The sequence below is a fragment of the Planotetraspora phitsanulokensis genome (assembly GCF_016863295.1).
GTDB lineage: Bacteria > Actinomycetota > Actinomycetes > Streptosporangiales > Streptosporangiaceae > Planotetraspora > Planotetraspora phitsanulokensis.
In genome coordinates, this window is record NZ_BOOP01000034.1 from 1 (window position 1) to 57,671 (window position 57,671).

Sequence of the window (57,671 nt, forward strand, 5' to 3'; positions counted from 1 at the left end):
GGAAGCAAGACGATCGTCTGCCGCCTCGAACCCGACGTGGTCGTCCTGGGCGACCGGCTGCGCCTGGGCCGCCTGCTCACGAACCTCATCGACAACGCCGAACGTCACGCCGAGGCCATGATCATGATCAATGGATGGCGAGCGGAGTGTGACGGCCAGCGTTTCCCGTACGGTGTCGCGGTGCTGGAGGTGATCGATGACGGGCCGGGCATCGAGCTGGACAAGCGCGAGCTGGTGTTCCAGCGGTTCGCCCGGCTGGACGCCGCCCGCAACAAAGACGCCGGGGGCTCAGGGCTCGGCCTGCCGATCGCCCGTCAGATCGCCGAGGCGTGCGGAGGTGCGCTTCGGATCGAAGACAGCGACTGCGGCGCCCGCTTCGTCTTGCGCCTCCCGTGCTACCGGGAGACCGACCCGCCCACACAGGATCCAGGCCAGATCTCCATGACGTAGTCGGCGCGGGGTCGGGGAGTCAGTGACTCACGGTCACTCGACACACCCGGTCCAGAGTCAACCCGTGGCCTGCACCCCCATTTTCGAGGCCGACCGTCACGAGCACTCACGCTGCCGCAGGCCGAAGCTGTGGTGCGCGCCGCCGAACAGGCTGGGCTACGCATACGCGCGTACATCCTGCTGTCTCTCCTCACAGGAGCACGCACCGAGGAAGATCGAGCACTGACCTGGTCCCACGTCGTCACGTTCGACGACCGGCGCAAGACGTCGCTGCCCGTCACCGAAGCCGGCTGGGATCACGCCGAGTTCGCCGTGTAAGGCACAGATACCGCAGCATGCCTGCATGGCTGCGGCGCTGAACGGACAGAGGGGGCCCACCCTGCGCGACCGTGGTTAAACTCCCGTCACCCCTCCAAAGAGCCCGCTAACGGCCCACGATCAGCTGGTGATCTGCGGGGCTCACCTTGGTTTGGTCGTTCGTCACTGATGCAACCTGAGCCGCGGTCGGGTGAGGTGCAGTCTGCGTTGCGTCGGCAGGGTTGTACGGCGCCCAGGCGGGCTCACGCAGGGCAGGGCAGTGTTCGGGAGTTGGATGGTTCGCGATGTCGATCATGCGGTCGAGAGCGTCGCGTGCGGCGGCAAGGTCGGCCATGGCGGCGGTGATGCGGTTGCGCTCCGATGCCAGCAGCTCGAAGGCCTTGGGGGAGGCGTGCCCGGTATCGACGCAGGGCAGCAGCTGCAGGATGGTCCGGCTGGGCAGGCCGGCGGTGAAGAACTGCTGGATCAGCCGGACACGTTCGACGGCTGACTCGGGGTAGGTTCGCTGGCCGCTGGGGGTGCGTTCCGAGGTGAGCAGACCCTGCTCTTCGTAGTACCGGAGAGCTCTGGTGCTGACCCCCGCCTGGTGTGCGATCTCGCCTATCCGCATCTGCGTCCTCCTCTGATGGCGGCTTCGCGGCTCTCGACTTGCCCTTGACGTCAATGTGAGGTTTTAGGTTAGCCGATGCCGGGCCGGATGCGGCTCGCCCGAGAGACCTACGCAGGAAGCAAGGAACCCATGAACGTCACCGACCAGATCGCCCTCGTCACTGGAGCCAACCGCGGTATCGGCCGTCAGTTCGTGCTCGAACTGCTCGAGCGCGGGGCGAGCAAGGTCTACGCGACGGCTCGCCGCCCCGAGAGCCTCGACTTCGACGACACCCGGGTGGTGCCGCTGCGACTCGACATTGTCGACCACGAGTCCGTCATCGCGGCAGCGGCGACCGCGCGCGATGTGACCCTCCTCGTCAACAACGCCGGCATCGCGACCGGTGCCGCCCTCGTCACGGGTGACGTGGACGAGGTCCACCGCGAGATGGACACGCACTTCTGGGGCACGCTCGACGTGATCCGCGAGTTCAGCCCCGTCCTCGCGGCCAACGGCGGAGGTGCAATCGTGAACGTCCTGTCGGCGCTGTCGTGGTTCGCCGGCCCGGGCACCGGCTCGTACTCCGCTGCCAAGGCTGCGGAGTGGAACATGACGAACGGCGTCCGTCTCGAGCTCGCGGCTCAGGGCACGCTCGTCCAAGGCGTCCTCCTCGGCGCCGCCGACACGGACATCATGGCCGGATACGACGGACCCAAGATCGATCCCCGCGACGTGCCGCGCCGCTCGCTCGACGGCCTGGCCGACGGCTCGATCGAGGTGATCGTCGATGACTGGACCGCAATGGTGAAGGCGTCGCTCGTCGGCGACCCCGCCGCGTTCTACGCACAGATCACCGAGTTGCTCGGTGCGAGTTGAGCAGCTCGGCCGGAGCTTCCTCTCGCGGAATCGAACATGACACCGCCTCCGGGTGCCCGCAGCAGCCGACGTGCGAGCTCGACGACGACGCCGGCGGCGGTGGGATATGCCGCACGTGGAAAAGACGACGTTGCGGGCTTCGGTGAGGAACCCGCCTGACGCTAGGGCGGCGATCTCCCGGCGGACGGCGGGTTCTGCAAGAGAGCGCCGTCCACTGGCCGTCGCCGACCAGCGGCGCAACAGCAGACTGTGGAAGATGGAAGCCTGGCTGATCCGTGGTCAAACTGTCGATGCTGGACCGCTCGCGGACACGCGATCGCCCCGAGACCGGCCCGGCTGGAGATGGACACCAACTGCCCGGCCATGGGGATGCGGACCCTCTCCTTGCATTTAGAACAAATATTCCGATGAGCGGAGACTGACGACGCGAGCGTCACGAGCTCACTCGCGGCCAAGATCGAGTGGTTGATCCAGAATCGCTGGCCGGCGGGTAGCCGACTGCCGAAGAACAATGTCGAGGCCGCTGCGGCGATCTCGGAGGCGATGGGGGAGGATCTGTCGTCCACGACGATCTGGAAGCTGAGGACGGGGAGATCCGACAACCCGCAGCTCAAGACCCTGAAAGCTCTGTCGACGTTCTTCGGCGTGCCCATCGGCTACTTCGGCGACGACGACGAAGCGGAAGCGACCGCTGATCGCGTTGCCGCATCATCTTTAGTCGGCGAATCCGGCCTCAACCGGGAGGCCTTGCGAGCTCTGGTTGAGCTCTCCGACGGTGGCCGCCAACTCGTGGCTGACTTCATCATCAGCGCCGCGCGCCTCGAACAAGGTCGGAGAAAAGACGGCGGCGATGCCTAACAATGGCGATCCAGAGGTTGAACGCGCTGGCGGCCAGCGACCCTCGATGCACCCGTGGTGCGCAGCTGTCACGGGCGGCCTGTAAGAATTCAATAGCTTCGCCCATTCGCCGAATCGCGAACTTACCGTGAAGGCATGTGGAAGGCCATCAAGATATTCGGCTTCATCGTGGGCGTATACGCCGTCGCCCGTGCCCTTGTCGAGCCATTCGTCATCGACATGTCCGATCCGGCGACGTATCAGGGCGACTGGGGTGGTCCCAGTCTGGGGGGAGTCCTTCTCGCACACTGTGGCCCGGGTGTCGTGGCGGCCGTGGTGATGATTTGGGCGCTTCTCCGCCGCCGGTCTAGATTCCGCAGCCAGAACCAGTGAGGCCGCCGTGTGGGGTATTCGACGACGGTGAAGCCGAGACGCTAGCGTCTCCGCCATGGAGAACGTGATCGTCGTGCCGGGATTGGGCGGTTCCGGTCATGACCACTGGCAGTCCTACTGGCTCCGGGACCGGCGCGGCGCCGTTCGGGTCGAGCAGCGGGACTGGGAACGGCCGGACCGGGATGAGTGGGTTGCCGAATTGCACGACACGGTCCAGCGGGCCACAGGACCGGTCGTGCTGGTGGCACACAGCCTCGGCTGTCACACCGTCGCCCATTGGGCTCACCGACACGACGCCCAGGTCCGTGCGGCGCTGTTGGTGGCGCCGCCCGATATCGACTACTCGGCATCCCACGGCGCGCCGATCGCCGGCTTCGGCCCGCCCGCAGCGAACCCGTTGCCGTTCCCGACTGTCCTAGGGCCTGTCTGACAATTTGGCGTGGCGGAGCCAGAGCATGAGGCTGGCGATGGTGGCGCCGGCGAGGTAGCGGCTGGCGAGTTTGTCGAAGCGGGTGGCGATGGCTCGCCATTGCTTGAGCTTGCCGAAGCAGCGTTCGACCAGGTTGCGCTGCTTGTAGATGTCGGCGTCGAAGGCGTAGGAGCGGCCTCCCTGGTTGCCTCTACGTGCCCGGTTGGCGAGTTGGTCGCGGCGTTCGGGGATGACCGCTTTGATGCCGCGCCGGCGCAGGTAAGTGCGGATGCTGCGGGAGGAGTAGCCCTTATCTCCGAGCAGGATGTCGGGGCGGGTGCGGGGTCGGCCACCTGTTGGGCGGCTGATTCGTAAGGTGGCCATGACCGCTTCGAAGGCGGTGCAGTCGACCACGTTCCCGCCGGTCACATGCAGGGCCATCGGCAGACCACGACCCTCGGTGATCAGGTGGAGCTTGGTGGTGAGTCCTCCGCGGGACCGTCCAAGGGCCTGCCGGATTTGCGAGTCCTTCGTATCGATCGTCCCGCTGTCATCCCCTTTTACGCGCACCGGCGGCATGCTGATGGGCCCGGGCGATGGTCGAGTCAATGCTGACGACCCACTCAACGTTGCCGACCGAATCGTCCTTGACCTGCATCTGTTCCAGCAGTCGCGCCCAGGTGCCGTTCTCGTCCCAGCGCTTGAACCGCTCGTAACAGGTCTGCCAGGGCCCGTACCGCTCGGGAATGTCGCGCCACGGCGATCCGGTCCGCAGCCGCCACAAGATCCCATCGATGACCTGGCGGTGGTCACGCCACGGACGGCCGCGCGCGTCTGTGGCGGGTAACAGCGGCTCGATCCGCTGCCAGGCCTTATCGGTCAGCTCACCACGTCTCACCACGAACGATCATCTAACCGCACCAGCAGAGATCATTTACCAGACAGGCCCTAACCATGCGATTACCTGTTCGCGGCCACTATTCGTCGTCGTGAGTGAATCTTCTGACGAGGGCGGTCAGCCGGCGGCGTTCCCGCCGGCCTCCCCTCACCCCCCACCTCCTCTCTCCGGCGCTCCCGTGCGGGCCGGCTCGTACGGCAGGCTCCCGCCGTACCTGTTCGGCGTGCTCGCGCGAATGCAGATCGGACCGCGTGGCAACTCCAGGAACCTGTGGGTCGCCGTCGCCATGTTGGTGGTGGCCGTGGCGATCGTGTACCCCGGCGTCGTCCGCTACCTCGGCTCGGCTCAGCGGGACGACGCGGGAAGGGTGATCAGTAGCGGGTCGGTGCAGATCACCGGCATGCACGTCGGCGACTGCGTGGACGGCCTGGTCCTGGGCGGAACGCAGACCAGCGTGACGGCCACGCCGTGCGGCCAGCCGCATGAGGCCGAGGTCGTCGACCGGACGGCCGGGCCTTCGGGCGACTGGCCAGGCGTCGACGCCGTACGCGAAGGCGCCTTTTCCACCTGCGACGCGCAGATCGCCCAGAAAGTTCTGGGCGGCCCGTTGGCCGATCGGCTCGTGAGCGTGGTCTTCTTCCCCCATGACGAGGCGGCGTGGATCCGAGGGGATCCGATCACCTGCCTGGCGGTCGACAAGGACGGCGGCAAGCTGACCGGGCCGGTGGGCTCATGACGGAAGGGGGCGGTTGCGGCTGAAACCGCCCCCTTCCCTGAGAGCACGCCGGGCTCAAGCAATGGCGAGCCATCGCCACCCGCTTCGACAAACTCGCCAGCCGCTACCTCGCCGGCGCCACCATCGCCAGCCTCATGCTCTGGCTCCGCCACGCCGAATTGTCAGACAGGCCCTAGCGGCCAGCAGCACCGACCCCTGGGCAGAGATCAACTGGTCCCGCCTGCTGGCCAAACAGTGGGGCGCAAGGTTCGTGAACCTCGGCGACGTCGGCCATGTCAACCCCGAGGCCGGCTTCGGTCCATGGCCCCAGGGTGAGGAACTGCTCCGAGACCTCCTTACCGAGACCGCCGACTGAGGTCACACGTGTTCGGTGCCGGCTCTGCCGCCATGATCACCATTTTTCACGTTTCCGGCCCGTCACCTGGCTCACTCCCGTCTTTCTCGTAGCGCTTACTGTCGTCACCGGTCTTGATCCGCGAGAGGTGGGGCTACGTGGTGGTGCACTGGGCTTGATCCGGTTTGACGGACATCTGAGATCAGGGGTTCGTCCGTCGGTCGATCGGCCAGGTGGCCAAGGACTTCGATCTGACCGACACCGCGGTGCGGGACTGGGTCCGCCAGGCCGAGGTCGACGCCGGAGCCCGTGACGGACTGACCAGCAGCGAACGCGAAGAACTGGCCGCATTGCGGCGGGAGAACCGCCGGCTGCGCGAGGACGTCGACATCCTCAAGCGGGCCACGGCTTTCTTCGCGAAGGAGACCCGGTGAGCGTTGACCTGTTCATCGAGGCGGAGAAGCAGGGCGGCCACAACGTCAAACGGGCGTGTGAGCTGCTGGACGTCTCCCGCGCCGCCTTCTACGCCCGCCGCAACGCTGCTCCTGGCCCTCGCGCTGTCCGCGACAAAGAGTTGAGCGAACGCATCGGCGCCGTCCACCGCGAATCGCACGGAACCTACGGCGCGCCGCGCATCCACGCGGCCCTGCAGCACGAAGGCGAACGATGCGGACGCCGACGCGTGCCCGGCTGATGTGCGCGCTGGGATTACAGGGCAGACACCGGCGGCGCGGCAGATCACCACGATCCCCGCCCCGCACCGCCGCCCGCACCGCGATCTACGAGTTCATCGAGAGCTGGTACAACCTACGACGTCTGCACAGCAGCCTCGGCTACGGCGGCACCGGGGGAGTGGCGTCCGGCTTGCCGTCCATGTCGACGTGCGACCTGAGCTTGTTCCGCTTTGACGGACACCGTTGGCGTGGTGGTCAGGCCGCGCGAGTGCCGGTGAACGTCGCCGATGCGCTCACTCAGTTCCTCATCGCGTGATCTTCTCCTTTACGGAGCAGCGAGTACGGGGGTGCCCTCCTCGAGGGTTTCCGGACCCTCTTCGAAGAGGAGTCAGAAGCAGGTGGTGGCCAGGCTCGTCACGCCGCCGGCCTCATCTCGTACGTCTCGCCCGTCCCCCAGAAATACGTCTCAATCACCACGTCGTCCGGTGACGGCACCCACGACACGTACGAGCCCGGCCCGCTCGATATCGGCGAGCGCGAACGAGACCGGGGGCTTGGACAGTCGCGACTCTCGGGCGAGTTGGGCACGGAAAGATCATTGACATTCGTTAGGGAGGCTTACAAACTATCAACGGCGGCAGTTTCGCTGGGACACATCCTCGGTGGTCGCAGACCTGGGAACGGAGGTCGCCGTGTCACATCAGGTGCGAACGCCGCCACAGCCTTCTCCTTTCCTGATCTCGCCCCCCGTTCGACGGAGATCGGAGTGTTGCTGTTGAAGAGTCCGCGATCATTATCGGCGCGTCGCATCCTTCGCCGCAGAACGGCCTTCGCGGCCGTTCTGACGATGAGCCTGAGCTCAATCGGTATCACCTCGGCCGCGGGCGCGGCCGACGGGGCTCCCGTGGGAGCCGGTCAGCCCACAATCGTTCAAGGAGCGGTCGGGACCGCCACCCCGATCGCCGGGTGGAAGCTCAAGTCGTCGAGCGCTGTGAGGTCGGGCGGTGAGGACGTATCTCAGCCCAACTTCAAGGACACGGGGTGGCTGCCGGTGTCCCCGCGCTCGACGGTGCTCGCCGGCCTGGTGGAGAACGGCCGCTATCCCGACATGTTCTACTCCACGAACATGCGCGATAACGTCGACAAAGCGGACTTCAAGGTCCCCTGGTGGTACCGAGAGGAGTTCGTTGTCACCGGAAAGCCGGGCCTGACGACGACTCTCCGCTTGAACGGCATCATCTCCCGGGCGGACATCTGGCTGAACGGACAGCAGGTGGCCACGAAGGATGAGGTCGTCGGCGCGTACAACATCAAGGAACTTGATGTGACCGATCTCGTCCGCCCTGGCAAGAACGCGCTGGCGATCGAGTCGTATCCGGCAGATCCCGACCGGGACCTGTCCATCGGCTGGATCGACTGGGCGCAGTCCCCTCCGGACAACAACATGGGGATCTGGCGTGACGTGGAGATCGTCCGTTCTGGGCCGGTGTCGCTGACCGAACCGCGGGTGCTCACCGACGTCGCCCTGCCAGGCCTGGACCATGCCGACCTGACCGTCAAGGTAGACGTGCGCAACGCCGGTGACCAGCCCCGCACCGTGGCCGTCGAAGGCAAGATCGACAACATCGCCGTCAAGAAGACGGTCACGCTGACGCCGCGGGAGATGCGGACGGTCGTCTTCACCCCTGAGGAGTTCGGTCAGCTCTCGATCGACAACCCGCGGATCTGGTGGCCCGCGCAGATGGGCAAGCAGCCACTTTACGACCTCGATCTGACGGCGCACGTGGACGGAGATCTCTCCGACCGGGCGCACACCACCTTCGGTATCCGCGACGTCACCTCGCACGTCAACTCCGACAACGGTCGCCAATTCGTCATCAACGGCAAGCCACTGCTCATCCGGGGCGGGGGCTGGGCGTCCGACCTCCTTCTGCGGCCCGAGCTCGGCAAGATGGAAGACCAGTTCCGCTATGTCGTCGACCTCGGACTGAACACCATTCGCACCGAAGGCAAGCTGGAGAGCGACGAGTTCTACGCACTCGCCGACCGCTACGGCATCATGATCATGCCGGGCTGGGAATGCTGCCATAAGTGGGAGAAGTGGACCGGCACGAACAAGTGGACCGATGAAGACCGGCGGGTCGCCGGGGAGCTGATGGCCAGCGAGGCGAAGTCGCTGCGCAACCACCCGAGCGTCATCGCCTTCCTGATCGGCAGCGACAAGGTTCCGCCGGCGGACATCGAAAAGCTCTATGTCGACACGCTGCGGGACAACGACTGGCGCAACCCGATCATCCCCTCCGCCGCGACCACGACGGGGGCGATCACCGGCAAGTCGGGAATGAAGATGTCCGGCCCATACGACTGGGTACCGCCGAACTACTGGTACAACAAGCAGGTTGGGGGCGCGGAGGGCTTCAACGCCGAGCTGAGCGCGGGCAAGAGCATCCCGACGCTCGACAGCCTGCGCAAGATGCTCTCCCCCGCCGAACAGGACGCCTTGTGGCAGGACTTCAACGCCGCGCAGTATCACGCCGCACCCTCGTCCACGTTCACCAATCTCAAGCTCTTCAGCAACGCGCTGGCGGGCCGCTACGGCGCGCCGAAGAGCCTTGAGGACTACGTCGCCAAGGCGCAGCTGGCGAACTATGAGAACGTGCGCGCGCAGTTCGAGGCATATATCCGGAACATGAACGACACCAGCAAGCCGTCGACCGGGCTCGTCTACTGGATGCTCAACAATGCCTGGCCGTCGCTGAACTGGCACCTCTACGACTACTACCTGAACCCGGCAGGCTCGTACTTCGGGGCGAAGAAGGCGAATGAGAACCTGCACGTGCAGTACTCCTATGACGACCGTTCCGTCGTCGGGGTCAACCACACCGCCGAACCCGCGAAGGACCTGACCATCTCGGCGGAGGTCTACAACCTCGACGGGACATTGCGGTACAGCAAGCAGGTCGGCGACGTCAGCCTGTCTGCCAACCGGTCCGAGAGGTTGCTGACCCTCCCGCAGCTGAACGATCTATCGCGGACGTACTTCGTCAAGCTCGTCATGACCGACCGCGGCGGGGCCACCGTCAGCCGCAACGTCTACTGGCTGTCGACGCAACCCGACGTCATCAACTACGCCAAGTCGGACTGGTACTACACGCCGACGACGCAGTACGCCGGGCTGTCCGACCTCGCCGACCTGGCTCCGGCCATGGTGAGCACGAGCACGAGTTCACGCGAGAGCCGCGACGGCACCGGGGAGACGACGGTCACCCTCACCAACAGCTCCGACAAGATCGCGTTTTTCGTGAACCTCACCCTTCGCCAGGGCCCCGGCGGAGAGAACGTCACACCGGTCACGTGGAGCGACAACTACGTGTCGATCTGGCCTGGAGAGTCGCTCACTGTGACGGCCACGTACCGTCAGGCCGACCTGGCCGGCAAGACCCCCAGCGTCGACGTGTCCGGCTGGAACACGCCGACCGTGACCCTGTCAGGGCGCTGACCAGCACGGCGCCAAAAACGAGGGTGGGTCCTTGAGCATCGACGCAGGGACCCGCCCTTTGACCCGGATCCACGAGCGGCTGGACCAGCGACGGTTACTAACCAATGCAACCTTGGCAGCCGGATCAGTCAGACAAATATGGGAGAACTTCGCATGAGATCCTTCTCTAGGGCGCGGGGTCGAGGGACACGCTTGGCTTCGCGTCTTAGCCTCCTAATCGCCACGGTCTTCACGGTTTCGTTTGTGCACGTGCCGGCATCTTCTGCGCTGGCGGCCCCGAGTCTCACGATCTCCGCAACCCACAGCCTCGACACATTTCTCAAAGGACAGCCCGACAACACAACCGTGTACTCCGGAACTCTTCGGCTGACGGTCACGAACTCCGGGGATGGCCCGACCCAAAGCGCGGTTACCGTGTCCGACGTGCTCCCGGCCGGCCTGTCAGCGCTGGTCAACAACGCTGGGTTCGGTGCCGGGCCGGTCGCCGCGTCCGGGAACGGGTGGACCTGCTCCGGCGCCACGTCCATCACGTGTACGCGCAGCGACCCATTGCGCGCGGGGTCCTCCTACCCTCCGATCACGATCACCGTGAAAGTGGCCACCAATGCAGCGGCGTTGCTGGCCAACACCCCCACGGTTGCCGGTGGTGGGGACGAGACTCCTAGCTCCGCCACCGATTCCATCCCGGTGACGCGGGACGCCTGTCCCAATGGGTGGTCGCCGGAGGAGGCGGTGTCGTTCGCGCCGCCGGTACCGGCGATTGACTCGGGCGTCCGCAACCCTGAGCGCGCCGACGGGTGCACGCTGCTCGACGTCATCTGGAATGCGGAACCCTTCAACAACCACGGCAGCTTTGTCTCCACCGTGGCCCACGCGACCAATGAGTTCGTCAGGGAAGGGCTCCTGTCGCCGGCCCAGCAACGCGCGATCCAAAGGGCCGCCTCACGCTCGGACGTGGGTACGAAGAACGACAACCAGATCCCCAACTCCTGCCCCAACCGCCTTGCGATCACCTTCGACGACGGGCCATCGGTCTACCGACCACAGACCCTACAGATCTTCCGTGACAACCAGGTTCATGGAGTGTTCTTCGATCTCGGCATGAGAGCAGAGGCCAACCCGCAGATCGAGAGGTTTACACGGAGCGAGGGCCACGTCCTGCTCAACCACACGTATAACCACACCGATATGAACGCGCTCTCCGACGCGGCGAAGATCGAGGAAGTGCAACACAACGAGGCCGTATTCGATGCGATTGGTGCCCCTTTCACCTTCAAGGGGATCCGAACGCCGTTCGGCAGCGCCAACACCCATACGCAGGAGGTCGTGAGCTCGCAGGGCTACACCTACTTCCTCACCAGAATCGAAACGGGTGCCGACTACGAGCCGGCCACGACCGCGGAGCAGACGCGCGACTCGATCCTCGGCCAACTGCATCCAGGTGCCATCATCGGTCTGCACGATGGCCCGATCGACACGCCGGCCGGGGCCGCGACGGTGGATGCCGTGAGACAGATCCTCCCCGCGGCCCGCGCCATGGGCTACTGCTGGGGCAAGGTCGATCACACCGGCCAGGTCGTGGCCGATCGGTATGTCTCCTCCGGCAAACCCATTCCGCAGATCACCAACCCCGTGCCGTACAACTTCCTGGAACGCCCCGGCACGCCCCCGGAGCCCTGGTTCGTCGCTCCGGACCCCATAGCAATCTCCGCAGCCCACAGCCCTTCTACGTTCGTGCCGGGACAGACCGGCACACTGACGCTGACGGTCACGAACACCAGCGGCCGGCCGAGCGATCCCGATCCCATCGGCGGAAGCACGGTCACGGTACAAGACGTGATCCCAGCCGGCCTCACGGCCACGGCGGCGTCGGGTCCAGGTTGGACCTGCAGCGGATCGAGGACGAGAACGTGCACCCGTAGCGACACTTTGGGTCCGTATTCGGACTATCCGCCGATCACGATCACCGTGAACGTAAGCAACAATGCCCCGACGACAATCGTGAACGACCCCACGGTCACAGCTCACGGGCAATCGTGGAAGGACCAGGCCCGTGACACGATCAGCGTTGCTCGGCCATAGCTTCACGGGGCCAATCCCCGGACCGCTGTAGTCGGAGCAACTGTGCAAGCGGGGTCGACCCGAAACGGTCGACCCCGCGCGGCAAGCGACGAGAACCTCCGATTACGCGGCGCGACAGCCGTGGGATGGTCGGCGCAGGTCAGGGCAGCATTTGACCCATGTGGGCGATCTGGGCAAGGTGCTTCACACAGAAGAGGTCACTGGTTCGATCCCAGTATCGCCCACCATATTTCCGCAGTTCAGGGGCGGTTCTCGCCTGACGATGGGCTTGGTGCTGCTCCGGGTGGGGGCTCGCCAGTTGAGTCATCGACGCCTGCGTAGATTCGCGGCGCCCTTCTATTGCTGCGCAGTAGCCTGGGAGCATGACTGCTGAGCCGCTGCATCACGCCGAGGACGACCCGGCGGAGATCTTGCGTGTGTTGCCGGAGCGGTGGCATGAGCAGTTCCTGAGCGAGTATCACAGGGCTTTGGACGCGGCCCACGAGGTGTGGCGGTTCCAGCAGCTTCGGGAGCTGTTGCGGGTGTGGCGGTTGCATGCGGCCGCGGTTTCCGATCCCGACTTCGACCGGGCGGAGCAAGCGGTTAGAGCGGGTCGGCGCGAGGAGTTCGTGTCCATGGAGGACGCTTTCCCTGGTTGGGCCGACCGTCGATGAGCTACCGCGTGGATCTCCACGTGGCGGCGTTGTCCCAGATGAAGGGCCTTCCGGAAGAAGCGCTCGACGCTCTGATCTCCCGGACGGCAGATCTCGTTGAGAAGCCCTGGGACGCGCGGGTTCTGTACAAGGATGATCCTGATTTCCGTATGACGACCTTCGGGGATTTCGGCGTCCTGTACTTCAAGGTCGATGAGGCCGACGAGCTGATCACCATCTTCAACGTGACATGGGCGGGCTGACGGCAGAACGCCAACCACGCGCGACCGTGCAGCCTGAGTGACTACTTGAGTGCCAACGGCGACGGACGCCCGCAGATCGAGACGGACGTCCGTGGATGCTTGGCGCAGGTCAAGGATGCTTTCGACCCACGTGGGCGAGCCGGCAAAGGCGCTTCACACCGAAGAGGTCACTGGTTCGATCGCAGTATCGCCCATCACGTTGTCGCAGTTCAGAGGGCGGATCCCACATTTGGGAGTCCGTCCTTTGTGATCGTCTGACCCCCGGATCGACCGTCACTTGCCGTCTCGGATCATCAGTGAGTCACCTTCTCCGGCACGTGGGAGAGTCGGCCACTCGAATCCCGATGTGTGAGATCTCTACGAGAAGTTCGTTGCGGCAGGGCAAAGCGGGAGCCGGAGGACGAGGCGTGCGCCACGGGCGCTGTCCTCGATACGGAGGGTTCCTCCGCTGGCTTCGGCGAACTGGCGGGCGATCGGCAGGCCCAATCCGGTGCCCGCCGCATCCTTGTTGTGAGCGGCATCCAGCCGAATGAACCGCTGGAACACCAGTTCGCGCTTGTCCGGATCAATGCCGGCGCCGTCATCGAGCACCTCGAGTACGGCGGCACCATCGGGAAATCGTTGATCGTCGTTCTCGTTGGTCGGCTCGCGCCGCAGGGTGATGGTGATCCTGGACTTGGCGTGCCGCTCGGCGTTGTCGAGGAGGTTGCTGAGCAGGCGGCCCAGCCGTAGCGGGTCGCCGATCACCATCACGCCATGGTCCAGCGAGCCTTCGATCTTCTTTACCGATGCGCGGCGGATCCGGTTTTCCGCGATAACGAGGTCGGCCAGGTTGATTCGGTGGCGTGCGCCTGGCACTTCCGCGTCCAAACTCGCGAGGGTGAGTAGATCGTGTGTGATCGCCTGCATTCGGTCCAGGCTGTCGAGAACGGTGAATCCCACCTCGATCGCAGTGGTCTTCGTCGGTGCGTACAGCGCGTCCAGTACGGCGGCCCGCATCGTGGCCATCGGGCTCCGCAGGCCATGGGAGGCGTCGAAGACAAACTGCCGCTGCAGGTCCGTCGCCGTCTGAAACTTGTTCACGCTTACGGCCAGGTCGTGAAGCTCGTCATCGCTGGACGGTATGGACACTCGGCGGCCAGGGCGGGCCGGGTTGATCTCATCGAGTTCGGCTCGGAGGGCCTTCACAGGGTTGAGAGAGGCGGTGGCGAACCGGTAACCGACGTAGGTGGCCGCTGAGGCGAGCAGCACCGCGCCTCCTGCCACCAGGGCGGCCAGCAGGGGATCGATCCATGGGGGAATCACTGGAGAGGCGCTGTAGACGACCCAGTTCTCGCCTGCGTGACGGGCCCGCTGTGCGACCACGTAGTAGCAACTGCCTGGCGGGAAAGCTCCGCCGCACATGATGGAGGCAGTAGCCCTATTGCCATCGGGGATGAAGGTGGCCATGGCCGGCTTGCCTCGTAGTTTCGGCGTCGAGGCGGCCACCCGACCGTGTGCGTCGACCACTTGGAGGCCGTGGGACAGGTTGAGATTGACGGGGCGGTTCTCGAACTGGCCCTGTTCCACCCTGGCGGCCACGCGGCCACCGATCGCCATGTTCTGCCTGGCGAGGTAGCTGGTCGCGAGATGGCTGACCACGAACATCAGCAGCGTCGCGACCACAGCCGGCAGTGTCGCTACCACGCTAGTGAACAAAGTGATACGAGTTGTAACGGACAACCGGTGGCGCGCATTCATCCTGGAGTCCCCCCTCCAGGGTCAGTGGAGCATATGTGGCGGAAAGCGACGGCAAAGGTGGCGAGGGCAACGTCTTCCGCTGGGTGATCCCCTATCAGCAGTGAGTGACGGGCTTCACTTCACGGCCAACCCGCCTGCTGCAGTGCCTCTCGGAATAGCGCGCGGCGCGTAGATCATCTCAGGAGCGGGCGGCCCGCTGCAGCGCGGTCTTGGCGGTCACGATGTTGTCGCGGGCCTTCCAGAACTCGTGGCCGGGCAGCTGCTCGGCCAGGTGGGTAGAGGAAGGGCAAAGTCGTTCAGACGTGACCTTGACTGCCGGGCGAGTGATGATCCTCCGGTTCCCCTGACGATCTCTAAATGGCCGTCCATTGGGGCTGCCTACAGGGCTGGGGCACTTTGGGCACATGGCTCCGGAAGGTGCTGGCAAGCGATGACAACGAATGGAAGCGTTTTCGCAGGATGCTCGTGGTCAAGAGCGATTCGTCGCAGGTAGGAGCCTGCTGAATTCGAACCCGGCCTACAGGTCGACTCGTCCGCTCCCGCCCTTCTGACCAGCGCGAAGCGCGCGCCGAAGGCCCCGGCGCGCGCTCGCGTACTCTTCGCTACTCGTTCGCGTAGACCAGGTGCAGCACGCCTGTGCTGAACGTCGCCGAGCTCACCAGCTTCAGCGGGACCTTGGCCGAACCCTCGAACACCCGCTGGCCGGCGCCGAGCACGACGGGGTGCACCAAGAGGTGCAGCTCGTCAAGCAGCCCCTCCGCCAGTAGCGATCGCACCAGCGTCCCGCTGCCGGTGATCCCCAGGTTCTGATCGGCCTTCAGAGCGCGCAACTGGTCATACACGTCCTCGCCACCGACCACTGTGGTGTTCTCCCAGTCGGACCGGGCCAGCGTGTTCGACACCACGTACTTCTGGGTGCTGTTCATCTGCTTGGTCATCGGGTCGTCGGCGTCCGCGTTCGGCCAGTAGCCCGCGAACTCGTCGTGCGTACGGCGGCCGAGCAGCATTGCGTCGTTGCCGCCCATGAGCGAGCCGACCGCGTTGCCCATCTCCTCGTTGAAGTAGCCGAAGTGCCACGTGTCCGGGGCCTCGGTCACGCCGTCGAGCGAGATGAACAGGCCGGACTTGATGCTTCCCATGTCAGTGCTCCTGAAGTGTCATGCGGGCAGGCCGTTGAGCCAGGTCCGCCACGCCTGTGCGGTGTCGGTATCGGTGTTGTGTGGCTTGAAGATGTGGTGACCCAGGACGATCGAGCCGAAGTAGCCCCGGATGAAGCGGTAGAGCGCATCGGGTGTCCGAATACCGATGGCCTGCGGGTTGACGAAGTCGACGACTCCCTCGACGGCCGGTAGCCCCGGTACGGTGGCCCGGGCCGGGTCACCGACCCGAGGCGAGGCGGAGAGACCCAGGGCATGGTGCAGTTCGGCCCAGGCGGTCGGCCAGTCGGTCACGGGCGGCCCCGACACGTTGATCGGTTGCCCAGACAGGCCGGCGAAGTGGTTGAGGTACGCGACGAGCGTCGCGAAGTACATCGCGCCGCCGAGGCTCATGGCCTCGAACTCGGTCTCCCAGTCGTCGCCGGGCAGGAAGCCGCTCGCCACTATGCGCAGCACAGTGCTGCCCTGATCGCGCCCCTCGATGAGGTACTCATACGCGATGAACCGTCCGTCCGGGCCATCGGCGCCGCGGTGCGCGAACCGGTGCAGCGGCTCCCACCCGGTGATGGTGGAGTCCATTGTGAACGAGCCCATCGACGTGCGGACCGCGCCGTCCGGGCCGGGCTCCACCTCGCTGTGGCCCATGAACCACGAGTCGATTCCCGGGCCGGTGGCGATGGCCTCCCACACCTCCTCGACGCTCGCTCCGACCGTTGCCTCGTCGCGCTGCTCCCATTGGTGGCCCACTCAGGACTCTTTCCTGTCGTTGGCCGGTAGCTCACTGGCCGCTGTTTCGGTGGCCGCCGTCTTGGCGGCCCTTATGGCGTCGCTTGCGGTCTGGGGGATCGACGGGTGGACGGCCACGATGACCCGGTACGCCCGGCCGCCGGCCACCTTCTCGTCGTGGTACTTGGCGACCAGGCCGGATACCGCGTTGGTGAGCTCCTCCGCGAAGGCGGCACGGTCGTGCGCCGTGGCGAACCGCACCTCCCCGTCAAGGGCATAGGTCGCGACCTGTTTACCGGCCTTGGTCGCCCCGGTGATGAGCGTGCCGACGTCGCGCACCAGCCCCGCGCCCACCGCCAGCAGCCAGCGCGCCGAGAGCCGGTCCGGCGACCGCGCCGGGTCCGGCTCAACCGCGGCCAGCGCCGCCGGCGAGATGACGTACGACGACGCCGTCGCCTGGAGCACCCGCTCGGTCATATTGCCCCTGCGCCGCTCCTCGATCAGTTCGAGCAGGCCGTGCCGCTCCAGCTCCCGGAGGTGGTAGTTCACCTTCTGCCGGGGCTGCCCAACCCGGGCCGCGAGGCTGCTCGCCGAGCCGGGCTGGACCAGCTCGGCCAACAGCCGCGCCCGGATCGGATCCAGGGTGGCTCCCGCCGCCGCCGCGTCCTCGATCACCGCCACTTCCCACATGCCAAAAGCTTCTCAGCGACAATTATCCTTGTCAAGACAAAAATTATCGTCGGTGTTTACGCGGTAGCCCCCGGCAGGCATCGCGGGGCAGGCGTACGGGGATGCCGCGGCGGCGGTCGCCGACGAGCTCGGCATCCTGCTGAAGGCCGTCGTCATCGGCCCCGGCCAGGAGGTGACCGACCTCTACTCGACTCGGCGCGGCTGCGCGAGATCGAGGAAGACGGCTCGCTGTTCGTGCGCCTCGACAAGATCGTGGCGTGGCGCAGCCTGAGGATGGCCGACGGCCCCGAGGCGGTGCAGTTCGACTCGCTCCAGAAAGTGCTCAGTATGGTGTAGATCGTGTCATTGATGTTCGACCATGTGACTTTGGGGCAGCGCATCCTGTTCGGCACGGGCGCAGCCGCCGACAACGCGGTCGCGGCGGTCAAGGGGCTCGGGGCGCGGCGGATCCTGCTCGTCCACGATGCCTTCGCCGTCGCGCTCGCCGACGCCATCGCCGAGCGTGCCCCGGTGGTGCGGCGCATCGATGAGATCGTGCAGCACGTCCCGGTCGAGAACGCCGAGAGGGCGACGGCGGCTGCGGTCGCCGCCGACATCGACGCGATCGTCGCCATCGGCGGGGGCTCGGCGACCGGTCTGGCGAAGGCGGTGGCGCTGAGGACCGGCGCCCCGATCGTGGCGATACCGACGACGTTCGCCGGGTCCGAGGCCACCGACGTGTGGGGGATGACCGAGGGACAGCGCAAGACGACGGGAGTGGACCCCAGGGTGCTGCCGAAGGTCGTCGTCTACGACGCCGCGCTGAACGCCGGCCTGCCGGCGACCCTGGCGGTGGCGTCCGGCCTCAACGCGGTGGCGCACGCCGTCGACGGGTTCTGGGCGCCGCGCGCGGACCCGATCAACCGCGCGCTGGGCACCGAGGGGCTGCGGGCGCTCTTCCCCGGACTGCGCGGCCTGATCGCCGACCCCGGTGACCTCGACGCGCGCGAGCAGACCCTGTACGGCGCCTACCTCGCCGCGGTCGCATTCGCCTCGGCCGGCTCCGGGCTGCACCACAAGATCTGCCACACCCTCGGCGGGGCGTACAACCTGCCGCACGCCGAGACGCACGCGATCGTGCTGCCGTACGTCACCGCGTTCAACGCCCCCTTCGCGCCGGATGCCGCCGAGCGCGTCCAAGAGTTGCTCGGCGTGCGGAACGCCGCGGCCGGGCTCAACGCGCTGCGTGCTGAGCTCGGCGCACCGGCTTCACTCGCAGCCATCGGGATGAAGGAGTCCGATATCCGTCGGGCAGCGGAACTGGCCCTGCCCGCGGTCCCGCCGTCCAACCCCCGACCAGTGACCGTGTCCGACCTGGAAGGCATCATGCGTGCCGCATGGGTTGGCGAGCAGATCGTATAAGGAAGCTTGAGACCCATGACCGACCAGATTTCGCCCGAGTAGACCGCTCGCGAAGAAGACCTCGTCGCCCAAGTTGTGCAGTCGTTTGAGAACACCCCCGACGAGCGCACGAAATATCTGCTGCAGGAGCTTGTGAAGCACCTTCACTCGTACGTGCACACGGTGCGGCTCACCGAGGCCGAGTGGAACACCGCAATTGGGTTCCTCACCCGCGTCGGCAACATCACCACCCCGCACCGGCAGGAGTTCGTGCTGCTCAGCGACGTGCTCGGCGTCTCCATGCACACCGTTGCCGTCAACAACGAGGTTCACAGGAACGCCACCGAGGCCACCGTCTTCGGCCCCTTCTTCGTCAACGGCGCCCCGCTCATCGAGAACGGCGGCGACATGTCCGGCGGCGCCCCCGGTGAGCCGGCCTGGGTCGAGGGCACCATCAGGGGCGTCGATGGCGAGCCCGTTCCCGGTGCCCGCATCGAGGTGTGGGAGGCCGACGCGGAAGGCTTCTACGACGTGCAGCACGAGGGCGGCCGCGTCTACGGCCGCGCCCACCTCTTCGCCGACGAGAAAAGCGAGTTCCGCTTCTGGGGGCTCCTCCCGACCCCGTACGCCATCGCGCACGACGGGCGGGTCGGCGACCTGCTCAAGGCCACGGAGCGAAGCCCGTACCGGCCGGCACACCTGCACTTCATGGTCACCGCGCCCGGCTACCGCACCCTCGTCACGCACGTCTTCGTCCGCGGCGATGAACATCTCGACAAGCCGACCAAGGATGCGGTCTTCGGCGTCAAGGACTCCCTGATCTACGACTGGTCCCGCCACTCCGCCGACGAGCCCACCCCGGACGGACGCGACCTACAGGGCAAGCCGTGGGCCAGCCTCCATTTCGACGTCGTCCTCGCCCCCGGCCAGGCCGTCGACTACGCCGCCCTCATGGAATAGCGCGACCCGGCTCCGAAGTCGGCTGCACGGATGTCCGTAGTTCCCTGCACGCGGTCGGGTTGATCGGGTTTGGCGTTCCTGGCTGGGCCCCACGTGGTGTGTCCAGCCAGGAACTTGCCGGCTACAGGGACACGCGGGTGATCATCCCGATGGCGTGACCGGTCGGATCGTCGAGCTGGAAGTCGCTGGGTCAGGGCTGGAGCACGTAGCGACCGCGCACCCCACTCTTCGCCACGGCCCGGTGGGCGTCGGCGACCTGGTCCAACGGCACGACCGTGTGCACTCGGGCCGGTAGTTCGCCGGACGCGGTGCGGGTGAGCAGGTCGCTCAATCGCGGGCCGTCGGGGTGCGTTTCCACGGCGGCTACCGTGATCCCGCGCTCCGTGGCCGGCACGGCGTTCGGCCGGACGCCGACGAACGCCCCGCCGTCGCGGACCAAGGCGAGACCCTGCTCCTGCAGTGCGGCACCGTCGGCGACCGCGTCCCAGCCCGGCTCGGCTTGCGTGGTGAAGCCGGCGCCGAGGCTGCGGACGAACTCCTCGTCCTCGGCTCGGACCAGGCCGGTCACCCGCCAGCCGCGGTCCTGCGCGAGCGAGGAGACGTACCCCCCGACCGCACCAGCCGCCCCGGTCACCAGCAGCCGGTTACCGTCGGTGGGCGCGTCGCCGAGCAGGTCGACGATCTGGGCGGCGGCCAGCCCGTTGAGCGGCACCGTCGACGCCGCGACCAGGTCCAGCCCGTCGGGCACGACGGCGAGGTCGGCGGCCGGTACGACGAGCTGCTCGGCGTAGGTGCCGAAGTCGCGGTCGAACCCGACCACCAGACCGGCGACCCGGGTACCGACGGCCAGGTCTCCGCCGCGGCCGGTGGCTACGACGATGCCCGCGAAGTCCCAACCCAGGCCGGTACGCTCCGGCTGATTGATCAGCCCCATGGCGTGGAAGAAGCCACCCGCGACCCCGAGGTCGACGGGGTTGACCGGTGCAGCGGCGATCTCGACCCGGACCTCGCCGGGCCCGGGCTCGGCAACGGGAACGTCAATGATCTCGATCGAGCCGGGTCCGCCCGGGGTGCGCACGACGGCGGCGCGGAAGGTGGACATGCTCATGGGTTCGCTCCTTGTGGGCTTGTGTTCGGCGGTCATCCCACATCACTATTGGGGGGTAACTCTCCACTAGGAAGTACGCACCTCAGAGTGCGTAGGCCACCGCCCGGTAGGAAGGAGCAGTCGATGCCGACACTGACGGCAGCCCAGAAGCGGGCACAGGCGCAGGCAGACTACGACGCGTTCCTGGCACGCTGCCCCAGCCGCCAACTACTCGACCGGATCTCCGACAAGTGGGTGACGCTGGTCCTGGCGGCTCTCGGCAGCGACGGCCCGCACGCCTCCGGCAGCAACCGTGTCGGCGAGCCGCGAGCGATGCGCTACTCGGAGCTGGCCCGCCGGCTGGCCGGGGTGAGCCAGAAGATGCTCACCCAGACGCTGCGCTCCCTCGAGCGCGACGGCCTGCTCACCCGCACCGTGACGCCGACTGTGCCGGTCACCGTCACATACGAGCTGACCGACCTCGGTCTCTCGCTCCACCACATGGTGCGCGGCATCAAGGATTGGGCCGAGGCGCACATGGACGAGGTGCTCGCGAATCGTGAGGAGTATGACACCCGCGTCGTCTGAACGCCGACCATCAGCGCAGCGAGACGCCGTCACATCAACCCCTCCCGGATCCTCACCAGGCCATCGGCGTCTGACGGGCCGGTTTTGCCGGCCCGTAGGTGTAGCGGTCCAGGGCAGCCACCGGTTCGCCCACCGGCGCCGACAGTTCCTCGCCCAGGGCCGCGACGGGTGTGACGGTGGCTCGACAGGAAATGGCAGCGCTCGATACGGCCGGAGCGCACTCGTGCGCGTCCCGGGCCGGAGCACCTGCGCCTCAGTCTCCGGCTGAGGCGGGCGCGTCATCAGCGAAGTCGAAGGTCAGCCACCGGTCGGGACGCGCGGTGAACAGCACGAAGGTGCCGGCGGGGTTGGCCGTCTCGGCCTCGGCGAAGGCGCGGGCGAGGTCCGGCGGTAGGTAGCGGGAGGTGATGGCCGTCACCTCGTCGACCGAAGGCCTCCAGTCCTCCTCCACCACCGTGCATTCGACCGTGACGTATTTGTAGGGGAACTCGGCCTGCTGCACGCAGAAGCTCAGGGCCCCCGACCGCTGGAGCAGCCGGGTCTTGCGCGCGACCCGGCCCTGACTGCCGGTGAAGAAGTTCAGGTTTCCGCCGGGTGTGTAGGTGTACCAGACGGGCACGGTGAGCGGGGGACGGCCGTCGTCCGCGGCGACGCTGAGGACGCCGACGTGCGGCAGGGCGAGGAAGTGCTCGCGCTCGGGGGCGGTGAGGGTGCGTGCCATGGCTGTCTCCTGGGCAAGCGGTCGGGGGGCTGCGGAATTCGAGGGTGGGCGGGGGTCACGGCCGCGGCGGGTTGGGGTACTCGTCGCGCGGCCGGAGCCGGCTCATCGTCGGGTCCTGCGGCCAGCCTTCGGGGGAGTCCTCCCACTCCTCCTGACGTCCGTAGGGCGTGAGGTCGAGCAGGTTGAAGTCGAGTCGGAGCCGGTCGACCCCGCGGCCGCTGGTGTAGTAGGTGCGGAAGACCTCCGCGCCGTCGCGTAGCAGCACGCTCAGCCCGAAACCGTCGCCGAGCCCGAGGTCGTCGTAGAAGTCGTCGCCGGCTGAGTACCAGGGCACGGTCCAGCCCATCCGCCGCCGTACGACGTCGATCTCGTCCTGTGGCGCGCGGGACATCAGGATCAGCCGGGTGTGCCGGGCGTTGAGGTGGGACTGGTCGGCGATGTTGTCGGTGAAGGTGGCGCAGCCGGTGCACAGCCAGTCCTGCCCCGGGGCCTGCATGAAGTGGTAGATCACCAACTGGTGGTGGCCCTCGAACAGGCCGGGCAGATCGACTGTCGAGCGGTCCGGCGCGGTGTAGCGGTAGCCGTCGGCGAGGCGGACCATCGGCAGCCTGCGCCGTTCCGCGGCCAGCGCGTCCAGTGCTCGGGTGTGCTCCTTCTCCTTGACCAGCAGCGCCTCGCGCGCGGCCTGCCATTCCTGTGTCGACACGACGGGGGGACGGTTCACACGGGCTCCTTTGTGCGTCTCTTAAGGGAACTTAAGGGGGCCAACGCTAGCAGGAGTCGGTCTCCTCAAGGAACCCTCTCGGCTATCATCGAGCTCATGCAGCGAACCCGGTTCGGCGACATGGCCTGCTCGATCGCCCGCACGCTGGACGTGATCGGCGAGCCGTGGTCGCCGTTGATCCTGCGCAACGTGATGGTGGGGATCGGCCGCTTCGACCACCTCCAGCAGAGCCTCGGCATCTCCCGGAAGGTGCTGACTGAGCGGCTCAGATGGCTCGTGGACAACGACGTGCTGGAACGACGGCAGTATTCGGAGCGGCCGCCCCGGTACGAGTACGCACTCACCGTCAAAGGGACCGAGTTGTGTGACTTGCTGATGGTGATGGTGCGGTGGGGCGACCGCTGGACGGCGGGCGAGGCCGGGCCGCCGGTGCTGTATCGGCACCATGCCTGCGGGGAGATCGGCTACGTCGAGCTGCATTGTTCCGTGTGCGACCGTCCCATGGACGTCACCGGCATCGACATCCTGCCTGGTCCGGGAGCTGCCGTCACCACCTGACCCGTCCCCCCTCATGGCCCGGCGATCACGCGGATCACTTGGACTGCTCCCTCGGAGGGGGACGACGGCCACGGGATGATCTGGCCGGGGAGGGGCGTGAGGCCGGTCACCGTCCGGGGCCTGACGAAACGGCCGATCTAGAGGGTTGACGCCGGTCAAGCAGGGTGGCTCTGGCCCGTGGGTCCCGCCGACCGCGGTGTGACTAGGGGCACATACTGGCTATATGGACCGGCTCGTGGGGTTAGGGGACTTCCTCCGCTCTCGCCGGGCCCGCCTCAATCCTGAAGACGTGGGGATGGAGGGCGAAGGGCATAGACGCGTTCCAGGGCTGCGTCGCGAAGAGCTCGCACGACTCGCCGGCGTCAGCGTCGACTATTACACCCGGCTGGAACAGGGCCGCAGCAAGAACGCCTCTCCGATGGTCCTCGACTCGATCGCCCGAGCGCTCCGGCTGAACCAGACCGAGCGTGATCACCTGTTTGCGCTGGCCGGCCCCATCCTCGTTCCCGTCCGTCGCCACGCGGGCGCCTGGCAACGGGTATCACCCCTGACCTACGAACTGCTCGACGCACTGGAGCGCGCAGACATCCCGGCGTGCGTGTTCAACCATTGCCTGGACATCCTGGCCGCCAACCGGCCGTTCTGGGCTCTGCATATGCGGCAGGACGCCAGACCGGCTCGAGACAACAGCCTCCCGAGATTCTTCTTCCTGGACCCGGACTCACGCAGGCTGTATCTCGACTGGGAGCACGTGGCGACCGACGTCACCGCCATGCTCCATTTCGCCCTCGGGCGTCATCCCGACGATCCGAGGCTCAACGAGCTGATCGGGGAGTTACTGGAAAACGAGGACTTCAGGAGAGTATGGGCTGCTCACCATGTATATGAGCGCGCCTCTGGAACGATTGCCTTTCACCATCCGATAGTCGGGGACTTCTCGATCAACTACCAACTTCTGCGGCTCCCCGGAGACCCCGAGCAGTTCCTGTTCGCCTGCACCGCCGCACAGGGATCTCTGTCCGCCTCCGCCCTGAAACGGTTGGCCAAATGGGCCGGAACACGAGGCCATCCTTCCCACAACTAAGCGTGGCGAAGCCCACCAAGGAGCCGCTCAAGAAGCGCAGCCGAAGCCGCCGTTGATCAGCCGCGTTGGCGTAGCGCTGACCCCCTCGGGTTTCTGTCAGGGTGTGGCCGCCGAACTGGCCGGTCGCGCACGGATCTCCTCGGGCACAGGACGTACCAATGCCCGAACGGCCTCCGCATTGATTCGTTCGATCTGCGACCCGCTTAGCGCGTCCGTCAGCGCGTCCCAATCGTTTTGCGCTGCTCGTTGGCATCGCCACGAGACGTCCCGCCTCCGCGGGCTCGCGCGAGCCGGAGACCGGAGCTTCCACGTAGGCGCTGCCGGTCCGCAGCTCTCGTCAGTTCGTGGGCGGGATGTTGTGGTTGATCCGGAACAGGTTCGCCGGGTCGTAACGTCGCTTGATCTCGCGTAGCCGCGGGTAGGCCTCCTCCGACCAGGCCAGCGCCGCGGTCTGCGGTTCCGCGTCGCCCGCGAACATGAAGTTCAGATACCGGCGGCCGGTCGACCACGGTGCCAGGGCGTCGATCAGCGTCTGCTCGTAGCCGCGCAGGGCCTTGGCGTCGGGCGGGCCGCCCGCCGCCACGAGGAAGATGTTGAAGAGCGTCGCGTCGCGGTTGCCGACCGCGTTCGGCACCGCCGGCGGCCGGGCCAGCGCACCGCCCATGTGACGGATCTCGGCCAGGACCAGCGGCGAGGCCGCGTCCGGGCCGGCCAGCCGGAGGAACTCGTCCACCGCCTTGGCCGGCAACTCGCTCAGGAGGGCACCATGCTCGAACAACGGCAGCGGGTCAACCGGGTCGTTGTGTACCGCCGCGACCGCCGAGTACGGCATCTCGCCGACCGCGTCGATGATCGGCTCGCCCAGTGCCCGGAATGGCGCGACCAGCCGTTCGCCTTCCGCCGGGTCTCCGAGGTACGTGATCCGCAGATGGGCCACCAGCCGATCGCGCAGCGGTTCCGGCACGAACGGCAACGCAGGCAGGTGCAACAACCCAACTGAGCCGGACATCTCCTCCGGCACGTCGGCCGTCCACTCGCGGAACAGGTGCAGCACCTTCCCGGACAGCTCGCCCGGGAAGAAGATGCCGCCGCCGTAGAAGCCGCGGATCGGGAACAGGCCGAACTCGATCGCCACCACGACCCCGAAGTTGCCTTTTCCGCCGCGCAGCGCCCAGAACAGGTCGGGCTCGGATTCCGCGGTGACGCGCCGCAACTGGCCGTCCGCGGTCACGACCTCCAAAGCGGTGACGTGGTCGGCGGCGTACCCGTGTTTGCGGCCGAACGGTCCCAGACCTCCGCCCAGGGTGTAGGAGACGACTGTCACCGTCGGCGACGAACCGTTCAGACCCGCAAGACCCACCTTGCTTGCCTGCTCGATGAAGTCGGCCCACCGGACGCCCGCCTCGACCCGGGCCGTGCGAGCGCCCTCGTCGATCGCCAGCCCGGTCAGGCGCCGCGTCGTGATCAGGACCGAGCCCGCCGACGGCACCGAGCTGCCGTGACCCGCGCCCAGCACCGCGACCGGCAGTTCATGAGCCGCGGCGAACTTCACCGCGGCCCGAACGTCGGCCGCGTTCTCGGCGCCGACCACCACGGACGGCGCGTGCACCACTGTCAGGTTGTAGGTGCGAAGCTCCTCCGCGTAGCCCTCATCCTCCGGTAGGAGGACGGGACCGGCCACGGTCGCTCGAAGGTCACCAATGGACAATCGTGTACTCATGGGAAAGCGGCCTTTCTGCGTGGTGCCGGACTGCTGGACCATCGAGCCCGGCTCTAAGTGGACAAAAGGGGGAAAGGGCGCATCGTCGTGATCAGGCCGATGAGGATGTCGGCACCGGTCATGTTGGTGGCACGGCCACCGGAGCAGCACCAGGTCCGCGACCTCGTCCGGCCGGGCGAAACGCCCGGTCGAGGATCCGCTGACCGCGCCTCTGACGACGTCCTCCCGGGAGGCGGTTGCTCACTTCGCCGACGGTTTCGGCCATCCCGGCCGACGCCCAGCCGCGGATCGGGCTCCACGGGCCCGGGGCTGACCGTGTTGACCCGCACGCCGCGCGGACCGACCTCTTCGACAGCGCTTCGCAGATGTCCAGCCGGCCACCAAGCGGTTCCGGCCGAGACGAGGGGGGCCGGGCCGTCCGGGGTTGCTCAGGTCGGGGTGACCGGGTGGAGGTGGCCGGTCTGGGCGAGGGCGGCCGGCTCATGCGGGCTCCCGCGACCACGCTCACGGCTTCGTCGGCGAGCGCCCGCACGATACCGCAGCCGGCACCGGTGACCAGGGTGGTCATGCCCGGCAGATGAAGATCCATGGCAGTCCCTCCGAGGGCGAGGGACCATGGCCATCGGCGGCTACTTCAAGAAGGTGAGCAGGCGCCGGGTCATCTCGTCGGGATGTTCTTCGTAGATCCAGTGGCCGGAGTCGGCGATTACCACGCTGGTGACGTTGGTGGCGTAGTCCTCGACCTGCGTGCCGACGAAGTCCTTGAGACTGTGGTCGGCTCCGACCGCGAGCACCGGCATCGTCAGCTTCGTCCGCTTGTTCACCGCGTTGTCGTCGATGTCGGTCGGGAAGGCGCGGAACCATTCGAAGCTGGCCCGTAGGTGCGCGTCGTCCTTGAGATACTTCGCGAAGACCTGCACGTCATCGGCGTCGACGCCGTCCTTGACCACCTCGAGGTGGTCGGTGAAGCCTTGCACCCACTGTTCCTCCCGGCCGTGCACGGACTCCTCAGGCAGGCCGTTGGTCAGCAGGAAGAAGCCGAACTGCCACGGGCCGGGGCCGTCCTCGGTCAGTGCCGGGAACGAATAGATGTTCTCGTCTGGGATCGGCGCCTCGCTGAGCACCAGCCGTTTGACCTCGTTGGGATGGGCGGCGGCGTAGGCGTAGGCCACCATCGTTCCGATGTCGTGCCCGACCAGCCGGATGTCCTTGTTCAGTCCCAGCTCGACGAGCAGGCCGTGAATGTCGGCCGCCATCGTCTTCTTGTCGTAGCCGCCGACCGGCGCGTCACTCTTGCCGGCGCCGCGCAGGTCAGGAGCGATGATCGTGTACCGCGCCGCGAGAGCGGGCATGATCTCGTGCCATTCGTACCAGGTTTCCGGGTACCCGTGCAGCAGCACCAGCACGGGACCGTGGCCGCCCCTCACGTAATTGATGCCGACAGCGCCGACGCGGATCTTCTGTTCGGTGAAGCCTTTCGGCAACCGGCTGTCGGCGGTGCCCCGGCTGTGCGAGGCGGCCGCCGAGGGAACCGCGAACGTCGCAACGGCGGCGAGTAGGACGCCGGCCGCACCGGCCGACACCCAGGCGCGGATGCGTGAACCCGTTCTCACAGGTTCTGCTCTTTCAGCCAGGACAGGGCCGTCTCGGCGACCTCGCGCCAGCCGGAGTCGATGGTCAGCGAGTGCGCCTTGTCCGGGAAGTCGATGATGTCGGTGACCGCGTGGGAGTGGCGGTACTGCTTGAGTGTCGCCCGCACCACGGTCTCGGGCACGGTGTGGTCCTTGCCACCCGCGATGAGCAATAGCGGTCCGCGTGACTCGTTCGCGGTGTTCACCTTGGCTGAGGAGTGCGGGTTGAAGTTGGCAGCGGCGGCCTCGAAGAGCGGCTTGCCGGGGGCGGGTATGGACCAGCGGTCATACAGCTCTTGGGACTCCTGCTCCGAGATGGCGTTGCCGAAGGCGTAGCGGAACTGTTCGGGGGTCAGCGAAACCGACTTGTTCTTGTTCGCCGGATTGCCGAGCACGGGGAAGCCGGACCGCAGCGCCGACAGAGGTAGTGGCAGCACGCCCTTGATCTGGGCGGCGTCGATGGCCACCGCCGCGGCGCCGAGGTCGAGGCCGAGCAGCTTCTGGGCGATCATCCCGCCGAATGAGTGCCCGATCAGGATCGGTGCCGAAGGCAGCCGTTCGATGATGCCGGCGAAATGTTCCACCACGTCGTCAATGCCGTGGCCGGCGATCGCGTCGGGATTCGCCCGCGATGCCGCGACCGTGTCACCGTCGCCGGGCCAGCCCGGAGCTTGCGGCAAGTAGCCGGCGTCCTCGAAATACTGCACCCACGGATCCCAGGATGAGGCGTGCAGCCAGAGACCATGGATGAAGAGCACGGGCGTTCTCATAGTTGGCTCCACTCGTCATGAGCTGGGCGCCAGACGCACCACAGCCGTGTAGACCGTAGGACGGCGGAGGACCTGCCGGCTTCAGTCGTGGGCGTGAGTCATTCGCCCCGGGCAACCAGCGTCAGGGGTATCGGCTAGCGTCACCTGACTGAAAGTGGTCGCGCCTGGCCTGGTTGCCGGGGTTGTTCAGCACGGCAGCCAGCTGATTGCGGGAGACGATTCCGAGTTTGGGGAACATTCGGTACAGGTGCGAGCTGACCGTGCGGTGTGACAGAAACAGACGCTGGCCTATCTCGCGGTTGGACAGGCCCTGAGCCGCCAGCTCGGCGATCTGGGCTTCCTGCGGCGAGAGCAACTCGCGCGGGTTCGACGTCGGCTGCCACCCGCGTTCGCCTGTCGCACGCAGCTCCTGGTCAGCTCGCTGCGCCCACGTGCGAGCACCTAAGGCGTCGAAGGTGCCCCGTGCCGCCCGCAGTGGTTCACGGGAGTCGACGACGCGTCGCTGCCGGCGCAACCAGGAGCCGTAGGCCAGTTCAGCCCGAGCTCGATGCCAAGGCAGCCGGCGACCCGCGCCATCCATGGCGGTCTGGAAGAGCGACTCGGCCGACGCGGGGTCTGCCAGCACTGCTCTCGAATACTCCAGGGCGATGGTCGATCCCGTCGAGGGGGAAGCACCGGCGAGGTCTTCCACCGAGGTCAACACGGATCTCGCCTCGGCGCGGCGACCGGTGCGGACGGCGGCGTCGGCCAGGTAGCTGAGAGTCCACACCTGCTGTACGCGTTGGAACGCGGGGTCGCCTGGCGTGTACACGCGGCGAAGCTCGCCGTACGCCTGATCGTGACGGTTCGCGCCCAGCTCGGCGATGCCACGAGCGAGCTGGACGCCGGCGAGCAGGGACGATGCGGCGTTCGGGGTCCGCAACGCCACGTGCTCGGCCTCCGAGAGCAGGTCGTGGCCTGTGTCCCAGCCCCTGCCCACCGCGTCGATCAGTGCTACGGCGATGCGTGCGGTGGCAGCCCACAAGGACTGACCCGTCTCGTCGGCGAGCCGCATGGCCTCGTCGGCCGAGCTCGCCACGTCGAAGCTCCCCAGGTAGATCTCGGCCCATGCTCGTATCGCCAGCGCCTCGGCGAGCAGGCTCATGCGGCCCTGCGCGCGTAGCTCTTGGACTGGCGTGGACAGGAAGGCGACGGCACGGCGGAAATCGCCCGTGCAGAACGCCGCGATGCCCAGCAGGCCGGCCAGATCCGGTCGCCCGCCGGCGTCCGCGGGCCACCGCGTGAGCTGCTCGATGACCGTCGGCCCCTGCTCGTGGGACTCGGAGAGCGCGTAGATGGCCAGCAGCCGAGCGTCGTGTGCCGGCAGGTTCACCTGCTGGGCCGCCTGGACGATCTCGTGCCTCACCGTCTCACCGGGGTCGCGCCACCAGACTCTGCGGGCTGCGCCGACCAACAGCTGCATCGCGAGGTCGACGTCCTGTGCGTCCGTGGCGTGCTGTGCCATGCCGACCAGGTGACGTACTTCCGCGGGTTCACCCGTTGAGCCGTCGTGGAAGACGCCTTCGAGCCAGGCCAGCCTGGACCGATCCCGCTGTCGCAGTGTCATTCCCGTGACCTGCGCCTTGATCTGCTCAACCTGGCTGAACCGGCCGAGTTGGTAGCCGAGTTCTGCGGCGCTGAGCAGGCGGGCGGCTCTCGACTGCGGGTCCGGACTCAGGGCCGCCGCCCGCTGGAGCCAGGCGGCGGCGGAGGCGACCGCACCGCGGCGTTGGGCGTTGTCGGCCGCCTGTTCCAGCTCGCCCGCGATCTGCTCGTTGTGTCCTGACAGCGAGAAGGATCGGTGCCACACCGCGCGGTCCGGATGAGGCGCCAGGACGCGCGCGAGCGCCGCATGCGCCTGCTGGCGCGTGGCCGGCGGCATGGCCTGCCGAAGGGCCGAGCCGACCAGCGGGTGGGCGACGCGGTACCTCTCGCCGACCACGGTCAAGAGCCCGTGCTCGAACGCCGGCTGAACCATGGCACGGTCGAGGGGCGAGCCATGGAGGATCTGCGCGGCCGCGAGGACGTCGTTGACGTCGTCGCCGTCGTCGACCGCGGCGACGGTCAGGACCGCGCGTACGGCTGGGGCGAGGTGCTCGGCACGCGCGGCGAACGCCTGTTCCAGGCGAGTGGTCATGGGCAGGTCCTCATCGAACTCGGTCCACGCGTACCGCCCCGACTCCAACGCGGCGGCGAACTCCAGCAGGGCGAGTGGATTGCCGCGGGCCTGCCACAGCACGCGATCGCGCAGCGTCGAAGACAAGTGCGGCGCCCGCGCGTCCAGCAACGCGGCCGATGCGGCCTCGCCGATGCCGTCCAGCCCCGTCCATTCGACCGTGTGCGCGTCAGCGAACGGCAGCGCCTCTGGGCGGGACGTGCAGAGGACGATGATCCGCTCACTGGCGATCCGGCGTGCGACGAAGGCGAAGGCGTCTGTCGACGGCTGGTCCATCCAGTGGAGATCGTCGAGGCACACGAGGACGGGCGTCTGTCTCGCCGCGTCGACGAGCAGCTCCAAGACCGCCAGGAATGTGAAGAATGGGTTGATTTCGGCCGAATCGCCCATGGCGAAGCAGGCGAGGAGTGCGTCGCGCTGCGTGGTCGGCAGCCGGTCGACGCGGGGCAACAAGGGTCGGAGCACCTGGTGAAGGCCGGCGAATGGAAGGTGCGTCTCGGACTGACTGCCCCGAGCAGTGAGCACGGCGAACCCGAGAGACCGCGCATGCTCCACAGCCTCCGCCTGCAGTGCACTCTTGCCGACCCCGGGCTCTCCGAGAAGCCCGATCGCGCGACCCCGGAAACCGACGCCCTCCAGATGTCCGAATAGGGACCGCAGTTCGTCGTCGCGCCCGACGAGGCGCCGGCGGGTGACCGTGTTCATGGGATCGAGCATCCAGCCGCCGGCGGCCCGTGTCCAACCGGCGTGGGCAGGCACGCGGGTTGCGGGAGCCGGCCCACTGGTCGTGACGCGCAGTTGCTCGCGCGGATAGGCCCAATCGGTCAGTCGCGCCGTTTCGGGTGGTCGTGGGCAAGCGGCTCTCCCCGCTCCGGTACGACCACATCAACCATCGGCGTCTCCGCTGACGGGCGGCCTGATCCTGCCTCGTTCGCCTCACCTTGCCGGGGGCGAGCCGGGAAAAACAGACGGACGGCTTCGTAGCGGCCGCGTGAATAGATCTTGACAACGTTGTCGGCGAGGGCCACCCTAACCGCTGTCTCTGTCCGGGCGCCCCTCCGCGAGCCCACCATCCCCGTTCCGCTCAGCTGGACCAGCCGGCGGGCCGTGCCGCGGGTCCCGACCTACATGGAGGTCCTTCATGTTAACCACGCTGACTCGCACGGCACTTGCCGCTGCGCTCGGCGGCGCCGTGCTGATCGGCGGCACCACCCAGGCGGCGGCGGCCCCCCCGCCCGCGCGGGCCGCCGTGTTCGCCGACCCGGTGCAATACGTGAATCCGTTGATCGGGACCGGCAACGGCGGCGAGGCCGTCGGCGATATCAACGACTTCCCCGGGGTGGACACGCCGTTCGGCATGATGCAGCTCAGCCCGGACACGGCCGGTTCGGGCGTTGGCTACTCCTACGGCAAGTCATCGATCCGCGGATTCAGCCTGAACCACGCGTCCGCCGGGTGCAGCGTGTTCGGAGACGTGCCGATCCTGCCCACGATCGGCTCCATCGGCACGGACCCGGGGAACGCCTCGGCGACGTTCTCCCACGAGCACGAGCACGCCACGCTTGGCTCCTACGACGTGCTGCTCACCGACTCGGGCGTCAACGTCAACCTGACCGCCACCAACCGCACCGGCCTGCTCTCCTTCGACTATCCCGCGGGCAGCACCGCCCAGGTGCTGGTGAAGTCGGGCGCGAGTCTCGGCGGCAACAGCGCCGCGTCCGTCACCGTCGACGGCAATGACGAGGTGTCCGGCTCGGCGACGGCGAACGGGCTGTGCGGGTTGGGCAGCTACACCGTCTACTTCGACATCAAGTTCTCGCAGCCGTTCACCGCTCACGGCACCTGGCAGGGAAAGACCGTCACCGCCGGGTCGGCCGGCGCGAGCGGCAAGGGATCCGGCGCCTATCTGACCTTCGACACGAGCAGCTCCACGACGGTGCGCGCGAAGGTCGGGATGTCGTATGTGAGCGTCGACGGGGCGCGCAAGAACATGGCTTCCGAGATCCACGGCTGGAACCCCACGCCGGTGCAGCAGCAGACGCGCGCCGCGTGGCGCCGGGCGCTGAACACCGTCCAGGTCGGCGGCGGCAGCGCCGCGAACCTGACCACGTTCTACACCGCCCTCTACCACTCGCTGCAGTTCCCGAGCGTCTTCAACGACGTGGACGGCCGCTACATGGGCTTCGACAACCAGGTCCACCACGTGCCGGCCGGGCAGAAGCAGTACGCCACGTTCTCCGACTGGGACACCTACCGCGCCCTCGCGCCGCTGCAGGCCATGCTGTTCCCCAAGGAAGCCGGCGACATGGCGAACTCGCTGCTCCGCGATGCGCAGCAGCAGGGTGACTGGATGCCGCGCTGGCCGCTGGCGAACGTGAGCACGACCGGCACGATGAACGGCGACAGCGCGGTGCCGCTCATGGCGAACACCGTGGCCTTCGGCGGCCGGAACGTCGACATCGCCAGCGTGCTGCCCATCATGCTCAAGGGGGCCAACCACTCGGAGGAGCTGGGCTGGGGCTGGCAGGAGCGCCAGTGCGTGGAGGAGTACGTCCAGCTCGGCTACGCACCGAACGACGCCTGCTCGCAGGGCGCGCATGGCCGGCAGGGGGTCTCTGAGACGCTCGAGTGGTCCATCGACGACTTCGCGATCTCGCAGCTGGCGGCCGCGATCGGCGACAAGCACACCGCGGCGCAGTACCAGCTGCGCAGCCAGAACTGGCAGAACACCTTCAACCCCACGACCGGCTACCTCCAGCCGCGGGACGAGCGCGGCGCGTTCCCGAACGGTCCCGCGTTCGTCACTCCGCCGGCGAACGCCTTCGGCCAGGACGGCTACGACGAAGGCAACGCCGCCGACTACGGCTGGGAGGTCCCGCAGAACATGGCGGGCCTGATCGCCGCGATGGGCGGGAAAGACGTCGCGATCCCGCGCCTGGACACGTTCTTCAGCGAGATCAACGCCGGCCCGAACGCGCCGTACATGTGGATGGGTAACGAGGTCGACCTCTCCGTTCCGTATGTGTACGACTACCTGGGCCAGCCGTGGAAGACGCAGGCCCAGGTGCGCAAGATCGAGCAGAGCCTGTACCCGCCCACCCCGGACGGGCTGCCCGGCAACGACGATCTCGGCGCGATGTCGTCCTGGTACGTGTGGTCGGCGCTCGGGATGTTCCCGGTGACGCCCGGCCGGGCCGACCTGGCTCTCGGCAGCCCGCTGTTCACGCACGCCGTCGTCCACCTCGGCAACGGCCGTGCGATCGACATCAACGCCCCCGCCGCCGGCGACAACACTCCGTACGTCACCGGCGTGCGGCTGAACGGGCACCCCTTCGACAGCACCGGGCTGCCCGAGTCGGTCGTGACCCGCGGCGGCCGGCTCGACTTCAGCCTGTCGAGCTCGCCCAACACGAGCTGGGCAACCGGCCCGCAGGACGCCCCGCCGTCGTACCAGACCGGCCAGGTCCCGGCCATCGGGTTCACCGACCCCTCCGGGCCGGTCACGGTGACCGCCGGCGACACCAAGCAGGTCACTGTGGGCGCGCAGGGCACCGGGCTGCACGCCACGCCCGTGAAGTGGACCGCGCAGGCCTCTGGCGGCATCACCGTCAGCCCGTCCTCCGGCACGCTTGACGTGGCAGCGGACGGCCGCGCCAGTACGGACGCCACGGTGTCCGTCCCGGCATCGGCTGACTCGGGCTTCTACACGGTCTCGTTCAGCTTCACGACCAGCGACGGGCAGAAGCTGCCGGGCGGTGTGGTGGTGATGACCGTGCAGGCCGCCGACCACACCGCGATCGTGGCCGACAACCTGGGCAACCCCGACGTCGCCAACGGCCTCAGCGTGAAGGAGGAGGGGGACGGCCACACCACCGCCACCACGGCAGGCGGCCTGCCCGGCCGGACCACCACCGGCGCCGGGTCGTTCTACATGTACTTCAACATCGACAACTCGTTCGTTCCCGGCGGCCGGTACAACGCGACCGCGTACATCAGCTACTTCGACCAGGGGACGGGCAGCTGGGGCATCCAGTACGACTCCTACGGCAACGTGTCCAACAACGCCTACCGGGACTCGGCCCGCGTGACCAACACCAACACCGGCACCTGGAAGACCGCGGCGATCCCACTGCCCGAGGCCGCTTTCAGCGGCCGTGAGAACGGTGGCAGTGACCTGCGGTTGAACATCGGCGCCGGCGGCCAGGTGATCGGCCGCGTCGCGTTCGCCGTCACCGGCGACAACGTGCTCGCCATGCACCTGGCGTCGGCGCAACCGGTCTCGCCGGCCGTCACCACCCAGCCCGCGGACGCGACCGCCAACGGCGGCCCGGTGTCCTTCACGGCGGCTGCAACGGGCGACCCGCAGCCGGCGGTGCGGTGGCAGGCGAGCCTGCCCGGCGGCAACTGGGCCGACGTCAGCGGCGCGACCGGCACCACCCTGACGGTAACCAGCCCGCAGGACTACCCCGCCGGCACCCAGTTCCGCGCGATCTTCACCAACCTGGCGGGCGAAGCCGCCACTGATCCCGCAACCCTGCGTTAGTAGCGCCGGAGGGCCGCGTTGATCGTGTGCTGACGGGATGCAACGCACATAGCGGTGGCCGCCCCCGAGGGGGCGGCCACCGCCGCATTTCAGCGCGACCGTTCAGCGGGGCTCCGCCATCAGCGTCGCCCACCACGTTGTCGCAGTTCAGAGGCCGGATCCTGCTCGTGCGGGTCCGGCCTTTCGTCGTCTGGACCGTGATTGGACCGTGGGGCCAGACGTCACCCACCGCCCTGGACCGTCACTGAGCCGCTCTCTCCGGCACCTGATTGCGCGGGGATGGCGGGCCGCTGTGTTCGATCGGAACGACGACGTGCGCCGTGCGGGAGTCAGGTTGGGGTCCTGTCTGCGGACGTCGTGACGGAGGGGAGGGTGCATTCGGCCTGTCGGGGAGGCGCGGGGTGGGGGACTATCGACCGCGGATCATGGGACGACGGTGAGACTGCTCCCGGCGGGCCACGATGAGGCCGAAGCTGATCAACCCAGCCACGGCGAGCAGTAGGGCGATGGCGAACGTCTTGATCATGATCCCCCTCCGATTGTAGCGATGAGTAGTCGATAAACTACTGTGTGTAGTGGTGTCATGTATATGCCACTTGTGGGCGTCTCCGTACCGGAAGAGATCATTTAAGCGAATAGAAGCTTCCCGGTGATTTGCCTTTTACGTGCTTGCCGCCGTGTGACCGCGACCTGTGAGTGGAAGCCGTTTTTGGCCGGTATTGAACGCAACTGTTACCGATGGCTGAGGCACCGCTGGGTACCGTGAAGGCAAACCCATCGCGATTCAGGCGAAGGTGCGCGTTATGGCAGGGCAAGAGAGCATTTCCGTCACGGACGTCCTGCAGACTTCCGTGGTCAGCGTGTCTGGCCGTCTCGATTACTCAACCGCGCCGGAGGTGCGCGAGTTCCTCAAGACCTTGATCGATGACGGCCGCAAGGCGCTGGTCATAGACACATCCGCTCTCCAGTTCTGTGACATCGAGGGCTTGGAGGTCTTACTGGAGATCCGCCAGGATCTTGAGCGGGCCGGGGGCGCCCTGCGGCTGACCGGAGTCCACGGCAACCTGGAGCGCATGCTTGATTCCGGACGGCTGAGTCAACTATTCGAAATCGATGAAACTCCCGTCGAAGCTCTCTCCGAATTGATGTCGCGCTCGTAGCGATCGCGGCATTAATCGTCCCGCTCACCAAGGGGGCTTCGACGGTTAGGCCCCGCCTCTTCCGGGAGCGGGGCCGTCTTCATGCTGTTCATAAGATGCCCCCCAGCGCGACCTGGCCGAGCTGCCGGCGCCGCTGCGGCGTAAGGGCTCGCCGTTCGACGGGCCGGTGCCGCGTGAGCACGCCCGGCACGCCCAGTGGGTGGAGCCGCGCCTCGTGGGGGAGGTGCAGTACGCCGAGTGGACCGGCGACGGCGTCCTGTGGCACCCGTCGTGGCGTGGGTTGCGGTCGGACAAGGACGCGGGCGACGTCGTCCGCGAGGTGCCGCCGGGGCGGCAGGTCAGCTGAACAGGGGGCGATCATGAGTCAGCCAGGAAACCCAGTCCCGGGCCCAGAGGAGCGGAGGTCCCTGTCGGAGATGCCGCGCGATGAGCTCCACATCCGGCTGGCGTCCGGCCTGTTCGTCGTCGCTCTGATCGTGGCCGCCGTCGCGACGGCAGCGCACGCCCTGGAGGTGGCGATCGTCGCGGCGGTGGTGGCACTGGGGGCGATCATCTACATGGCGGTGTGGATCACGCGAAGGGCCGGGCCCGAAGACCGGACGCCCGAGGACCGGACGCCGGAGGACCGACCCCACCGGTAGCGGCGCGGCGATCCGAGGGGGTGGGCGCCTCGGTCGGTTCGACAACCTCCTACGTGCAATCATGGAAAGAGGCTGAATCCGGCGGGTGGTTTCGAACTCATCGGCTGGCGGACTGGCCGGCGACCGGACCCATGGCGCGAGGCGGCCGGCAGCACCCGGTTGCAAGACGATCTCATCGCGTAGGCCGGTGATGGGGAGACGTCCACTGACTCATACGAGTGGAGCCAGTCAGGGAGTACCGCCATGACCAAGGACATCACGTACCGCAGGATCTACGAGGAATCCTCGCCCAAGGACGGCAGGCGGGTGCTTGTCGATCGCGTCTGGCCTCGGGGGATGCGCAAGGAGGACGCACATCTCGACGAGTGGCTGCGTGACGTCGCCCCTTCCACCGAACTGCGCCGCTGGTACGGTCACGAGCCCAGCCGCTTCGTCGAGTTCCGCCGCCGCTACCTCACCGAACTGCGCGAGCCTGTGCGGCGGCAGGCCGTAGATCATCTGCGAGACGTCGCCAACCACGACAAACTGACGTTGCTGACCGCCACCCACGATGTAGACCACAGCCAGGCCGCCGTCCTCGCCGAGTGGCTGACCGGCGCCGGGAGATCTAAGGCTTGATCCGCCGTGAGCCCCCCGCACCTTTGCTGCGGGTGTCGCTCGCAGAGGCCAAGCTCGACCGGATCGAGGAGTCACCACCCGCTTCCCACGCAACCCCTTGCCGGTGATCAGCAGCAGGTCGGGCCGCGACCTCCTGCGAACAACCGCAAGATCACGGGGTTGTTCGCCTTTCCATGAATATCCCTAACGGGGAGGGGGAGGCGCCGATGAGACGCGAACTCATGATCGGCGCCGTGGCGGGGGCGGTCGGCATCCTGGTGCTCGACATGGTGAGCTATCTGGACATGGTGATCCGGGGACGGCCCGCGAGTCAGCTGTCCGCACAGCTGGTGGGCAAGATCGCGGAACTCGCGGGAGTCAAACCCGCGGAGGATGGCGAGACGTGGCGGAACCGGGCCAGTGCGATCGGCGCACTGCTCGGTTATGTCATGGGACTCGGCATAGGGATGGTCTTCGGCGTGATCCGTGCCCGCTGGCCCGGCCTGCTGAGGTCGGTGGCGGTCGTGGGCGTCGGTGCGGCGGCGATGGCGCTCGCCGATGCGGGGCTCGTGCTGTTCGGTCTGACCGATCCGCGTACGTGGGGTCTGGCCGGATGGTTGTCCGACATCGTGCCGCATCTCGGCTATGGCATCGCCGTAGTGGTGATCTTCGACCTTCTGTATGGCGCACGGCGCTCGCCGCCCGAAGGGTCCGCGAGGCGCCCCCCTAGTCCTGTCGAGTGAAACTCCAGGTCGGGAGCCTATCGAGGCATATCCGCCCGATTTTTCGCGAGTACTGCCGTGACCCCGAGAGAACCGCTAGGCGGGCGTGATGTTGTGGTTCATGCGGAACAGGTTGCGGGGGTCGTACCGCTTCTTGATCGCGGCGAGTCGGTCGTAGCGTTCGTCGCCGTAGATGGCGCGCAGTTCTTCTGGAGTGGTGCCCTGGCCGGCGGTGAGCAGGTTGGCGTACATCTCGTCCTGCGCCCACGGTGCCACCGCGTCGACCATGTTCTTCAGCTGTTCCTGGAACACCGGGATCTGGTCGGGGCTGCCCGCACCGGAGCCGAAGACTTGCCAGCGCACGCTCCGACCGGCTACCGCGGGCGGCCGTTCCAGCGCGCCGCCGAGGGCCCGTATCTCGGCGAGGAGCAGCCGCGCACCCGAATCGGGACCGACCGCGGCGAGCAGGGCGTCGGCGGCCTCGCGGGGGAAGTCTCGCAACGCTGCCGTGCGTTCGACCCACGGCAAGGGATTGGGCGGGTCCATGTGCACCTTACCGGCCATGCTGTAAGGCAGTTCGGTGAGCGTGTCCATCACCGTCGGTGCCATCTCGCGTATCGGTGTGAGCAGGCGTTCGGCTTCCTCCTGCGGCTGTAGCGAGGAGAACCGTACGTGCATGACGAAGGTTCCCCGCAGAGGCTGCGGCATCTCAGGCAGCGGAGGCCGGCGCAGGAATGCGATGGAGGAAGTCATCTCCGGCGGCAGGCCGACCACCCAGTTCCGCCAGGTGTGCAGCACCTTCGCCGCGTGCTCGCCGGCGAAGAAGAGGCCGCCGCCGTAGAAGTGCTTGAGCGGGAAGAGGGCGAACTCCAGGGCGGTGACCACGCCGAAGTTGCTCTTACCGCCGCCGCGCAGCGCCCAGAACAGGCCCGGCTCGGAGGAGGCGGTGACGTGGCGCAGCTCGCCGTCCGCGGTGACGATCTCGAGCGCCTGTACGTGGTCGGCGGCGTACCCGTGCATGCGGCCCAGGACCGGGCTCAGCCCGCCGCCGAGGTGGTAGCCGACGACGCCGACGGTGGGGCTGGCGCCGCTGGCCGGGGCGAGGCCGTACTTGTCGGTTTCGGGGAGTACCTGACGCCAGCGGACGCCGCCCTCGACGCGGGCGAGGTTTCTGGAGGGGTCGACGTGTACCTCGTTCATCCTGGACATGTTGATCAGTACCGCGCCTTCGGCGGAGCGGACCACCTGGTGTCCGGTCGCGAGGACGGCCACCGGCAGGTCTCGTCCGGCGGCGAACCGGACCGCGGCCTGCACGTCGGCCGCGCTGGTCGCGCCGACGGCGACGGCAGGTCGTACCGGGGTCATCAGGTTGAAGGTGGCACATTCATCGTGGTAGCCCGCGTCGTCCGGCAGCACCACCGGACCGGCGACCTGCGCCGTGAGATCGGCAATTTCGGCGCTGCTCAGCGAGGCTGTGCCCGCCGTGTCGCACAAGGTCATTCATCTCGCCTTTCCGTATTTGGACTCGTGATGGAGGAGGCGATGCGTCCCGGACGGCTTCCGCCCCCGTGCCCGGCCGGCGCGAGATCGTTGTGGAGCCACGGGCCGCCGTGGCCTTCCATGCGGGGCAACTGCAGCAGCATGGTGAAGGGGTGGTGCGCTCAACCAGGGTGCCGATCGCGGAGCTGTCCAGCCCGGCTGAACAGCAGGCTTAATGCCCATCGACTGGTATTTCCGCCGCGGGCATTCACGCTTGCTCGACGTCCGAGAAGGGAGTCAGGAGGCCGGTGTCGTGGAACATGGCCGCCTGGATGAGCCTGGTCGCTTCGGCGACCGCCGCTGTCTCAGGAATCTCAACCCCGTGATGACCTCTGCCATGACCTCTGACTTTCCGGGGAGTATGTCGGCTGTGGGACCGTGTGTCCGACTTTTATGCTGCCTACTGATCGGCGTGCGGCGCCGCCTTCGTCCTGCCAGGAAGCACCCATATCCGGACATGGCGAAATCGCAGCCGTGTGCTCCACCACGCGCGGCACCACGTCGCGCAGCCGGGTCCAGCGCGTGGCCTGCGACTTCGCGTTGTCCGTCACAGCTGGTTCCGCGCGATGCCTGGTCCCGTCATCTCCGGTAACGGTGTGCTGGTGGCCGGGTCCGACCTTCAGCGACCGCCGACCGGCCACCGACGCGAGGTCACAGCCGCGGAGCGGTACTCGGCCGTCGACCGATGGATTCCGGCGCCTCCTCGGATCTCTATCTAAGTAAGGCGATTAGAGGAGGCAGGCATGCAGGGTTCCACACGGATTGAAGGGTCGGTTGCGCTGGTGACCGGCGCCAACAGGGGCATCGGCCTCGCGATCACGGAGGCGCTGCTGGAGCGCGGCTCGACGAAGGTCTACGCCACGGCGCGTGATCCGAAGACGCTCGAGGTGTTGCACGAGCGCTACGGCTCTCGCTTGGTCCCGTTGCGGTTGGACGTCACGGACGCCGAGCAGGTCGCCGAGGTCGCACGCCAGGCCACGGACGTCGATCTGCTGTTCAACAACGCGGGCGCGTTCGAGCCGACGGATCTGACCGACGAGGCGATCGTCGAGGTGGCTCGGCGCGAGATGGAGGTCAACTACTTCGGGGCTCTGCGGATGCTGCGGAGCTTTGCGGACACGCTGGCGCGGCGCCGCGGCGTCATCGTCTACGTCGGCTCGGCGGCCGGACTCACCAATGTGCCGCTCCAACCTACGTACAGCGCCTCGAAGGCCGCGCAGCATTCGCTGACCCAGGCCTCCCGCGCGCTGCTGGCGGCTCGGGGTGTGACCGTCCATGGCGTCTACCCGGGGCCGGTCGACACCGACATGACCAAGGATCTCCCGCCTCAGTTTGAGAAGACCCCGCCCGAGGACGTCGCGAAGGAGGTCCTCGACGGCGTCGAGGCGGGCGATGAAGACATCTTCCCGGACCCGTTCGGCGTGGACTTCGGTGAGCGGTTCCACTCCTCGCCGAAGAGCGTGGAGCGGCAGATGGCGGCGATGGTCGCGGTCCCGGCGTAGGGGTGATTCACGGGTCCGCCTGCGGCGGCCTTGTTCGGGTGTGGCTCCCGTAATGCGTCTGCCACTTCGAACCGGGCCCGCCGCGGGCGGGCTAATCCATGTAAAGGAGCTGGAAGATGCAACGAGTCATGGGCCTCCCCGTCGTGCACCTGGAGCTGCACACCAACGATCTCTGTGGAGCGAGCGCGTTTTACGGCCGGCTTTTGCGCTGGCGCACGGAGCGGATCGAGGTTCGCCGGGGTTCCTACCACGCGCTCGCGTTCGGCGGTCCACTCGACGGCGGGATCGTTGAGTGTGGCGCGACGCGCGCGACGTGGCTTCCGTACGTGGAGGTCGAGGAGATCGAGGCGATCACCGAGCGCGGGCGCCGGCTCGGCGCGTCGGTGCTGCTCGAGCCGCGGGAGGGACCGGCGGGGTGGCGTAGCGTGCTGGCCACGAGCGAGGGCGGCGAGATCGCGCTCTGGCAGCCCAAGCAGCGTCTCGAGAGGGGGAGGGGATGACCGAGTCAAAGCTGCTCGAGGCCGCCGTCGCGGGGGACGACAGGGCCTACGCCGAGCTGGTCGAACCGCAGCGCGGCGCGCTGCACGCCCACTGTTACCGAATGCTCGGCTCGGTCCACGACGCCGAGGACGCCGTGCAGGAGACGCTGCTGCGGGCATGGCGGAGCCTGTCGTCGTTCCAGAGCCGAAGCTCGTTGCGTTCGTGGCTGTACACGATTGCGACCAACGTCTGTCTCCGGGCGATCGAGCGCCGACCGGGGCGCGTGCTGCCGATCGATTACGGTCCGCCGGCGGATCCGCACCGGCCGCTCGGCGAGCCGCTGGTCGAATCGACCTGGATCGAGCCGTACCCCGACGAGCGGCTCGATCTCGACGACGGCCTCGCCGGCCCGGAGGCCCGCTACGAGCAGCGCGAGAGCGTCGAACTCGCGTTCATCGCGGCGCTCCAACATCTGCCGGCCCGCCAGCGGGCGGTGCTGATCCTCCGCGACGTGCTCGGCTTCTCCGGCGCCGAGGTCGCCGCGGCGCTCCAGACGACTCCGGCGTCGGTGTACAGCGCGCTGCAGCGCGCCCACGAAACCGTCGATCACCACCTCCCCGAGCTCAGTCAGCAAGCGACACTCAACTCGCTTGGCAACGCGCGGCTGCGAGAGATCGTCGACCGCTACGTTCAGGCTTGGGAACGGCACGACGTCGGCGCGATCGTGGCCATGCTGACCGAGAGTGTGACGATCGCGATGCCTCCGACCGCGACGTGGTACCGCGGGCGCGAGACGGTCGCGGCATTCCTGGGCGCAAGGCCGCTGGACGGCAGCCTGAGGTGGCGGCTCACCCCTACCCGTGCGAGCTGCCAGCTTGCCGCCCGGGCCGACCTCTGGGACCCGGCAACCGGCAGCTTCCGGCCGCACCACATTGCGGTGCTCACGCTGCGCGGCGGGCTGATCGACGAGATCAACACCTTCCACGAGCCATGGGCGCTGACGTCGCACGCTCCGGAGGGTGACGGCTGCCGGCGCGGCCGATCCTGACCACCTACGTGCGGGCCGCGAACAGCTCGTATCCGTGCCCTTGCTGCGGGTTCCTCACGCTTGAGGAGCGTGCTCGACCGCCCCGGCGAGGGCCGGGCACGAGTCCTTGAGGTGGAGTTACGTCTTTGCTTACCCGATCCTCCCGCGCTTCCTGATGTGCATCGGTAGCATTCCGTGATGTGATGATTACCGATAGTGCTGCGGTGCGACTGCGGCGCATGGAGTGAGCTGACGATCTCGCGGCTCGGTTGACTCCGCCCGGCGACATCCGCCGCTGGAGACGCCCTCGCTGAATTGGTGCGAGGGTGAGGCGATCGTGCAGGTGTTGAACACATGGCCCCGCACTCACCCTCTTCCACCGTCTGCGGAGTCAGGCGCTCCGGAACGTCGTACCGCGTCCTTACAAGGCATTGGTCACGGGAGTTGAGGGGGACTGAACCGTGCGAAACGACGACCAGGCGCGCGGCATGGACACGCACTGGATACAGCGTCCCGGCACATACGTGCTGAAGAAACTGCCCGAGGTCACGCTGGCCTTCTGGATCATGAAGGTCGCCGCCACCACGCTCGGTGAGACCGCCGGCGACCTGTTCGCCCAGACGCTGAAGATCGGCTACTTCCTCACCACGGTCGCGCTGTTCCTGGTCTTCCTTGTCGCACTGGTGATCCAGCTTGCCTCCAAGCGGTACAACCCGTTCTTCTACTGGACGGTCATCCTGGCCACCAGCATGGCCGGCACTACGATGTCGGACTTCATGAACCGCGACGCCAGCGCCGAATACCTGCCCAAAGGGGAGACTTCGCTGGGTTGGGGGCCACAGGGCCTCGGCATGGGCTACCCCGTCGGCGCCGCGATCCTGATCTCGATCCTCATCGCCATCTTCGTCGTCTGGAAGTTCACTGGACTGACCTTCGCGATCCGCGACATCGACACCTTCCGCGGCGAAGCCCTCTTCTGGTCGGCGATCCTCGTCTCCAACACGCTCGGCACCTCCCTGGGCGACTTCCTCTCCGATAGCTCAGGCCTCGGCTACGGCGGAGGCGTGGTACTGATCACCGCCCTGCTCGCGCTGCTCCTCGCCCTGAAGTACGTCCCTGCCGTGCCCAACGTGCTGCTGTTCTGGCTCGCCTTCGTCCTGACCCGGCCCTTCGGCGCCACCGCAGGTGACCTCCTCACCAAGCCGACGACCAAGGGCGGTCTCGACCTCGGAACCGCCGGGTCCTCCGCCGTCCTCCTCGCCATCATGTTCGGCCTCATGGGATGGGCCCATCTCCAGGCACGCCGCGACAACCTCGCCATGGCGAGCGTCTCCTGACCTCTGTGCCGCACGCCGGCGACTCCCGTGATCATGGTGAAATCCACCAGGATGTGTGCATGAATTCCGCCCGTGCCTTCTGGGAGCAGCACGCCTGCCTGCCCCTCACGCTCGACGCCGACGTGACCGACCTGCTGCGCTACCGCCGTACCGGCGGGGCCTACGTGTGCGTCAACGTCGGCTACGCGCCGCATTCCCGTGCGGACGCGCTCTCCTTCATCGGCCACTTCACCCGCGCGATCGAGGCGCACCCCGACCTGACGCTCGCGACGGGCGTCGCCGACGTGGACGCGGCGGTGTCGGACGACCGGATCGTCGTCGCGTTCGACCTGGAGGACTCCGCCCCGCTGGAGGGGGACCTCGACATGGTGCGCGTCTTCTCCGACCTGGGCGTGAAGTCGCTGCTGCCGAGTTACAACAACGGCAACGCCGCCGGCGGCGGCTGCCTGGACGCCGTCGACGCCGGCCTGACGGCCTACGGCCGCGACCTGGTCCGGCGGATGAACGAGGTCGGCATGCTGGTCGACGGGTCGCACTGCGGCACCCGTACGGGGCTGGACCTGTCGGCCGCCACCGAGCAGCCGATGATCTACTCGCATTCGGCGATGCGCGGCCTGTGGGAGCACGCCCGCAACATCACCGACGAGCAGGCCCGTGAGTGCGCCGCGACCGGCGGCGTCATCGGCATCCCCGGTGTCGGCATCTTCCTGGGGCCCAACACCGCGACCCTGGACGCGTTCATCGCGCACATCGACTACGCCGTCGAGCTGGTGGGCCCCGAGCACGTCGGCATCGGCAGCGACTACTCCTTCGACGCCGAGGACCTGGCGGAGGAGCTGGCGGCCAACCCCGACCTGTTCCCCGAGGAGTACACGCGCTGGGGCGTCGTCGAGTTCGTCGAGCCGGAGACGACGCTGCTGGTCGAGCGCGAGCTGGTGGGGCGCGGCTACCCGGAGGAGGCGGTCCGCGGCATCCTCGGCGGCAACTTCCGGCGGGTGGCGGCCCAAGTCTGGAAGTGACCCTTGTCCGATCGCACAACCCCGACCGCCTGCGGTTGTGGGATCGGCTGAGTACGGGCTCCCTGGTGGCGATCTAGCCTCTGCGCATGACGTCGCGCTGTTGAGCGGCCGTACCAGAAAAGGAACCGCATGAGTCCCTTCCGCACGAGGGCCCTCACGGCCCTCGCCCTGACCGGTTCGGTCGGCTTGACCGCCTGCGGCGGCGCGAGCTCTCCCTCCCCGAGCGCGGGCACGGCCGCCGCCTACGCCGGCGGCAAGACCTTCACCCTGGACCTGGCGACCGATCCTGGCGCCCTCGACCCGCAGGGGTCGGTGGTCAGCGCCCTGTTCGGCATGACCAAGTACGCCTACGACAACCTGGTCGCCGTCGCCAAGGACGGCACGATCAAGCCGCACCTGGCCACCGCGTGGACCGTCGACGGCGCCACCCTCACCTTCGACATCAAGCCGGGCGTCACCTGCGCCGACGGCGCCCCGTTCACGGCGCAGACCGTGGTCGACAACATCACCTATGTGGAGAACCCGGATAACAAGAGCCCGTTTCTCGGCGCCTTCATTCCGGCCGGCGCCACGGCCTCCGCCTCCGGCTCGAAGGTCACCGTGAAGCTGGCGGCGCCCGCGCCGTTCGCGCTGAACGCGTTCGCGAACCTGCCGATGGTGTGCGACGCCGGCATGAAGGATCGGTCGAGCCTGAAGGCCGCCACGAACGGCACCGGCCCGTACGTGCTGAAGGAAGCGGTCCCCTCCGACCACTACATGTACGAGCTGCGTCAGGGCTACACCTGGGGCCCCGGCGGCGCCACCACGGCCGAGAAGGGCATGCCGGCCAAGGTCATCGTCAAGATCGTCCCGAACGAGACCACCTCCGCCAACGAGCTGCTCGCGGGCACGGTCAACGCGACCCTGATCAACGGCCCCGACGCCGACCGCCTGTCGGCCGCGGGTCTGAAGTCCGTCGGCACGCAGGCGCTGATCGGTGAGCAGTGGTACAACCACGCCGAGGGTCACCCCACCTCGGACCCGGCTGTGCGCATGGCGCTGACCCAGGCGCTCGACCTCAAGCAGCTCCAGACCGCCCTCACCTCCGGCAGGGGCGCATCCGCGACCCAGCTGGCCGCCCTCCAGCCCACCGGCTGCAGCGGCGACGCCGTCACCGGTCACCTGCCGGCCTTCGACGCCGCCGCGGCCGGGGCCGCCCTCGACGCCGCCGGCTGGACCAAGGGCGCCGACGGCGTCCGCGTCAAGGATGGCAAGCCGCTCACGGTCTCCTTCGTCTACGACGCCGGGCTCGGCACCGGCGGCAGCGCAGCCGCCGAACTGGCCGCCGCGGCCTGGAAGGCGATCGGCGTCGAGGTCAAGACCACTCAGCAGAACACGACGCAGATCTCGGCCGCCCTCTTCGGCACCGGTGACTGGGACATCGCCTGGGAGGCCCTGAACCTCAGCACTCCCGACCAGGTCATGCCGTTCGTCTCCGGCCCCGCCGCGCCGGAGGGCACGAACTTCGCCGCCATCGACAACGCCGACTACCTGTCCCTGGCCACCAAGGCGAAGTCCGCCACCGGCAACGCCGGCTGCGCGGACTGGTTCGCCGCCGAGCAGGCGCTGTACCAGGCCGCGGACGTGGTGCCGTTCGCCAACAACGTCATCCCCACCTTCCTCAAGGGTGCGGAGCTGGACATCGTCGGCAGCATCATCCCCACCAGCGTCCGGATGCTCGGCTGACGATGAAGATCCCGACCAGCGGCCGATGGCCGCGCTTCGCGCTGCGGCGCGCGGCGCGGCTGCTGGTGTCGCTCTGGGTGCTGGTGACCGCCGCGTTCCTGATGATCCACCTGGTCCCGGGCGATCCCGTACGCGCGGCGCTCGGCCCGACTGCCCCGGCAGACCTCGTGCTGGCCCGCAAACAGGAGCTCGGCCTGCTGGAACCCCTCTGGCGGCAGTACGTCACCTTCCTGCGCCACCTGCTGAGCGGCGAGCTGGGAGTGTCGATCTCCAGCCGGCTCCCGGTGGGCGAGACGATCGCCCAGCGGCTGCCCGCCTCGGCCCAGCTCGCCGCGGCCGCGTTCCTGCTCGCGGTGGCCGTCGCGGTCCCCGTGGGCGTGGTGATGGCGACGCTCACCCGCCGCGGCCGCGGCAGACGCACGGAGCTGGCGTTCACCAGCACGAACGTCGTCATCGGCGCGATCCCCGACTTTCTGCTCGGCGTCGGCCTGGTCTACCTGCTGGCGGTGCAGACGCACCTTTTCCCGGTGGCCGGTCGCGACGGCCTCGATTCCTACGTGCTGCCGGTGCTCGCCCTGGCGATCGGCCCGGCGGCGGTGCTGTCGCGCATCGTCCGGGTGGAGATGCTCGCGGTGCTGGAGACCGACTACGTCCGTACGGCGCGGGCCAAGCGGCTCACGTCGCTGCGGGTGCACCTCGTGCACGCCCTGCCGAACGCGGTGACGGCGACCCTGACGCTCGGCGGGCTGCTGCTGAGTTCGCTGGTGGCCGGGACGGTACTGGTGGAGAACGTCTTCGCCTGGCCGGGGCTCGGCTCCTCGATCGTCTCCTCGATCGTCGCCAAGGACTACCCGATGGTCCAGGGCACCGTCCTGGTGTACGGCGCCGGGGTCCTGCTGGTCAACACCCTCGTCGACGTGGTGCTCGCGCTGCTCGACCCCCGTTCGGCGATCGGAGAGAGCTGACATGCGGGCGGCACGTGTTCTGCTCCGGCCGGTCGGCTTCGCCGGGTTCGGGCTGCTGACCCTGGTACTGCTGGCCGCCGCGTTCGCGCCCGTCCTGTGGGGTGGGCGGGCCGCGGCCGTCGACACCGGCAACCTGCTGGCCGGACCGTCGGCCGAGCACTGGATCGGCACCGACAACCTCGGCCGCGACCTGTTCGCCCGGGTGCTGGTGGCCGCCCGGCTCTCGATCGTGCTCGCGGTGGCGGCGACGGCGATCAGCCTGGTGCTGGGCATCCTCCTGGGGGCCGCGCCGATGCTGCTCGGACGGCGGCTGGGCCGCCTGGTCACCTCGGCCGTCAACGTGCTGGTGGCCTTCCCCGGCCTGCTGCTCGTCCTGTTCTTCGCCGTCGTCTTCGGCGTCGGCGCCCGGGGGGCCGCGCTCGCGGTCGGCGTGGCCGGGGCGCCCGCGTTCGCCCGGCTGTGCCACACCCTCATGGCCGCCGTCTCCGAGCGGGACTACGTCGCGGCGGCGCGCATCGCCGGGGTGAGCCGCATCCGGGTGCTGCTGCGCCATGTGCTGCCGAACGTCGCCGAGCCGCTCATCGTGAACGCGACCATGGCGGCCGGTGGGGTGCTGCTGACCTTCGCCGGGCTGTCCTTCCTGGGGCTGGGCGTGCAGGCGCCGTCCTACGACTGGGGCAAGCTCATGCAGGACGGGCTCAACGGAATCTACGTCCACCCGCTGGCCGCGCTCGGCCCCGGCATCGCCGTCGTCCTGGCCGGCCTGGCGTTCAACCTCACCGGCGAGGCGTTCGCGGCGGCGTTCGGCCTCGGCGACCAGCCCGGCAGGGCCCACTCCATGGAGGAGCCCCGCGAACCGGTCGCCGCCACGCCTGCCGTCCCCCGGACGGTCCTGTCGGTGGAGGGCCTGCGGGTGACGATCCCCGGCCCGGCCGGCCCGATCCGTGCGGTGCGCGGGGTCACGTTCGCCGTCTCCGAGGGCGAGGCCGTCGGAGTGGTCGGCGAGTCCGGCTCCGGCAAGTCGCTTACGGCCCTGGCGGTGGCCGGGCTCATCGAGCCGCCGGTACGCGTCGAGGCCGGCCACCTCGTCGTCGCGGGCGAGGACCTCATGGCCGCCGGCGCCCACCGGCGCCTGGGCACCTCGCTGGCGATCGTCTTCCAGGACCCGATGACGTCGTTCAACCCGGCGCACCGGGTGGGGCCGCAGCTGGCCGAGGTGAGCCGCTTCCACCAGCGCATGGGCCGCAAGGCCGCCCTCGCGCGCGCGGTCGACCGCCTGCGCGCGGTACGGATCCGCGAGCCCGAACGACGCGCGCGCCAGTACCCCTTCGAGTTCTCCGGCGGCATGCGGCAGCGGGCGATGATCGGCATGGGCCTCATGGGCGACCCCCGGCTCATCGTCGCCGACGAGCCGACCACCGCCCTGGACGTCACCGTTCAGCGGCAGGTCCTGGAACTGCTCGCGGAGGTACGCCGCGACACCGGCGCCGCCCTCCTGCTCATCAGCCACGACGTCTCGGTCGTGACCGACGTGTGCGACCGGGTGCTGGTGATGTACGCCGGCCTGGTCGTCGAGGAGCTGCCCTCCAAGGACCTGCGCACGCTCGCGCGGCACCCGTACACGCGGGCGCTGGTGGCGGCCGTGCCGGACATGGACACCGACCTGAGCCGGCCGCTCGCCGTCATCCCCGGGCTGCCCGCCGACCCCGTCCACGTTCCGGCCGGGTGCGCGTTCGCCCCCCGCTGCCCGCTCGCCGACGACCACTGCCGTGCGGTCGCGCCCGCGCTGGTGGCCGGTGTGGCCTGCCACAAGAGCACGGAGGTCCCGGTATGAGCACGCTCAGCTTCCACGACGTCCGCGTACGCTACGGCTCGCACACCGTGCTGGACGACGTCAGCCTCGAGGTGACCGACGGGCAGACCGTCGGCCTGGTAGGCGAGTCGGGCTGCGGCAAGTCGACCCTCGCCCGGGCCGCCGTCGGGCTGGCGCCCCTGACCGGCGGGCAGATCCTGCTCGACGGCAGACCCGTCCCGAACAGGGGCCGCCGCCCGGTGCAGATGGTCTTCCAGGACCCGTACTCCTCCCTGGACCCCCGCATGACCGTGGGGGAGAGCCTGGCGGAGGCCATGCCGGAGCGCCTGGGCAGGACGGCCCGCCAGGCGGAGATCGCACGCCTGCTCGCGCTGGTCCACCTTGACGCGGCCCGGGCCGCCGACCTGCCGGGGCGCCTGTCGGGCGGGCAGCGGCAGCGGGTCGCGCTGGCCCGGGCGCTGGCCGCCCGGCCGCAGGTGATCCTCGCCGACGAGATCACCTCGGCGCTGGACGTGTCCGTGCAGGGCGCCGTGCTCAACCTGATCCGTGACATGCGCCGCGACCTGGGCCTGTCGATGCTGTTCATCTCCCACAACCTGGCCGTCGTCCGGTACGTCGCCGACCACGTGGCGGTGCTCCACAACGGGCGGATCGTCGAATTCGGACCCACCGCCCAGGTGCTCGGCGCGCCCCGCCACGACTACACCCGCCACCTCCTCGCCGCCCTCCCCGGCGCCGTCCCCCTGAAGGAGCAGACGTGACCCTCGACCAGACCCACTGGCAGAACCGCCTCGACGAACTCGCCGCCAAGCACGGCGTCCCCGGCGCCCAGCTCGGCATCCTCCGCCTCGGCACCGACGGCGCGGACGACGAGCTGCTCACCGCCGCCACCGGCGTGCTGCACGCCGGCACCGGCCAGCCCGCCACCACCGACTCCGTCTGGCAGATCGGCTCGATCTCCAAGGTGTGGACGGCGACCGTCATCATGCAGTTGGTCGACGAGGGCGCCCTCACCCTCCAGACCCCGGTCGCCGAGGTCCTGCCGGAGTTCCGGCTGCGCGACCCGGAGACCACCGCCGGGGTCACCGTCTGGCATCTGCTCACCCACACCAGCGGCATCGACGGCGACCTGTTCACCGACACCGGCCGGGGCGACGACGCCCTGGAGAAGTACGTCGCCCTGCTGGCCGACGCGGCGCACAACCATCCCATCGGCGCCACCTGGTCCTACTGCAACGCTGGCTACTCCGTACTCGGCCGGATCATCGAGGTCCTCACCGGCCAGACCTGGGACCAGGCGATCAAGGCCAAGCTGTTCGCGCCGCTCGGCCTGACCCACACCACGACGCTGCCCGAGGAGGCGATGGTCTTCGCCCACGCGATGGGTCACGTCAAGGGCGGCGACGACCCGGTGATCGCCCCGGTGTGGGGGCTGCCCCGCGCGGTCGGCCCGGCCGGGCTGATCACGTCCACCGTCTCGGACGTGCTCGCCTTCGCTCGCATGCACCTGCTGGGCGGGCTCGCCTCCGACGGCACCCGCGTCCTTTCGGCCGGCAGCGCCGAGGCGATGTCCGCGTACCAGACCGACTGCCCGGAAAAGCGCCTGCTCGGCGACTCGTGGGGGCTGGGCTGGTTCCGCTGCGACTGGCACGGCCACCGCGCCTACGGCCACGACGGCAACACCATCGGCCAGGCGGCGTTCCTGAGGATCCTGCCGGAAGCCGGTGTCGCGGTCGCGCTCACGACCAACGGCGGCCACACCCACGACCTGTACGTCGACCTGTACGACGAGATCTTCTCCGACCTCACCGGGGTCCGGCTGCCCGAGCCGTTCGAGCCCCCGGCCGAGCCGGTGGCCACCGACCTGGCCCCGTACGCCGGCACGTACGTTCGGGAATCGGTCCGCATGGAGGTGCTGGAGGAGGACGGCAAGCCGACCCTGCGCATCACGGTGACCGGGCCGATCGCCGAGCTGGAGGGCACCCCCGTCCAGATCTACGAGATGACCCCCGTCGCCCCGGCCCTGTACGCGGTCCGCCCCGAGGGCATGGAGTCGTGGGTCCCCGTGACGTTCTACTCGCTGCCCACCGGCGAGGAGTACGTGCACTACGGCGCCCGCGCGACCCCGAAGAAGCACGGCTGACCGTGCCCGTCAGCATCGAGACGTTCCTCGCCGACCTCAGGGCGCTCGTCGAGTGCGAGTCGCCCTCCGCCGACCGGGCCGCGGTCGCCCGGTCGGCCGACCTGGTCGCCCGCATAGGTGCCACGCGACTCGGCGTGGCGCCCGAGCGCATCACCCTGGACGGGTGGTCGCACCTGCGGTGGCGGTTCGGGGACGGCGACCGCCAGGTCCTGCTCCTGGCCCATCACGACACGGTCTGGCCCGTCGGCACGCTGGCGGCCCGGCCGTACCGGCTGTCCGGCGGGGTGGTGCGCGGCCCCGGCTGTTTCGACATGCTCGCCGGCCTGGTGATGGCGATCCACGCCGTTGCCGGCCTGCCCGAGCGCACCGGCGTCACCCTGCTCGTGACCGGGGACGAGGAGCTCGGCTCGCCGAGCTCGGCCGCCCTGATCGAGGAGGAGGCCCGCCGGTCCAAGGCGGCGCTCGTCCTGGAGGCCTCGGCCGACGGCGGCGCCCTCAAGACGGCCCGCAAGGGCGTGTCCCTGTACGAGGTGCGCGTCACCGGCCGGGCCGCGCACGCCGGGCTGGAACCAGAGAAGGGCGTCAACGCCACTCTCGAACTGGCCCGTCTGGCTCTGGCGGCGAGCGCCCTGTCGGACCCGGCGGCCGGGACGACGGTCACCCCGACGGTGTTCGCCGCGGGCACCACGGCGAACACGGTGCCCGCCCACGGCTCGTTCGCCGTCGACGTACGCGCGTGGACCCACCGCGAGCAACTGCGCGTCGACCACGCGCTGCGCGCGCTGGCCCCGCTCGACTCCGCTGCGGTGATCGAGATCGGGGGAGGCGTCAACCGGCCCCCGCTGGAGGAGCCGTCCAGCCGGGAGCTGTTCGGCCGGGCCGCCGCCGTCGCGGCCCGGCTCGGCCTGCCGCCCCTGTCCGGCACGGCCGTCGGCGGCGCCTCCGACGGCAACCTCACCGCCGGCGCCGGCACCCCGACCCTCGACGGCCTGGGCGCGGTCGGCGCGGGAGCCCACGCCGACCATGAGCACGTCGTCGTCGACCTGCTGCCCGGCCGCACCGCGCTGCTGCGCGAGCTGGTCGCCGAACTTCTGGAGGACGAGTCGTGAGCATGCTCGACCTGGCGGCGCGGGACGCGGGCAGACGGGCCGAGAAGGCGGGCGTGGTGATCAGGGAACTCCAGGACCTGGACGAAGCCCAGGCCCTGATCGACCTGCTGCTGGAGATCTGGGGCCGCCCGCTGATCACGATGGAGTTCCTGCGCGCGCTGACCAAGGCGGGCAACTACGCCGCGGGCGCCTACGACGGTGACCGGCTCGTCGGCGTCTGCATCGGCTTCCACGAGGAACCGGCGGCCCGTACCCTGCACAGTCACGTCGCCGGGGTCGCCCCCGGCATGGAGGGCCGCAGCGTCGGCATGGCGCTCAAGCTGCACCAGCGCGCGTGGGCCCTGACCCGCGGCATCACGACGATCGAGTGGACGTACGACCCACTGGTCGGCCGCAACGCCTACTTCAACATCGTCAAACTGGGCGCGCTGCCGGTGGAGTACCTTCCGAACTTCTACGGCGCGATGCACGACGCGATCAACGGCGCGGACGACTCCGACCGGCTGCTGGTGCGCTGGAGCCTGCTCGCGCCGAGGGTCGTCGCCGCCTGCGCGGGGACGCCCATCGACCGCCCCACGGGCGGCCCGTCGAGCCGCCGGGTCGCCACCCCGCCCGACATCGAGGCCCTGCGTGCCGCGGACTCGGCCGCCGCCGCGGCCTGGCGCCGCGGGCTCCGCGCCGAACTGGAGCCGCTGATGGCCTCCGGCGGGCGCGTCGTCGACTTCGACCTCGACCTCGGTTACCTCGTCGATCTGGAGTACTGATGAAGCTGCGCGGAATCGAACTCCGCCGTGTCTCGATGCCCCTGGTGTCGCCGTTCCGTACCTCGTTCGGCACGCAGACCGAGCGCGACATCCTGCTGATCAAGGCGGTGACCGACGACGCCGAAGGCTGGGGCGAATGCGTCGCGCTGGCCGACCCGCTCTACTCGGCCGAGTACGTCGACTCCCAGCAGGACGTCCTGCGCCGGTTCGTGCTGCCGCGACTGGCGGCGCATGAGAGTCAGGCCGCGCTCGCCCGGTTCGGCGCCGCCGCCGTCGCCGGTCTGCTGCACGCGGTCAAGGGGCACCGGATGGCCAAGGCCGCGGTGGAGATGGCGATCCTCGACGCGGAACTGCGCCCCCTCGGCCGCTCCTTCGGCCGCGAGCTCGGCGCCGTCGCCGACCGGGTCCCCAGCGGCGTGTCGGTCGGCATCCACGACTCGATCCCCCAATTGCTGGCCGCCGTGGAGGGTTATCTGGACGAGGGGTACGCCCGGATCAAGCTCAAGATCGAACCGGGCTGGGACCTGGCTCCGGTGGCCGCTGTACGCGACCGGTTCGGCGGGGACGTGCCGCTACAGGTCGACGCCAACACCGCTTACACCCTGCGCGACGCCCGTCACCTGGCCAAGCTCGACGCGTACGACCTGCTGCTGATCGAGCAGCCGCTGGAGGAGGAGGACGTCCTCGGGCACGCCGCGCTCGCGCGGGAGCTGGCGACGCCGATCTGCCTGGACGAATCCGTCGTGTCCGCGCAGACGGCCGCCGCGGCCATCACGCTCGGCGCGTGCCAGATCATCAACATCAAGCCCGGCCGGGTCGGCGGATACCTGGAGGCCAGGAAGATCCACGACGTGGCCGCCGCCCATGGGATCGCGGTCTGGTGCGGCGGCATGCTGGAGACGGGCCTCGGCCGCTCCGCCAACATCGCCTTGTCCGCCCTGCCCGGCTTCACCCTGCCCGGCGACGTCTCGGCGTCGGACCGCTTCTACCGCACCGACATCACCGAGCCTATCGTCCTGGTGGACGGCCACGTCCCGGTGCCCACCGGCCCCGGTCTCGGCGTCACCCCCGTACCGGAGCTGCTGGAGCGGGTGACGACCTCGGTGGAGTGGATCGACTTCTGAGGAGCGCGCCTATGCTGCCGGGCGTGAGTCAGCGACCGCGTGCCAGTCTCGGCCGGGTCCTGGACGACCTGGGCTCCACCCTTCTCGAACTCGTCGCAGGCGACGTTGACCAGCCGGAGGGCATCAGCGCCCTGGCCATCTTCGACCCGCTCGACGAACCCGTACTCGCCCCCCGCTCGCTGGTGCTGGGTGTCGGGGTCGACCCGGCGAGCGGCACCCTGGCGCCGCTGCTGCGCGCACTCGGTGACCACGGCACGGCGGGCCTGGTCGTACGGGCGCCGGTCGCCCTGACCCCGGAGGTGCGCGCGGCGGTCCAGGACAGCGGCGTGGCCCTGATCGGACTGCGCCGGGGCGCCACCTGGGCGCAGCTCACCGCCCTCATCCGCGCGATGCTCGCCGAAGGCGACATCGGGGTCACCAGCCACGAGTCCCTCGGCGGCCTGCCGTCCGGTGACCTGTTCGCGGTGGCCAACGCCGTGGCCGCCCTCCTCGACGCCCCCATCACCATCGAGGACCGCAGCTCGCGGGTGCTCGCCTTCTCCGGCCGCCAGGACGAGGCCGACCCCTCCCGGGTGGAGACCGTCATCGGCCGCCAGGTGCCCGAACGGTACGCCGCCCGGCTCACCGAGATGGGGGTCTTCCGCGACCTCTACCGCCACCACGCCCCGGTCGTCGTCAGCCCCCAGAACCTGGGCTACGACGGCATGACGGTGCAACGCGTCGCCATCGCGGTCCGCGCCGGCGACGAGGTCCTGGGTTCGATCTGGGCCGCCATGGACGGCGAGGTCGACGGCGAACGGACCCAGGCCCTGCTGGACGCGTCGAAACTGGTCGCGCTGCACCTGCTGCGGCTGCGGGGCGGCGCCGACGTCCAGCGCAGATTGCGGACCGACCTGATCGGCACCGTCCTGGAAGGCGGCGCCGGGGCGCGGGACGCGCTGGCCCGGCTCGGCCTGTCCGGCCGCCGCCTGGTCATCGTGAGCGCCGGCCTGCTCGACGACCATGCGCACGCCGACCTCGAACGCCTGGCCGACGCCCTGTCGGTGCACCTGTCGGCGACCGTGCCGTCCTCCGCTGTCGCCGCCGTCGGCGGTACGGTCTACGGCCTGCTGCCCGTGGTCACGGCGACGGCCGGCCCCGAGCAACGGGTCGCCCGGCTGGCCGCCGACTTCGTCGACCGCGTGGACGGCAATCTGCACGCGATCGTGGCGGTCGCCCCGGCGGGGTCGGACATCAGCGCCATCGTCCACGGCAAGGCGCAGGCCGACCGCGTGCTGCGGGTGATGCGTGAGGGCCATACCGGCCTACGGGTGGCCCGTCTCGACGACGTCCAGACGCTCGCCCTGGTGCTGGAACTGCGCGACCTGGCCGCCGCCCGCGACGAACGCCCCGGCGGCGCGATCGCCCGCCTGATGGAGTACGACGAGCGCAACAACGCGGGCCTGGTCGAATCCCTCGCGGCCTGGCTGGACGCGCTCGGCGACGTGGGCAAGGCGGCGGCCGCCCTCTTCATCCACCCGAACACGCTGCGTTACCGCCTGCGCCGGGTCGTCGAGGTGGGCGAGCTCGACCTGAACGACCCGGAGCAGCGGTTCGCGGCGATGCTGCAACTGCGCATCCTGGCGCAGCGCTGAACGTCAGGCGATTCAGGGCCGGGGCCGGCGGATTCTTGGGCAACCGCTCGGACACCGCCGCGACGAGGTCGTCGAAGGACGGGGTGAGGTCCACCGTCTCGCTGGAAAACCGGTGGGCGGGACCGATGATCACGGCCCCGCCCACCGGCGGTTCATGTACGGCCCGGCTCCGCGGCACCGAGGGGACTTCGGTCGCGATCGGAGCCGGGCTGGTTCAGTTGTGGATCCGGACGGCTCCGGCGGTGATCTGCTGCGGGTCCGCCAGGTCCAGGTCGTATTCCAGTGAGGGACTGTTGTCGTAGACGTTGTCCCGAAGCGGGTAGGGGCCCGTCTTCAGGTCCCACACGACCAGCCTCAGCCGGTCGGGGTCGTAGCCGTACAGGACGAACCCACGTCCGTCCGCCGTCGTGCCCTTGACGGCGACCTTGTCGTCGGGCGTGACGACCAGCCACTCCAGCGTCTCGGAGGCCACGTCGAAGTCCGTGCCGTCGACTCGGAACGAGACCTTGCCTCTGGTCGGCTCGGGGCCTTCGTCGTGTGGCCGGTAAGCCGGATTGAACTGGAAGTGGCCCTTTCCTGCGACGGGTTCCGGCGAGGCGAGGTGGCCGCCGCCGGTCGCGAAGCCCGCGTCCGGGTCGTAGACCACGACCATGGTCTCCCGTGTCCGGGTTCCCAGGTCGTCGTCGGTCACCGTGACCTTGATCGTGTACATGCCCGCGTGGGTGTACCGGTGCGAGCGGTCGCATCGGTCGTCGACCGCTGCGAAATCCTCCGTGGTGCCGTCGTCCCAGCCGACCACGCACGTGTGCGTGTCGTTCTCACCCGGATCGCTGACCGGCACCGTTACCGTGACGTCTGTGCCCACGCGGTAGACCGACCAGGGCTCGGGACCGAACCCCGCGGGATCGGCGGCCAGGGCTTTCTGGGCGGGCTGGCTTGTGGCGGCGACGCGCGGCGCGACATTGCGGACGGTGACGGTGGCGCGGTCGGTCACCGGGCCGTTCACCCCGTCGTTCGCCGTCAGGATGGCGACGAACTCGCCGTCGTCGTTACAGGTGATCGTCGTCTGGGCGGCGCGCGGGTCGG

53 protein-coding genes, 1 tRNA gene and 2 pseudogenes (1 of these 56 running past the window's edge) are annotated in these 57,671 nt (G+C 68.5%); 41 read left to right on the top strand and 15 right to left on the bottom strand.

Features of this window, described 5'->3' with window-relative positions:
• The coding region (locus tag Pph01_RS32090; protein ID WP_239117171.1) for a sensor histidine kinase at nt 1-450 on the top strand (450 nt) is incomplete at its 5' end.
• A 132-nt stretch (nt 451-582) separates the two neighbouring features.
• Nucleotides 583-768, top strand: coding sequence for a site-specific integrase (locus Pph01_RS32095; RefSeq protein ID WP_204076939.1), 186 nt, complete (start codon nt 583-585; stop codon nt 766-768).
• Between the two features lie 106 nt (nt 769-874).
• Here the strand turns inward: Pph01_RS32095 and Pph01_RS32100 are convergent, their stop codons facing one another.
• A complete protein-coding gene (locus tag Pph01_RS32100) occupies nt 875-1,378 on the bottom strand; it encodes a MerR family transcriptional regulator (protein WP_204076940.1) in 504 nt (167 codons plus the stop codon).
• A 129-nt stretch (nt 1,379-1,507) separates the two neighbouring features.
• On the opposite strand from Pph01_RS32100, the gene Pph01_RS32105 reads away from it, so the two are divergent.
• The 4 genes from Pph01_RS32105 (at nt 1,508) to Pph01_RS32120 (ending at nt 3,893) form a co-directional block, all read left to right on the top strand.
• Entirely contained in the window at nt 1,508-2,233 is a 726-nt protein-coding gene (locus Pph01_RS32105) for an SDR family oxidoreductase (RefSeq protein WP_204076941.1), read from the top strand.
• 465 nt (nt 2,234-2,698) lie between these two features.
• Complete coding sequence (locus Pph01_RS32110) at nt 2,699-3,091, top strand: hypothetical protein (protein WP_204076942.1); 393 nt, start codon at nt 2,699-2,701, stop codon at nt 3,089-3,091.
• Nucleotides 3,092-3,226: 135 nt separating this feature from the next.
• Entirely contained in the window at nt 3,227-3,463 is a 237-nt protein-coding gene (locus Pph01_RS32115; protein ID WP_204076943.1) for a hypothetical protein, read from the top strand.
• Nucleotides 3,464-3,518: 55 nt separating this feature from the next.
• On the top strand, nt 3,519-3,893 hold the full coding sequence (locus Pph01_RS32120) for an RBBP9/YdeN family alpha/beta hydrolase (RefSeq protein WP_204076944.1): 375 nt from the start codon (nt 3,519-3,521) through the stop codon (nt 3,891-3,893).
• On the opposite strand, the pseudogene Pph01_RS32125 reads toward Pph01_RS32120, so the two are convergent.
• Nucleotides 3,879-4,770: pseudogene (locus Pph01_RS32125) on the bottom strand (IS5 family transposase). The gene Pph01_RS32120 and the pseudogene Pph01_RS32125 overlap by 15 nt on opposite strands.
• Nucleotides 4,771-4,861: 91 nt before the next feature.
• Here Pph01_RS32125 and Pph01_RS32130 point away from each other — a divergent pair.
• The 10 genes from Pph01_RS32130 (at nt 4,862) to Pph01_RS32175 (ending at nt 12,990) form a co-directional block, all read left to right on the top strand.
• A complete protein-coding gene (locus tag Pph01_RS32130; protein ID WP_204076945.1) occupies nt 4,862-5,506 on the top strand; it encodes a hypothetical protein in 645 nt (214 codons plus the stop codon).
• Nucleotides 5,507-5,567: 61 nt separating this feature from the next.
• Entirely contained in the window at nt 5,568-5,861 is a 294-nt protein-coding gene (locus Pph01_RS43765) for an alpha/beta hydrolase (protein WP_204076946.1), read from the top strand.
• Nucleotides 5,862-6,064: 203 nt separating this feature from the next.
• A complete protein-coding gene (locus Pph01_RS32140) occupies nt 6,065-6,274 on the top strand; it encodes a transposase (protein ID WP_373315698.1) in 210 nt (69 codons plus the stop codon).
• Nucleotides 6,271-6,534, top strand: coding sequence for an IS3 family transposase (locus tag Pph01_RS32145; protein ID WP_204076948.1), 264 nt, complete (start codon nt 6,271-6,273; stop codon nt 6,532-6,534). Before Pph01_RS32140 ends, Pph01_RS32145 begins: the two co-directional genes overlap by 4 nt.
• Nucleotides 6,507-6,830 (top strand): hypothetical protein, encoded by a 324-nt coding sequence (locus Pph01_RS32150; protein ID WP_204076949.1) that lies wholly within the window; start codon nt 6,507-6,509, stop codon nt 6,828-6,830. The genes Pph01_RS32145 and Pph01_RS32150 overlap by 28 nt, the downstream gene beginning before the upstream one ends.
• 531 nt (nt 6,831-7,361) lie before the next feature.
• Nucleotides 7,362-10,013 carry a glycoside hydrolase family 2 protein gene (locus Pph01_RS32155; protein ID WP_204076950.1) on the top strand — a complete coding sequence of 884 codons (2,652 nt, stop codon included), beginning with the start codon at nt 7,362-7,364 and terminating at the stop codon, nt 10,011-10,013.
• A 588-nt stretch (nt 10,014-10,601) separates the two neighbouring features.
• On the top strand, nt 10,602-12,095 hold the full coding sequence (locus tag Pph01_RS32160; RefSeq protein ID WP_373315697.1) for a polysaccharide deacetylase family protein: 1,494 nt from the start codon (nt 10,602-10,604) through the stop codon (nt 12,093-12,095).
• Nucleotides 12,096-12,257: 162 nt separating this feature from the next.
• Nucleotides 12,258-12,322 (top strand) — tRNA-OTHER (locus tag Pph01_RS32165).
• Between the two features lie 135 nt (nt 12,323-12,457).
• A complete protein-coding gene (locus tag Pph01_RS32170) occupies nt 12,458-12,748 on the top strand; it encodes a DUF6247 family protein (protein WP_204076952.1) in 291 nt (96 codons plus the stop codon).
• A gap of 8 nt (nt 12,749-12,756) precedes the next feature.
• Entirely contained in the window at nt 12,757-12,990 is a 234-nt protein-coding gene (locus Pph01_RS32175; protein ID WP_204076953.1) for a hypothetical protein, read from the top strand.
• Between the two features lie 357 nt (nt 12,991-13,347).
• Here the strand turns inward: Pph01_RS32175 and Pph01_RS32180 are convergent, their stop codons facing one another.
• The 4 genes from Pph01_RS32180 to Pph01_RS32195 all read right to left on the bottom strand — a co-directional run bounded on the left by Pph01_RS32180 (nt 13,348) and on the right by Pph01_RS32195 (nt 17,303).
• The gene (locus tag Pph01_RS32180) at nt 13,348-14,655 is read right to left on the bottom strand and encodes a sensor histidine kinase (RefSeq protein WP_204076954.1); all 1,308 of its coding nucleotides are present in this window, start codon (nt 14,653-14,655) and stop codon (nt 13,348-13,350) included.
• A 677-nt stretch (nt 14,656-15,332) separates the two neighbouring features.
• A complete protein-coding gene (locus tag Pph01_RS32185; protein WP_204076955.1) occupies nt 15,333-15,869 on the bottom strand; it encodes a dihydrofolate reductase family protein in 537 nt (178 codons plus the stop codon).
• A gap of 18 nt (nt 15,870-15,887) precedes the next feature.
• Complete coding sequence (locus Pph01_RS32190) at nt 15,888-16,634, bottom strand: SRPBCC family protein (protein WP_204076956.1); 747 nt, start codon at nt 16,632-16,634, stop codon at nt 15,888-15,890.
• Nucleotides 16,635-17,303, bottom strand: a complete 669-nt coding sequence (locus Pph01_RS32195) for a winged helix-turn-helix domain-containing protein (protein ID WP_204076957.1) — start codon at nt 17,301-17,303, stop codon at nt 16,635-16,637.
• Nucleotides 17,304-17,651: 348 nt separating this feature from the next.
• Here Pph01_RS32195 and Pph01_RS32200 point away from each other — a divergent pair, with 348 nt between their 5' ends.
• Both Pph01_RS32200 and Pph01_RS32205 read left to right on the top strand, forming a co-directional pair.
• Nucleotides 17,652-18,704 (top strand): maleylacetate reductase, encoded by a 1,053-nt coding sequence (locus Pph01_RS32200; protein WP_204076958.1) that lies wholly within the window; start codon nt 17,652-17,654, stop codon nt 18,702-18,704.
• A gap of 57 nt (nt 18,705-18,761) precedes the next feature.
• Nucleotides 18,762-19,643 (top strand): annotated as a pseudogene (locus Pph01_RS32205) (hydroxyquinol 1,2-dioxygenase); the annotation flags it as partial.
• Nucleotides 19,644-19,833: 190 nt separating this feature from the next.
• Here Pph01_RS32205 and Pph01_RS32210 read toward each other — a convergent pair.
• Nucleotides 19,834-20,751 carry an NADP-dependent oxidoreductase gene (locus Pph01_RS32210; RefSeq protein WP_204076960.1) on the bottom strand — a complete coding sequence of 306 codons (918 nt, stop codon included), beginning with the start codon at nt 20,749-20,751 and terminating at the stop codon, nt 19,834-19,836.
• A gap of 123 nt (nt 20,752-20,874) precedes the next feature.
• Here Pph01_RS32210 and Pph01_RS32215 point away from each other — a divergent pair, with 123 nt between their 5' ends.
• Nucleotides 20,875-21,318: a winged helix-turn-helix transcriptional regulator gene (locus tag Pph01_RS32215; RefSeq protein ID WP_204076961.1), complete on the top strand. Its 444-nt coding sequence runs from the start codon at nt 20,875-20,877 to the stop codon at nt 21,316-21,318.
• Between the two features lie 253 nt (nt 21,319-21,571).
• Here the strand turns inward: Pph01_RS32215 and Pph01_RS32220 are convergent, their stop codons facing one another.
• Nucleotides 21,572-22,039, bottom strand: a complete 468-nt coding sequence (locus tag Pph01_RS32220) for a pyridoxamine 5'-phosphate oxidase family protein (protein ID WP_204076962.1) — start codon at nt 22,037-22,039, stop codon at nt 21,572-21,574.
• A gap of 55 nt (nt 22,040-22,094) precedes the next feature.
• Nucleotides 22,095-22,763, bottom strand: coding sequence for a DUF899 domain-containing protein (locus Pph01_RS32225; protein WP_204076963.1), 669 nt, complete (start codon nt 22,761-22,763; stop codon nt 22,095-22,097).
• Nucleotides 22,764-22,859: 96 nt separating this feature from the next.
• Here Pph01_RS32225 and Pph01_RS32230 point away from each other — a divergent pair, with 96 nt between their 5' ends.
• Nucleotides 22,860-23,321, top strand: a complete 462-nt coding sequence (locus tag Pph01_RS32230; RefSeq protein WP_204076964.1) for a winged helix-turn-helix transcriptional regulator — start codon at nt 22,860-22,862, stop codon at nt 23,319-23,321.
• 223 nt (nt 23,322-23,544) lie between these two features.
• A complete protein-coding gene (locus tag Pph01_RS32235; protein ID WP_204076965.1) occupies nt 23,545-24,405 on the top strand; it encodes a helix-turn-helix transcriptional regulator in 861 nt (286 codons plus the stop codon).
• A gap of 337 nt (nt 24,406-24,742) precedes the next feature.
• Here the strand turns inward: Pph01_RS32235 and Pph01_RS32240 are convergent, their stop codons facing one another.
• The 4 genes from Pph01_RS32240 to Pph01_RS32255 all read right to left on the bottom strand — a co-directional run bounded on the left by Pph01_RS32240 (nt 24,743) and on the right by Pph01_RS32255 (nt 31,446).
• Nucleotides 24,743-26,113, bottom strand: coding sequence for an FAD-binding oxidoreductase (locus tag Pph01_RS32240; RefSeq protein ID WP_239117173.1), 1,371 nt, complete (start codon nt 26,111-26,113; stop codon nt 24,743-24,745).
• A gap of 641 nt (nt 26,114-26,754) precedes the next feature.
• Nucleotides 26,755-27,738 (bottom strand): alpha/beta fold hydrolase, encoded by a 984-nt coding sequence (locus Pph01_RS32245; protein WP_204076967.1) that lies wholly within the window; start codon nt 27,736-27,738, stop codon nt 26,755-26,757.
• Nucleotides 27,735-28,526 carry an alpha/beta hydrolase gene (locus Pph01_RS32250; protein ID WP_204076968.1) on the bottom strand — a complete coding sequence of 264 codons (792 nt, stop codon included), beginning with the start codon at nt 28,524-28,526 and terminating at the stop codon, nt 27,735-27,737. The genes Pph01_RS32245 and Pph01_RS32250 overlap by 4 nt, the downstream gene beginning before the upstream one ends.
• Before the next feature lie 121 nt (nt 28,527-28,647).
• Nucleotides 28,648-31,446, bottom strand: a complete 2,799-nt coding sequence (locus tag Pph01_RS32255; protein WP_204076969.1) for an ATP-binding protein — start codon at nt 31,444-31,446, stop codon at nt 28,648-28,650.
• A 436-nt stretch (nt 31,447-31,882) separates the two neighbouring features.
• Between Pph01_RS32255 and Pph01_RS32260 the strand changes: the two genes are divergently transcribed.
• The 6 genes from Pph01_RS32260 to Pph01_RS32285 all read left to right on the top strand — a co-directional run bounded on the left by Pph01_RS32260 (nt 31,883) and on the right by Pph01_RS32285 (nt 38,425).
• Nucleotides 31,883-35,284 (top strand): GH92 family glycosyl hydrolase, encoded by a 3,402-nt coding sequence (locus tag Pph01_RS32260; RefSeq protein ID WP_204076970.1) that lies wholly within the window; start codon nt 31,883-31,885, stop codon nt 35,282-35,284.
• An 803-nt stretch (nt 35,285-36,087) separates the two neighbouring features.
• Nucleotides 36,088-36,444 (top strand): STAS domain-containing protein, encoded by a 357-nt coding sequence (locus Pph01_RS32265; RefSeq protein WP_204076971.1) that lies wholly within the window; start codon nt 36,088-36,090, stop codon nt 36,442-36,444.
• A gap of 112 nt (nt 36,445-36,556) precedes the next feature.
• Nucleotides 36,557-36,790 carry an ATP dependent DNA ligase gene (locus Pph01_RS32270; RefSeq protein ID WP_204077046.1) on the top strand — a complete coding sequence of 78 codons (234 nt, stop codon included), beginning with the start codon at nt 36,557-36,559 and terminating at the stop codon, nt 36,788-36,790.
• Nucleotides 36,791-36,860: 70 nt separating this feature from the next.
• Nucleotides 36,861-37,085 (top strand): hypothetical protein, encoded by a 225-nt coding sequence (locus tag Pph01_RS32275; protein WP_204076972.1) that lies wholly within the window; start codon nt 36,861-36,863, stop codon nt 37,083-37,085.
• A 243-nt stretch (nt 37,086-37,328) separates the two neighbouring features.
• Nucleotides 37,329-37,703 (top strand): DUF488 domain-containing protein, encoded by a 375-nt coding sequence (locus tag Pph01_RS32280; RefSeq protein ID WP_204076973.1) that lies wholly within the window; start codon nt 37,329-37,331, stop codon nt 37,701-37,703.
• A gap of 206 nt (nt 37,704-37,909) precedes the next feature.
• A complete protein-coding gene (locus Pph01_RS32285) occupies nt 37,910-38,425 on the top strand; it encodes a hypothetical protein (protein ID WP_204076974.1) in 516 nt (171 codons plus the stop codon).
• A gap of 75 nt (nt 38,426-38,500) precedes the next feature.
• Here Pph01_RS32285 and Pph01_RS32290 read toward each other — a convergent pair whose 3' ends face one another.
• Nucleotides 38,501-39,904, bottom strand: a complete 1,404-nt coding sequence (locus Pph01_RS32290) for an FAD-binding oxidoreductase (protein ID WP_204076975.1) — start codon at nt 39,902-39,904, stop codon at nt 38,501-38,503.
• Between the two features lie 782 nt (nt 39,905-40,686).
• Between Pph01_RS32290 and Pph01_RS32295 the strand changes: the two genes are divergently transcribed.
• The 14 genes from Pph01_RS32295 (at nt 40,687) to Pph01_RS32360 (ending at nt 56,585) form a co-directional block, all read left to right on the top strand.
• The gene (locus Pph01_RS32295) at nt 40,687-41,445 is read left to right on the top strand and encodes an SDR family oxidoreductase (RefSeq protein WP_204076976.1); all 759 of its coding nucleotides are present in this window, start codon (nt 40,687-40,689) and stop codon (nt 41,443-41,445) included.
• Nucleotides 41,446-41,561: 116 nt separating this feature from the next.
• Nucleotides 41,562-41,945, top strand: a complete 384-nt coding sequence (locus Pph01_RS32300; protein ID WP_204076977.1) for a VOC family protein — start codon at nt 41,562-41,564, stop codon at nt 41,943-41,945.
• Nucleotides 41,942-42,973: an RNA polymerase subunit sigma-70 gene (locus Pph01_RS32305; RefSeq protein ID WP_204076978.1), complete on the top strand. Its 1,032-nt coding sequence runs from the start codon at nt 41,942-41,944 to the stop codon at nt 42,971-42,973. Before Pph01_RS32300 ends, Pph01_RS32305 begins: the two co-directional genes overlap by 4 nt.
• 440 nt (nt 42,974-43,413) lie before the next feature.
• Nucleotides 43,414-44,289: a COG4705 family protein gene (locus Pph01_RS32310; protein ID WP_204076979.1), complete on the top strand. Its 876-nt coding sequence runs from the start codon at nt 43,414-43,416 to the stop codon at nt 44,287-44,289.
• Between the two features lie 59 nt (nt 44,290-44,348).
• On the top strand, nt 44,349-45,308 hold the full coding sequence (locus Pph01_RS32315) for a dipeptidase (protein WP_204076980.1): 960 nt from the start codon (nt 44,349-44,351) through the stop codon (nt 45,306-45,308).
• A gap of 129 nt (nt 45,309-45,437) precedes the next feature.
• A complete protein-coding gene (locus Pph01_RS32320) occupies nt 45,438-47,033 on the top strand; it encodes an ABC transporter substrate-binding protein (RefSeq protein WP_204076981.1) in 1,596 nt (531 codons plus the stop codon).
• Nucleotides 47,034-47,035: 2 nt separating this feature from the next.
• Nucleotides 47,036-47,998, top strand: coding sequence for an ABC transporter permease (locus Pph01_RS32325; protein ID WP_204076982.1), 963 nt, complete (start codon nt 47,036-47,038; stop codon nt 47,996-47,998).
• 1 nt (nt 47,999) lies between these two features.
• Nucleotides 48,000-49,832, top strand: a complete 1,833-nt coding sequence (locus Pph01_RS32330; RefSeq protein WP_204076983.1) for a dipeptide/oligopeptide/nickel ABC transporter permease/ATP-binding protein — start codon at nt 48,000-48,002, stop codon at nt 49,830-49,832.
• Complete coding sequence (locus Pph01_RS32335) at nt 49,829-50,572, top strand: ABC transporter ATP-binding protein (RefSeq protein ID WP_204076984.1); 744 nt, start codon at nt 49,829-49,831, stop codon at nt 50,570-50,572. The genes Pph01_RS32330 and Pph01_RS32335 overlap by 4 nt, the downstream gene beginning before the upstream one ends.
• Nucleotides 50,569-51,954, top strand: a complete 1,386-nt coding sequence (locus Pph01_RS32340) for a serine hydrolase domain-containing protein (protein WP_204076985.1) — start codon at nt 50,569-50,571, stop codon at nt 51,952-51,954. The genes Pph01_RS32335 and Pph01_RS32340 overlap by 4 nt, the downstream gene beginning before the upstream one ends.
• 2 nt (nt 51,955-51,956) lie before the next feature.
• Nucleotides 51,957-53,063, top strand: a complete 1,107-nt coding sequence (locus Pph01_RS32345; RefSeq protein WP_239117175.1) for a M20/M25/M40 family metallo-hydrolase — start codon at nt 51,957-51,959, stop codon at nt 53,061-53,063.
• A gap of 2 nt (nt 53,064-53,065) precedes the next feature.
• Complete coding sequence (locus Pph01_RS32350; protein WP_204077048.1) at nt 53,066-53,827, top strand: GNAT family N-acetyltransferase; 762 nt, start codon at nt 53,066-53,068, stop codon at nt 53,825-53,827.
• Nucleotides 53,827-54,951: an o-succinylbenzoate synthase gene (menC, locus tag Pph01_RS32355; RefSeq protein ID WP_204076986.1), complete on the top strand. Its 1,125-nt coding sequence runs from the start codon at nt 53,827-53,829 to the stop codon at nt 54,949-54,951. The genes Pph01_RS32350 and menC overlap by 1 nt, the downstream gene beginning before the upstream one ends.
• A gap of 23 nt (nt 54,952-54,974) precedes the next feature.
• Nucleotides 54,975-56,585, top strand: coding sequence for a PucR family transcriptional regulator (locus tag Pph01_RS32360; RefSeq protein ID WP_204076987.1), 1,611 nt, complete (start codon nt 54,975-54,977; stop codon nt 56,583-56,585).
• 214 nt (nt 56,586-56,799) lie between these two features.
• Here Pph01_RS32360 and Pph01_RS32365 read toward each other — a convergent pair whose 3' ends face one another.
• Nucleotides 56,800-57,671 carry the end of a NucA/NucB deoxyribonuclease domain-containing protein gene (locus Pph01_RS32365; protein WP_204076988.1) on the bottom strand. It continues 1,621 nt past the right edge of the window, so the window shows 872 of its 2,493 coding nt (coding positions 1,622-2,493); its start codon lies off the right edge, out of view; it ends in the stop codon at nt 56,800-56,802.

Coding starts and splice junctions, on each gene's coding strand:
- Pph01_RS32230 (WP_204076964.1), top strand. CDS start 22,860: ATGCAGCGAACCCGGTTCGGCGACATGGCCTGCTCGATCGCCCGCACG.
- Pph01_RS32120 (WP_204076944.1), top strand. CDS start 3,519: ATGGAGAACGTGATCGTCGTGCCGGGATTGGGCGGTTCCGGTCATGAC.
- Pph01_RS32325 (WP_204076982.1), top strand. CDS start 47,036: ATGAAGATCCCGACCAGCGGCCGATGGCCGCGCTTCGCGCTGCGGCGC.
- Pph01_RS32115 (WP_204076943.1), top strand. CDS start 3,227: ATGTGGAAGGCCATCAAGATATTCGGCTTCATCGTGGGCGTATACGCC.
- Pph01_RS32265 (WP_204076971.1), top strand. CDS start 36,088: ATGGCAGGGCAAGAGAGCATTTCCGTCACGGACGTCCTGCAGACTTCC.
- Pph01_RS32105 (WP_204076941.1), top strand. CDS start 1,508: ATGAACGTCACCGACCAGATCGCCCTCGTCACTGGAGCCAACCGCGGT.
- Pph01_RS32210 (WP_204076960.1), bottom strand. CDS start 20,751: ATGAGCATGTCCACCTTCCGCGCCGCCGTCGTGCGCACCCCGGGCGGA.
- Pph01_RS32200 (WP_204076958.1), top strand. CDS start 17,652: ATGTTCGACCATGTGACTTTGGGGCAGCGCATCCTGTTCGGCACGGGC.
- Pph01_RS32150 (WP_204076949.1), top strand. CDS start 6,507: ATGCGGACGCCGACGCGTGCCCGGCTGATGTGCGCGCTGGGATTACAG.
- Pph01_RS32100 (WP_204076940.1), bottom strand. CDS start 1,378: ATGCGGATAGGCGAGATCGCACACCAGGCGGGGGTCAGCACCAGAGCT.
- Pph01_RS32185 (WP_204076955.1), bottom strand. CDS start 15,869: ATGGGAAGCATCAAGTCCGGCCTGTTCATCTCGCTCGACGGCGTGACC.
- Pph01_RS32275 (WP_204076972.1), top strand. CDS start 36,861: ATGCCGCGCGATGAGCTCCACATCCGGCTGGCGTCCGGCCTGTTCGTC.
- Pph01_RS32335 (WP_204076984.1), top strand. CDS start 49,829: ATGAGCACGCTCAGCTTCCACGACGTCCGCGTACGCTACGGCTCGCAC.
- Pph01_RS32330 (WP_204076983.1), top strand. CDS start 48,000: ATGCGGGCGGCACGTGTTCTGCTCCGGCCGGTCGGCTTCGCCGGGTTC.
- Pph01_RS32300 (WP_204076977.1), top strand. CDS start 41,562: ATGCAACGAGTCATGGGCCTCCCCGTCGTGCACCTGGAGCTGCACACC.
- Pph01_RS43765 (WP_204076946.1), top strand. CDS start 5,568: ATGGCGAGCCATCGCCACCCGCTTCGACAAACTCGCCAGCCGCTACCT.
- Pph01_RS32250 (WP_204076968.1), bottom strand. CDS start 28,526: ATGAGAACGCCCGTGCTCTTCATCCATGGTCTCTGGCTGCACGCCTCA.
- Pph01_RS32220 (WP_204076962.1), bottom strand. CDS start 22,039: ATGGCACGCACCCTCACCGCCCCCGAGCGCGAGCACTTCCTCGCCCTG.
- Pph01_RS32285 (WP_204076974.1), top strand. CDS start 37,910: ATGAGACGCGAACTCATGATCGGCGCCGTGGCGGGGGCGGTCGGCATC.
- Pph01_RS32155 (WP_204076950.1), top strand. CDS start 7,362: ATGAGCCTGAGCTCAATCGGTATCACCTCGGCCGCGGGCGCGGCCGAC.
- Pph01_RS32290 (WP_204076975.1), bottom strand. CDS start 39,904: ATGACCTTGTGCGACACGGCGGGCACAGCCTCGCTGAGCAGCGCCGAA.
- Pph01_RS32350 (WP_204077048.1), top strand. CDS start 53,066: ATGCTCGACCTGGCGGCGCGGGACGCGGGCAGACGGGCCGAGAAGGCG.
- Pph01_RS32235 (WP_204076965.1), top strand. CDS start 23,545: ATGGACCGGCTCGTGGGGTTAGGGGACTTCCTCCGCTCTCGCCGGGCC.
- Pph01_RS32315 (WP_204076980.1), top strand. CDS start 44,349: ATGAATTCCGCCCGTGCCTTCTGGGAGCAGCACGCCTGCCTGCCCCTC.
- menC (WP_204076986.1), top strand. CDS start 53,827: ATGAAGCTGCGCGGAATCGAACTCCGCCGTGTCTCGATGCCCCTGGTG.
- Pph01_RS32195 (WP_204076957.1), bottom strand. CDS start 17,303: ATGTGGGAAGTGGCGGTGATCGAGGACGCGGCGGCGGCGGGAGCCACC.
- Pph01_RS32280 (WP_204076973.1), top strand. CDS start 37,329: ATGACCAAGGACATCACGTACCGCAGGATCTACGAGGAATCCTCGCCC.
- Pph01_RS32320 (WP_204076981.1), top strand. CDS start 45,438: ATGAGTCCCTTCCGCACGAGGGCCCTCACGGCCCTCGCCCTGACCGGT.
- Pph01_RS32170 (WP_204076952.1), top strand. CDS start 12,458: ATGACTGCTGAGCCGCTGCATCACGCCGAGGACGACCCGGCGGAGATC.
- Pph01_RS32215 (WP_204076961.1), top strand. CDS start 20,875: ATGCCGACACTGACGGCAGCCCAGAAGCGGGCACAGGCGCAGGCAGAC.
- Pph01_RS32255 (WP_204076969.1), bottom strand. CDS start 31,446: ATGAACACGGTCACCCGCCGGCGCCTCGTCGGGCGCGACGACGAACTG.
- Pph01_RS32305 (WP_204076978.1), top strand. CDS start 41,942: ATGACCGAGTCAAAGCTGCTCGAGGCCGCCGTCGCGGGGGACGACAGG.
- Pph01_RS32260 (WP_204076970.1), top strand. CDS start 31,883: ATGTTAACCACGCTGACTCGCACGGCACTTGCCGCTGCGCTCGGCGGC.
- Pph01_RS32295 (WP_204076976.1), top strand. CDS start 40,687: ATGCAGGGTTCCACACGGATTGAAGGGTCGGTTGCGCTGGTGACCGGC.